The following is a 57362-nucleotide window of genomic DNA, read 5'->3' on the forward strand; positions in this document are numbered from 1 at the left end:
CAACGGCAATGAGATCCCGAGGCCCTCGGCCAGGGGCAGCGCAATCGGTATCAGGATGGCAAACCCGGTCCAGGACGAGCCGAGCGTGAAGGCCACGAAGCATCCCACCAGGAATACCATGCCAGGCAGCCAGAAGGTCGGCCAATCGTCGCCCAGCAGACCCACCACATACGGACCCATTTCCAGGGCCCGACTCACCTGACCAAGCGCGAAGGCCAGCGCCACAAGCAGCACCATGCCGACCATGCCGCCCGACCCCTTCAGAACCAACGCCATGGAGTCGACCGGTGTCATGAGCGCCTTCCCGTCCGTGCCGCTGCCCGGCAGCGCGTACATGATCATGCCGACCGCAACACTCGCGCAGACGGCCCACAAGGCCGCTGTCGACCCGCTGCCTTGCATGATTTCCCCGTCGCCCGTGACATACAGGCCCACGACGATCATCCCGATCATCACGGCTATGGGCACCAACAGGTTGCGGGCGCGACTCGGCGCCCGGGCCAAGGGCTCCAGGCCCACGACTTCATCGGCCACGAGCGGTACCGCGCCCTCGCGAAGCAAGGCGCCCGTCGTCTCGGCGCGGATTTCAGCGCGCTTCATGCTTCCGAACCGCCAGCCGAACAGCGCCGTGCCCAGCGAGAAGAGGATGGCCAGCAGCGCGTAAAAATTGAAGAACAGCGATTCAACGAGCAGGCCCACCGCACCGGCTGTAATGCCCTGGGCAGCCAACAGGCCCAGTACATAGGCCCCCCATCCGTTCATGGGAATGGACATGCACACCGGCGCGCTGGTGGAGTCGGCGTACCACGCCAGCTTCTCCCGGGGGATCTTGAGTTTGTCGAAGAGCGGCCGGTTGACAGCGCCCACAATCAGGCACGTAATGCTGGATTCCACGAAAATGACCATGCCCACCATCCAGGCCATGAGCTCGGCACCACGACGGGTCTGCCCGAAGCCGCGTTGCTGGGCCCACGCAATGAAACCGGCCACGCCGCCCGATGCCTGCACGAGCGCAATCAGACCGCCCACCAACATGCTGAAGAGCAGGATCCGCGTGTTGCTTGCATCCTGGAAGACGAGTACCATTTGATCCAGGAGTTCACGGAGCCCTGCGAGCGGGTTGCCGCCGACCAGGATGGTGGTCCCGAGCCAGAGCCCGGTGAGCAGCGACAAATAGACTTCTTTCGACCAGAGTGCCAGGACGATGGCGACAATGGGAGGAAGCAATACAATCCATTCCATGCGCGAAAGGGAGTTTTGGTGCGACGGGTTTCGTGTGCTGGTGTCACTGCCTGGGGCAAACCATAATGTAGCGGCTGCCGCGGATGAACGCACCCTCAACCGGACTTGCGCGTACGATGGCGTCTGTGCATCCACCCACATGTCATGACCAAGAAGAAAAACAACGGGTTTGAACAGGCGTCCCGGTTCACTCAGAGCGTGATCGATGAACTGGGCTCATCCGACTTTCCCCATACCTTCACCCGGGACCTCAAGGAGACCTACGAATTCTACCTGGACGATGCCGAGCGTCAGAAACTCGCCTCCATGGGCCGGTTTTCGCGGAGCGTGTGCTCCACGTGGTACCTCATGCGTGGGCTGTTCCTGAAGCTCACGCCGGTCCGGCGGATGTTCCTCATTGGCTCGGTCCTCCTGGTGTGGCTCGGATTGACGGATGAACCCTTGCAGGTCATTGGCGGATTCGCGCTGTTGCTCTTCGTGCTGGGCCTCGAATTGAAGGACAAATTGCTGGCCAAGGATGAGTTGGAAGCCGGTCGGGCCGTGCAACTGGCACTCGTGCCCTCCACGTTGCCGCAACTGACCGGCTGGGAGTTCTGGCTGCATTCGGAGCCCGCGAACGATGTAGGCGGCGACCTGGTGGATCATATGCATCTGGTGGGGGCAGGCAACAAGGATCGCGTGCTGCTCACGCTCGGCGACGTGGCTGGAAAGGGCCTTCCCGCGGCCCTCATGGCCGCCCGGCTGCAGGCCACCATCCGGGCCATTGCCCCGGGGACGGAAGACCTGGCCGGATTCGCCCGGGAGTTGAACGGCATTGTGTGCCGCGACGGACTGCCCAGCAAATTCGCGTCCATGGTGCACGTGGAGTTACAGGACGACACCTCACGTGTCCGTATTGTGAACGCGGGGCATTTGCCCCCGTTGCTGGTCCGGGACGGCGCCTGCGTCGAATTGGATCGCGGGGGGCCGGCCATCGGGCTCTCGCCGAAAGCCGAATACACCAGCACGGAGGTGACCATGGAACGGGACGATCTGCTGGTGGTGTTTTCAGACGGGGTCACGGAGGCCCGGAATGAAATCGGTCGCTTCTACGGCGACGAACGGACCTATGACCTGGTCAAGCATACGCACGGCATGCACGCCGACGCCCTCGGCGCCCGCATCCTCCGCTCGGTCCAGGACTTCATCCGCACGGCCCGGCGCAGTGACGACCTGTCGCTGATCATCATCCGCAGAACCGCATGAAACGCTACGCATCCGGCGCTCCGTGGGAGCCCGTTGTCGGCTACTCGCGGGCTGTGAAGACCGGGCCCTGGGTTTTAGTGTCCGGCACGACGGCCACGGATGCCGAGGGCCACCTCGTGGGGCGCGGCGACCCGGCCGCCCAGACCCGCCAGACCATCGAAAACATCCGCCGGGCGCTCGAAGCCGTCGGCGCCACGCTGGAACAGGTCGTCCGCACGCGCATCTATGTGACCGACATCGCTGCCGACTGGGAAGCGGTGGGGCGCGTCCACGGTGAATATTTCGCGGCGCATCCGCCAGCCACATCCATGATCGAGGTATCGGCCCTCATCGATCCCGACATGCTCGTGGAAATCGAAGCCGTGGCATACACGGGAACTTCATGACATACCCAATCTTGACTGGCATCATATATATGCAAAACCTATCTTTTCCGATCGACCACTGATTGAGCCTACATGAAGAACAGGTACTACCATTACGACCGCGAGCGCTGCGCCTTCGTTGAAGTGCGCAGGAACCGCTCCCAGAACATCGCCCGTGCGGCGGTGGCGGCCGTTGGAGTCCTGCTGCTGGCCACGGCACTCACGTGGACGCTGGACCGGGTATTCCAGACGCCCCAGGAGCTGGCCCTGCTGGACGAAAATGCCGCACTTCGCAACCAATTGGCCGATGTATCGGGTCGCATAGCGGATGTCTCGACGGAACTCGAGAAGCTGCGCGAGCACGATGAAGAGCTCTACCGGACCCTGTTCAATGCCGAAGGCATTTCAGAAGATGTCCGCCAGGTAGGTACCGGTGGTACCGACCCCTATCCCGAGTTTTCCCGGTTCTCCGTCCCGACCAGCAATCTGCTGTCGCTCACGGCCAGCCGGATAGACCAGCTTGAACGGCAGCTTTCGCTGCAGAACGACAGCTACCGCGAATTGACCGCCCTGGCCGCCAACCATGAGGTCCGGCTCGCCGAAATGCCGGCCATCCTGCCGGTGAACGGTCCCATTACATCGGGCTACGGTACGCGGCTGCATCCGGTCCTGAAGGTGCGTCGCATGCATGGAGGCCTCGACTTCCATGCACCCCGCGGGACGCCGGTCTACGCCACGGGTGACGGCGTAATCGAAGAAACGTCCACGGGCTCAGGCTACGGTCGGTACGTGGTCATCAAGCACGCAACGGCCGGTTACGAGACGCTCTACGGACACCTGTCCCGCGTACCTCGTGAAATCACCCGCGGCAAGAAAGTGAAGCGTGGCGACGTCATCGGATACAGTGGCGCCACCGGTCTCGTGAATGCACCGCACCTTCACTATGAGGTCCGGGACCTGGAAGGCCGCTCCCTGAACCCGATTTTCTTCGTTGCTCCGAGCATGACGCCGGCTGAATACGAGCGACTTTTGCACCAGGCCGAGAACACGACGCTGATGTTCGACTGACCCTCCCCGGGTTCACACATTATCCGTCTTGCAATTGTCGAAATCGCGTCCTATCGTCCGTGCATCAAACTCTGTGAATTGCAACGTATTCCTACATGTATTGGACGCTCGATCTGGCCTCGTATCTTGAGGACGCACCATGGCCCGCAACACGGGAAGAGTTGATAGACTACGCCGAGCGGACCGGTGCGCCGATGGAGGTGGTCGAAAACCTCGAAGCCATGGAAGACGACGGGGAACCCTACGAAAGTATCGAGGAGGTCTGGCCGGACTTCCCGACGCAGGACGACGACTTCTATTTCGAAGAAGACTGATCGGTCGTCCCGGCCTGCTCCGGGGGATGGCGCCTCTGCTGCTGCTGGTGCTCCTCATGGCCGCGGAGCCGAAGGTCGCCGCTGCGCAGCGCGTTGCGGACAGCAAAGCACCCCTCATTACCGAGGTCGAATACACGGGCAACCCCTGGTTTCCTGATGTCCAGCTGGATGCCTACGTCCGTTCGGCGCCCAATCGCCGGATGTTGGGCATTCCCGGGGCCACATGGTGGCGATGGTTGTACCAGTTTGGATCGGAAGTCCTGGGCGGCGGCCCCGTCGGGCGCGTATTCACATCCACGGGCGAGCCGCCTGCGTTCCTGGACTCCACCGTGGTCCAGACCGACGTCGAGCAACTCCGCCTGCTCTACCAGCGGGAAGGATTCCGCTCGGCTACCGTCGAGGCCCGCATCCTGCCGGCCCGCGGGACGAATCGCGTCCGTGTGGAATACCACATCCAGGCGGGCACGCCCACGTCAATCCGGACCTACCGGTTCAATGGATTGGACCAGCTGACACCGCAGGAACAGGGTGAAATCCTGTCCACGTCGCTGCTCCTTCCCGGCCGGCCCGACACGACCGACGCCCTGGTCCTGTATCCCACCGACCGGCGCTACTCGGAACCCTTGCTGCTGGAGGAAGGCCGCCGCGTCCTGGGCATGCTCCGCGACATGGGATTCGCCGACGTGGAGCGGTCTTCGCTGCACGCCGTGGTCTATCCCGTCCGCGCCGACAGTTTCGACGTGACGCTGGACGTGGACCTCGGACCCAGGTACCGGTTCGGGGACGTGACCTTCGCCGTTACCGGGCCGGACACCACTGCTGCACCCCGGTCCGGCGGGACTGAAATGGCTTCCTCCTCGACCTCCATCCAGGGAGGCGACGTGCGGGCCACGTTCGAGGCCGAACCCAAACTGCGCTTCGATCTCCTGGCAAGGACCCTGCAGTTCCGCCCGGGGGATGTATTCAATCAAAGCCGACTGACCGCCACCAAGCGCCGTCTGGACGCGACCGGCGTGTTTGCCTTCACCGATGTCCTGGACCCGGATGTCGACTCCACGGCCGTCGGATCCATGCCCCGCCTGGACTACCGGATGGAGCTCCGCACACGGGTACGCCATCAGGTCCGCTTCGAGATGTTCATGCTGCAGCGCAGCGGGGCCCTGGCAGACTCGGACAACGAACTCGGTACCGGTGCCGGCGTCACCTATTCCAACCTGAACCTGTTCGGGGGCGGCGAGGCCTTCCGGCTGCGCACCACGGGCAGTATTGCCGCCGACATCAGCGGGTTCGGAGGGTTTACCTCGGCCCAGTGGGAAATCAACGCATCCCTGTCGTACCCCTACCTGACCTTCCCGCTGGGCAGCCTGGACCGCTTGTCCACGTTGTACGATGCGCGAAGTCAGCTGTCGATTACCATGCTGGCGGCCCGGCGCGATGCGCTCCGCCTGGTCCTCCGCGGGCGCGGCGGTGCCTCCTACCGCTTTGAACTCCGCCACAACGAACGCCTGACCTCCATCATCGACCTGGTGGACGTGACCGTTTCCTCACCAGACACCCTTTCCGGATTCAAGGAGGCGTTCCTGGACGACGTGTTGGGTGCCGTGGACGACCAGGTCCAACGCGCGCAGATCATCGAGGACTACACACGACCCCAGTTCAACAATGCGGTCCGCTACACCCTCCGCTCGTTGACCAGCGATCCGTTCCGCCGTTCGTCCGGGCACTCCCTGGAAGGGTCGGCGGAGATTGGAGGCAACCTCGGCTATGTCCTCGACCGGTACGTGTTCTCGCCGGGTACGGTGGAGGGCAGTCTGCCCGGACTGGGATTCTTCGGCGGCGACAGCAGTGCCCGCATGATCTATCGCCAGTACATGCGGTTCTCCATGGACCTGCGCAAATATGAACCGATTGGCCTCCGGAACGTCGTGGCGTACAAGCTGATTGCGGGGTATGCCCATCCGCTGGCCGACGCCGATGTCATTCCGTTCGACCGCCGGTTCTACTCGGGTGGAGCATCGAGCGTGCGCGCGTGGCGGCTGCGTGAATTGGGGCCGGGCGCGGCCACGTTCTCGGCGCACCCCGATTCGGTCAACCTGGACGGAACGAACATCCTGGGCGGTGAAATAAAGATCGAGGCCTCGGTCGAGTTGCGGACCATTGCCATCCGGAACCTGTTGGCAGCCGACTGGGTCCTGGCGTTGTTTGCCGATGCCGGCAACGTCTGGCTCGGTCCCCGGAATCCCGGCGCACCCGAGGGACGTTTCCGTGCGGATACCTTCGCCGGAGAATTCGGGGTCGGTGCCGGATTCGGATTGCGATTGGCCTGGGACTATCTGATCGTTCGGCTGGACAGTGCGTACAAGGTCCACGATCCCCGCAGGCAAGGTCAGTTCATGCCTGACGGATTCTCCGAACCGGTGCTCCAATTCGGCATCGGTCACACATTTTAGCCCAGCCCCTGATCCATAGAGGAATCCCGTGAAGAAAGGCGCCGAAATAACCGTAACGCTTGAGAAATTTGCCGACAAGGGCAAGTCGTTGGCCCGCATGAACGGCTACGTCGTGTTTGTGCCCGGCGCGGTCCCGGGCGACACCGTTCGGGCGCGCGTCTACAAGAAGCGCAAGAAGTTCGCAGAGGCCGGCATGCTGGAGGTCCTGGTGCCCAGTCCGCTCCGGACCGAGCCCAAGTGCCGGTATTTCGCCAGCTGTGGCGGATGCAAGTGGCAACATGTGGACTATGCCGCCCAACTCGAGGCCAAGACCCAGTCCGTGAACGATGCCCTGGTCCACCACGGTGGTTTTACCGACATCGCCGTCATGCCCACCATCGGCGCCGAAAAGACCTACTATTACCGCAACAAGATGGAATTCAGTTTCAGTGCCATGCGCTGGCTGACCCCCGAGGAAATCAAGTCCAGCGAGGACTTCGACCGGTCCTTTGCCCTGGGCCTCCACGTGCCGGGAAATTTCGAGAAGGTCCTGGACCTCGAGGAATGCCATCTGCAGTCGGAGCTCAGTGCCCGCCTGGTGAATGCCGTCCGCCGGTTCAGCAAGGAGCAGGGATGGACCCCATGGCACGTCCGCAAACACACCGGTTACCTGCGCCACCTGGTCATCCGCCAGGCTGCTCGCACGGAGGACCTCATGGTCAACCTGGTCACGAGCCATCATGACGTGGAGCGCATGGAGGCTTTCACGGCGTTCCTGAAGGCGGAATTCCCCGAAGTCACGACGCTCGTAAACACCATCAACTCCGGCGTCGCCCAGACCGCCTTCGGCGAGGAAATGCATACCGTGTTCGGTCCCGGCATCATCCGCGACCGGATCGGGGAGGCCACGTTCGAAATCGCCTCCAATGCGTTCTTCCAGACCAACACCGAGCAGGCCGAGCGCCTGTACGAGGTGGTCCGGACGCTGGCCGACTTCTCCCCCGAGGACCATGTCTACGACCTCTATGCCGGCGCGGGGACCATTTCGCTGTTCGTGGCGCCGCATGTGAAACACGTGGTCGGCGTGGAACTGGTCGAAGAAGCCGTCCAGAATGCGCGCCGGAATGCGGAAATCAACGGTATAGAAAACACCACCTTCGTGACGGGCGACATGATGCGCCTGTTCAACCAGGAGTTCGTGGCTACGCACGGCCGCCCGGACGTGCTCATCGTGGACCCCCCGCGCGCCGGGCTGCACCCCCGTGTCGTCGACCAGATCCGCACGCTCAAACCGCAGAAATTCGTGTATGTGAGCTGCAACCCGTTGACACAGGCCCGCGACCTCCAGATGCTCGGCGATGCCTTCACCATCGACGCCATCCAGCCCGTGGACCTGTTCCCGCACACGCATCACATTGAGAACGTCGTGCGTCTCACGGCCACAACGTAGGAGGCCTCCGCCCCCAAACTCCACACGTCATGGATCCAGACCACCCCGTCTTTGTCACCGGCGGCACCGGTTTCGTCGGCAGCCACCTGGTGGAGTACCTGCTCGCCAGCGGTGCCACGGATGTCCGGTGCCTGGTCCGCAAGGACCCGAAGTGGCTGACGGGTCTGCCCGTGACGATCATTCGGGGGGATCTGGATGAAAACGATGCGCTCGATGCGGGTCTGAAGGGCGTCGCCACCGTCTACCACGTCGCCGCACTCACGCGGGCCCCGGCCTACGATGCGTTCCGCCGTGCCAACGTGGACGGTACCCGCCGCCTGTTGGAGCGCGTCCGCGCGGCCGACGGCGTCCAGCGCATCGTTCTCGTCAGCAGCCTGGCGGCCGTCGGCCGCGCGGACGCACGGGTGCCGGACGAAGCTGCCCCGCTGCGGCCCGTGAGCATGTACGGTCGCAGCAAGATGGAAATGGAGGCGCTCGTGCCCGAGTTCGCGGACCTGCCCATTACCGTCGTGCGGCCCCCGGCCGTCTACGGTCCGCGTGAAACCGACATCTTCACCTTCTTCCAGACCCTTTCCAGGGGCCTGTGTCCGATTGTGGGTGCAGGGACGGAACCGGCGCTGAGCCTGGTCCACGTGCAGGACCTGGTCCGGGGCATGGCGGCCGCCGCCGCGTCGCCCGCTGCGGTCGGGGGCACGTTCTTCCTCGGAAACCGGGCTCCGTATTCCTGGGGGCACATCCGCGACGCGGCGGCGGCCGCCCTCGGACGTCGCGTGCTGACGCTGCGCATCCCCCGGGCGCTGGTCCGACCGGTTGGCGCGGCCAGTGAATGGGCGGGGCGGTTGACCGGAGCGTATCCTCCGCTGAACAGGGAAAAAGCCACGGAAATCCTGGAAGCGGCCACCATGTGCTCCAGCCAACGGGCCATGGAGACCTTCGGATACGCCCCGGAGATCCCGCTGGACGCCGGCATGGCCGAAACCATCGCGTGGTACCGCGACAAGCGTTGGCTGTAAGCACCGCATGGCATGTGATGCCGTGTTGAATTCCCCATGGGCCGGAATCCTCATGCGGGGCAGGACGTTGTTGCCCGACCGTTCAACCACACCTCCCCCACCGTGAGCAACCTCGGCTTCAATACGGGCTACATCGAAGAATTGTACCGTCAGTACCTGGAGGATCCTTCCTCCGTAGGTGAGAGCTGGCAGGATTTTTTCCAGGACTTCACCCCCGATGAGGGGTTCGTGGCCGCCGAAACGGCCCGCCCCGTACCCACGCCTCCGCCCGCCGCCGAGACCGGGCGACAGGACGAAACGGTCTCCCCGACCACGGCGACGAGCGAAAAGAAAGCCCCGGCTCCGTCGAAGCCCACGCCTGACGCCGATGAAAAAGCCCTCCGTGGCCCTCAGGCCAAGATCGCGGAGAACATGGAGGCCAGCCTGGGTATTCCGACCGCTACCTCCGTACGGACCGTGCCCGTCAAACTGATGGCCGAGAACCGGGCGCTCATCAATGATCACCAGCGTTACGTCGGTGGCGACAAGGTATCGTTCACCCACATCATTGCATTCGCCCTGGTACGTGCCCTGAAGCACACGCCCGGCATGAACGCAGCGTTTCGCGAGGACGACGACGGCACGCTGTACCACGTCACGCCCAACCACGTGAACGTCGGCCTGGCCATCGACATCGAGCGGCGGGGCAAGCGCTCGCTCCTGGTGCCGAACATCAAGAAAGCGGAGACCCTGAACTTCGCCCAACTTCTGGGGACCTACAACGATCTCGTCCGCCGCGCCCGCGACAACAAACTCGAGATTTCGGATTTCGAAGGTACGACCGTGTCCATCACGAACCCGGGCATGATCGGAACCGGCCTCAGTGTGCCTCGGCTCATGCCCGGTCAGGGGCTCATCCTGGGCATCGGTTCCATCGGGTATCCCCCGGAGTACTACGCGTTCTCACCGGACGTCATGGGAAAAACCGGCGTATCGCAGGTCATGACACTCACGTCCACGTATGACCACCGGGTCATCCAGGGCGCCGAATCGGGTGCCTTCCTGGAGCGGATGGAGCAACTCCTGCGCGGAGAACACGGCTTCTACGAATCCATTTTTGCCGACCTGGGCATCCAGACGGCGCCGTGGCGCCTGACCTCGGACAGCACGCCGGGGTTCGGCCAGGAAGTGGACTCCACGTTCGACATGATCCACAAGCAGGCCGCCGTGCTGCAGCTCATCCGGGCCTACCGGGTGCGCGGCCATCTGCAGGCCGACGTGAACCCGCTCGGATACGAATGGGTTTACCACAAGGAACTCGATCCGGCCAGTTACGGCCTGACCATCTGGGACCTGGACCGGCAGTTCGTCACGGGCGGCCTGAGCGGCACCGACATGCTTCCGCTCCGCGATATCCTGGACATCCTGCGCCGGACCTACACCCGCCGGGTGGGCATCGAGTTCATGCACATCTCCGACCCGGACGAGAAACGGTGGTTGCAGGAGCGGATTGAACCGAATGGATCGGAATACGCCATCGGCGAGGCCGAGAAGCGACGCATGCTGGAGAAATTGAATGCCGCCGAGGCCTTCGAGACCTTCCTGCACACCAAGTACATCGGGCACAAGCGGTTCTCGCTCGAGGGATCGGAAACCGTCATTCCCATGCTCGATCGCATCCTTTCCGATGCGGCCGACAAGGGCGTGAACGAGGTGGTCATGGGCATGGCGCATCGCGGCCGCCTGAACGTCCTGGCGAACATCATGGAGAAGCCCTACGAGGTCATCTTCTCCGAATTCGAAGGCAACATCGATCCTACTACCACGCAGGGATCGGGCGATGTCAAGTACCACCTTGGTTCAAAGAGTGAGCACAAGTCGCCGGGCGGCGCATCCATCAAACTGCAGCTGTCCTCCAATCCGAGTCATCTCGAGGCCGTGGACCCCATCGTGGAGGGCATGGTCCGCGCCAAGCAGGAGGCCCGGATCGAGCAGCATCATGACAATCCCGACGCGGACTATCTCGACTCGGTCATCCCCGTGCTCATCCACGGCGACGCCGCCTTTGCCGGACAGGGTGTGGTGGCCGAAACGCTGCATCTGAGCCAGCTCCCCGGCTACATGACGGGCGGCACCATCCACATTGTCATCAACAACCAGATCGGGTTCACCACCGGCCCGGCCCACGCCCGATCCTCCACCTATGCCACGGACAGCGCCCGGATGATCCAGGCGCCCATTTTCCACGTGAACGGCGACGACCCCGAGGCCTGCGTCCGGGTGGCGCGCCTGGCGCTCGAGTACCGGCAGCTGTTCAACAAGGATGTCGTCATCGACATGCTGTGCTACCGGGTCCGCGGACACAACGAGGGTGATGAACCCACCTACACCCAGCCGCTCCTCTACCAACGGATTGAATCCAAGCGATCCCCGCGGAAGATGTACACGGAGTTGCTGCTGCGCCGTGGGGACATGACGCCCGAGGATGCGGAACAGATGCTGGACGACTACCGGTCCCGCCTCCAGGACGCGTTCGAGCGGACCAAGGAACTGGCCGAGACCTCCGATGCGTCCAGCCAGAACCTGCTGGCCGAGCGGACCATTCCGGAATTGCCGGTCGTCGAAACGGCTGCCAAGGAGGAGGACCTCCTCGACGTCGTTCGCGCCCTGTCGCAGCTGCCGGAGGATTTCCATACGCACAACAAGCTCGTGCGGCAATTCGAGCGTCGCGAGAAGCTTTACCGGGAGGAGCGCAAGATCGACTGGGGATTCGGCGAAGCCCTGGCTTACGGATCGCTGCTGCTGGAAGGCGTGCGGATCCGGATGTCGGGCCAGGACACCCGCCGGGGTACCTTCAGCCACCGGCATGCCGTCCTGTACGATCAGGAAACTGCCGAGGAATACATCCCGCTGAACAACATCCGTCCGGGACAGGCGAACCTGTACATTTACGACAGTCTGTTGTCGGAATATGCGGCCTGCGCGTTCGAGTACGGCTATTCCGTGGCTGATCCCCACGCCCTCGTCATCTGGGAGGCCCAGTTCGGTGATTTTGCCAACGGTGCGCAGATCGTCTATGACCAGTTCCTCTCGGCCGCCGAGGCCAAATGGGGACAGACCAGCAGCATGGTGCTGTTGTTGCCGCACGGCTACGAAGGTCAGGGACCGGAGCATTCCTCCGCCCGCCTTGAGCGTTTCCTGCAGCTCTGCGCAGAGAACAACCTGATTGTGGCCAACCTGTCAACGCCGGCCAACCTGTTCCATGCCATGCGTCGACAGGCGTCGTCGGATATCCGGAAGCCGTTGGTGATCATGTCCCCGAAGAGCCTTTTGCGCCACCCGAAAGTGATTTCCGAGCCCTCGGAGTTTACGCACGGCGCATTCCAGCCCGTCATCCCGGCCGCCAGCAGTCCGGGTGCACCGGAGCCTGCCAAAGCCGAACGCCTGGTCTTCTGTTCGGGCAAGGTCTACTACGACCTCCTGGAAGCCCTGGAGTCCGGCGGCTCGGCCGAGGGCGGCTCGGCGGCGGCGGGTTCCGTGGCCATTGCCCGCGTGGAGCAATTCTACCCCTTCCCGGCAGACGCCATCCGTGCGGAGCTGGAGAAATACTCCCAGGTGAAGGACGTCTACTGGCTGCAGGAAGAGCCCGAGAACATGGGTGCCTGGTCCTTCCTGCGACACCGGATGGACGATGTCCTGGCAGAGGTGTTCACGGACGGACGTCGCGTGAAGTACGCCGGCCGGAAAGCCTCCGCGTCTCCCGCCACAGGCAGCTCACGCGTGCATCAGGCCCAGCAGCAGGCGCTCCTTGAAACCGTGCTGAAGGTCTGATTCGGGGCAGCCCGGTTTCGTCAGGGCCTGCTGACAGGTAGGCTCTTCCTATCGAATCAGGAGGGGATGTTTGTGCAATTTCCAACGTGGTCTGAAAACAGGCCGAGCCTATCCCGGCAACGCCGAGCCCGGGGCAACACTGAGCCCGGAGCAACGCAAAAAGGGCAGACCCTGGCGGGTCTGCCCTGCGGCATATTCTGTTCTGCATCCAACGGTCGGTCGGGGCTCAGGCATTCGGGCCGAACCGGCCGAACCGGCTGGACGGGCCTAGTAGCGGGAGCGGCGGCGCGCGTTGCGGGCGGCTTTCTCGCGAGCCAGGCGGCGCTCTTCAGACGGCTTGGTGAAGGCCATGTTGCCGCGGTAAATGCGGAGCACACGGCTGCGGTTCACGGCGCGCTTGAAGCGGCGGAGTGCGCGGTCAATCGACTCGTTATCCCTTACTTTGATACCTACGGGCACAGTAGCTTCTCCTATGGATCTGTTTTTCAAAAGGCACAGAAAGGAAATATAACCCGAATGGAGCGCAATAATCAAGAGACATGAGAATTCCACAATTGGTCATTGCGACCCGGAATGCCGGCAAACTGGTGGAGATTTCCCAGTTGTTGTCCGGGTTGCCCATCAAGATCCTTGCCCTGGACGCCTTCCCGGGGGCTCCGGAGGTGGATGAAGACCGTGATACCCTGGAGGGAAACGCAGAGAAAAAGGCGCAAGCCATCCTTGAATTCACCGGACTTCCATCGCTCTCGGACGATACCGGGCTGGAAGTGCATGTGCTTGGCGGTGCTCCGGGTGTCCATTCAGCCCGGTATGCTGGACCCGATTGCCATCCGGCCGACAACCGGAAAAAACTGCTCCGCGCACTGGAAGGGCAGACGGACCGGCGCGCACGCTTCCGTACCGTCGTTGCGCTGGCCACATCGGACCGTGAGGTCCGGTTCTTCGAAGGGATATGCACAGGCACCATCCTGGATCATGAACGCGGTGACGGTGGATTCGGGTACGACGCTCTGTTCGTACCCGATGGTTGGACACAGACCTTCGCGGAAATGGACAGCGCCGACAAGAACCGGATTGGACATCGCGGAATGGCCCTGTCGCGCTTGGTATCGTTCTTGGAAGACCGTCGGGGAGGCCCGGTCGTATGATTGCCCTTGTCCAACGTGTGAAAGAGGCCCGCGTGGAGATTGTGGAGGGGGAGACAGCGCGCGAATCCGGACGGATTGGCCCTGGCCTGCTCGTCCTGCTGGGCGTACACACCACCGATACCGTCGACCAGGCCGAGTGGCTGGCCCGGAAATGTGCCCGACTCCGCATTTTTCCGGACGAGGAAGGCAAGATGAACCGCTCCCTGATTGACGTCAGGGGCCAGGCGCTGGTCGTGTCGCAGTTCACGCTTTACGGCAACGCGTCCAAGGGAAATCGCCCGTCCTTCGTGGAGTCCGCCCCGCCGGAGACGGCAGCGCCCCTGTACAATACCTTCTGCCGATTCCTGTCACGGGAATCGGGGCAGCCCGTTCCTACCGGCGAGTTCGGTGCCATGATGGATGTCCACCTGGTGAACGACGGCCCGGTAACCCTCTGGATTGAGAAACGTGCCGACGACTCCACGGTAGAAATGGATTCCTACCCGCCCAACCAGCCTTGAACGCTCCATGACCCTTCGCTTGCCCCTCCTGTTCGCCACCCTATTCGTTACCGTGCTGTTCGCCGGATGCACGTCGGACAGGACCGACGGGGGTGCCGACCAGCCGCTGCCCTCCTTCATCCTGACCGATGCAACCATCTACACGTCCAATCCGGCGCACCCAACAGCCGAGGCCATGGCTGTCGTTGAAGGGCGGATTGCTGCCGTGGGCCTGCGGGACGAGGTGGTCGCGACGTGGCCTGACCTGGAAATCCGGAGTGCGGGAGGACAGACCGTCATTCCGGGTATCATCGATGCGCACGCCCATCTTCGGAATCTCACGGAACTGAACCTGATTGCCAACCTTGTGGGGACGGGCAGCATTGACGACATCATTGCCCGGCTTCGCGAAAAGGAAGCCGAACTCGGACCCGGCGACTGGTTGCAGGGCCGCGGATGGGACCAGAACGATTGGGACGTCAAGGAATTCCCGACGCGCCATGATTTGGATGCCGCATTTCCGGACCGGCCCGTTTGGCTGGAGCGGATTGACGGACACGCCATGTGGGCCAACACGGCCGCCATCCGCGCCGCATCGGACGATCTGTTCCGTTCAGCGGCCGTGCCCGAGGGAGGTGAACTGTTCCGCGAGCCGGATGGCGCAGCCAGTGGTGTGTTCATTGACGATGCAGAGCATCTCATCAATCCTGTCGTGCCCGCCTTCACAGACGTCGCGCTCGACGAAGCGTTTGCCGAGGCCCTCTCCGAGACCAACCGGTATGGCATTACCGCGGTGCACGAGGCCGGCGTCAATCTGGACAACATTGACCGGTTCCGCCGCTTTGCCGACGCGGGTGACCTGACGGTCCGCATCTATGCCATGGTCGAGCCGGGCGAGACCTTCGACACGTACTGCAACAACCCCTACACGCGGGAGGATGACCTGCTGACCATCCAGTCCGTGAAGATCTACCTGGACGGTGCGTTGGGAAGCCGCGGTGCGCTCATGTTGGACGAATATTCGGATGCGCCCGGTGTTCATGGTCTGCTCCGCACGCAGCCGGATGAATACCGCGAACTGGTGGACCGGGCGCTTGCGTGCGGCTACCAGATCAACTCGCATGCCATTGGGGACGGCGCCAACCGGCTGGTCCTGGATACCTACGAGGCGGCCGGCACGACCCCGGAAGGGCGGCATCGCAACGAGCACGCGCAGATCGTGGCGTTGTCCGATCTGGAGCGGTTCGCGGAACTCGGCGTCATCGCGTCCATGCAGCCTACCCATGCCACCAGCGACATGTACTGGGCGGAGGATCGCGTGGGCGCACACCGGATTGAGGGGGGGTATGCGTGGCGCACCCTGTTGGACTCCGGCACCCACTTGGCCTTCGGATCGGACTTCCCGGTGGAACGCGTGGACCCCATGCTGGGCTTCTTCGCAAGCATAACGCGGCAGGATGACCAGCTCTGGCCGGAAGGCGGCTGGCACGCAGACGAGACCCTGACGCGGGAGGAAACGCTTACGGCCTTCACCCTCGGCGCGGCCTGGGCCGGATTCCAGGAAGAGGACCTTGGATCCATCGAGGTCGGCAAATGGGCCGATTTCGTGGTGATGGATACGGATATCATGCAGGTGGCCGCGCCCGGTATCCTGGATGCGGATGTCGTGGCCACGTTCGTCGCCGGGCAAGCTGTCCATGGAGGTCTTCCCGAGTGAGCCATTTGGACGATTCATTCGGGCGGCGCCATACTTATCTCCGCATTTCCCTGACGGAGCGATGCAACCTGCGCTGTACCTACTGCATGCCGGCCGAGGGAGTCGAGCTCAAACCGCGCACCCACCTGCTCACGTACGAGGAAATCCTGCGGCTGGCCTCCTTGTTCGCCGGTCTGGGCGTGAACAAGATCCGGCTGACGGGTGGCGAGCCGCTCATCCGCAAGGATGTGGATGCGCTGGTGGCGGAACTGGGACGCATCCCGGGTATCCGGACGCTGGCCATAACCACCAACGGGTTGCTCCTGGACCGGCACCTGCCCTCGCTGGCCGCAGGCGGCCTGAATCTCATCAATATCTCGCTCGACACCCTCCGCGAGGACCGTTTCCTGACGATCACCCGGCGCCCTGGCCTGGACAAGGTGTTGGACGCCATTGACCTGGCGCTCGCCGCGGATGTCGGGCCGGTGAAGGTGAACTGCGTAGTAATGAAGGGCGTGAACGAAGATGAACTGGTGGATTTCGTCGCCTTCACCCGGGAGCGAGCGGTGGACGTCCGATTCATCGAGTACATGCCGTTCGGCGGCAATGGATGGAATGACGGCGACTTCCTGCCGTACGCCGACATGCTCGGGATCATCCGGGAGACCTTCCCCGACCTTTCGCCGGTCGACCTGGACGCCCATGAAACGGCCAAGTTGTGGGAAGTCCCGGGCTTTGCGGGTCGCGTGGGCTTCATCACCTCCATGAGCCGTAATTTCTGTGGAGGATGCAACCGGCTTCGACTGACGGCGGACGGCAGTCTGAAGGTGTGTCTCTTCGGCACCGCCGAGCTCAACCTCAGGGATCTCATGCGCGATGGTGTCACCGATGCGGAATTGACGGAGGCCATACGGGATGCCCTCAGTCGCAAGAAGGCCAGTCACGCCGGCATGCACGAATTGGCCCGGGGCGACAATCGTCCCATGATCCTCATCGGGGGATGAACCGCACCGATGTCCGGACGTTAAGTACGCCATGAACACATTCACCCATGTCCACCCCGAAGGCGGCGTCACGATGGTTGACGTGTCGGCCAAGCCCGACACGGTCCGAACGGCCGTCGCCGTGGGCCGGGTCGTCCTTGGCGAACAGGCATACGCGCAGGTCCGGGACAACACGGTCCACAAGGGCGACGTGCTGTCCATCGCCCAGATTGCGGGCATCATGGGCGCCAAGGAGACCAGCCGGCTCATCCCGCTCTGCCACCAGGTCACGCTGCAGGGTGTGGACGTGGAATTCGAACTGGACGAGCCGGAAGCCGCTCTCCGTGTGAGGGCCTACGCCAAGTCCAAGGGCCCGACAGGCGTCGAAATGGAGGCACTCACCGCCGTGTCGGTGGCGTGCCTGACCGTCTATGACATGTGCAAGTCGATTTCGAAAGAGCTCATCATAGACGACATCCACCTGATCGCCAAATCCGGCGGCCAGAGTGGCGACTACAGAAAACAAACCGGTTGATTCACCATGGGAGATCCCTTCGCAGCAGGCAGTGTCCTCATTATCGGATTGGTCCTTCTTGGACTGATCATCTTCCTGTACTTCGTGCCCCTCGGGCTCTGGGTGACGGCCTATTTCTCGGGCGTCCGCCTGAAACTCATGCGGGACCTGGTCGGCATGCGGCTCCGGAAGGTGCCCCCGGCAGCCATCGTGAAGCCCCTGATTACCGCCCACAAAGCCGGTATTTACCTGGATCCTCCCCAGCTTGAAGCCCACTTCCTGGCCGGTGGCCATGTCCAGAAGGTGGTCAATGCGCTGATCTCGGCCGACAAGGCCAGCATCGATCTGACGTTCGAGCGGGCAACGGCCATCGACCTGGCCGGTCGTGACGTATTCGAAGCCGTCCAGGTATCGGTCAACCCGAAGGTCATCCAGACACCTGCCGTTTCGGCCGTCGCCAAGGACGGCATCCAGGTCCGGGCCATAGCCCGCGTGACCGTCCGGGCCAACATCGAGCGCCTGGTTGGCGGTGCCGGAGAGGAGACCATCATGGCCCGCGTCGGGGAAGGCATCGTGTCCACCATCGGCTCGGCGTCCAGCCACAAGGAAGTGCTGGAGAATCCCGATTCCATTTCCAAGGTCGTGTTGGCCAAGGGTCTCGATTCGGGAACGGCGTTCGACATCCTGTCCATCGATATCGCCGACGTGGATGTGGGCGAGAACATCGGTGCCAAGCTGCAGACCGATCAGGCGGAAGCAGACCTCAAGGTGGCCCGTGCGAAAGCGGAAGAACGTCGCGCCGCAGCCGTGGCCCGCGAACAGGAAATGCGTGCGTCGGTCGAGGAGCAGCGGGCCAACGTGGTCGCGGCCGAGGCCGAGGTGCCCAAGGCCATGGCCGAAGCGTTCCGCAGTGGACGCCTGGGCGTCATGGACTATTACAACATGAAGAACGTGGAAGCGGACACCTCCATGCGCCGCTCCATCAGTGGGACCGAAGAACGGAAGAAGGACATTTGACCGAACCTCGAACCCATCACCAGGCGGCCGTATTTGCCGGGCTCGGTGTGCTTTCGGCCACCCAGGAGATTGCCGGTGCTGTCATGGCCGGCATGCCCGAGGCCGACCCCGAGCTGGTCGCTGAAGAAACGTTGTGCCTGCTTGCCGTGGTCTCAGCCCGTGTAGCCCAGGCCACGGGCGGGGCCGATGAGACCTTCGCCCATGCCATATTGGCCGCCCCGTTCCTTTATCGGGATTACCTGGTGGGCACGGCCATGCTGGAATCGGGCGATCAGGCGACGGCTGAATTGGGCGCCGTCATCGGAGCCCGGTTGGAGCGGAAAATGGCGTTCTATGTCGCCCATTTTCCGCCTGGAGCGCATCCGCCCCCCCCGCAGATACGCGAGAAGATGCTGCTGTGGATGGGGCGGATCTCACCTCCGAAAATGCCATCGGGGCCGGAAGACCGCCTGGATGCCTCGGGGGTCGTGGACCGCGTCGTCCACCATGGCCGGTTGATGTCGACCCTGCTGAAAGCATAGCCAGACCGCACGCTCCGCTTCTCAGCGGCCGTTCTTCTTCTCGTCCTGTACGAGTTCGCTGGCCCGCGTAATCCGCACCATGTCGACGCGGTTGGTGGACGCGGCCAGCACCTGGAACCGGTAGCCGTCCAACTCGAATTCGTCGCGACGGGCGGGTATGGTGCCCAGCCTCGCCAGGATGAACCCGGCTATGGTCTCGTAGTCTCCGTCATCGGAGAGCTGAATGGGCGTCCGCTCGCGAAGTTCGTCGATATCCACCCGGCCGCTGGCAATGACCGTCCTGTCGTCCACCACGCGCAACACATGGTCCTCGTGGTCGAACTCGTCCTGGATATCGCCGAACAACTCCTCAAGCAAATCTTCGGTGGTAACCAGACCTGCCGTCCCGCCATACTCATCGATGACGATGGCAATCGACGTCCCGGTAGCCAGGAATTCCCGGAGCAGGTCCTTCGACATCTTGGTTTCAGGAACGAAGTTCACGGAGCGCAGGATGTCCGGCACGTGCTGTGGCTTGTCGAACAGGTCATACGCGAACACAATACCCACGATGTTGTCAATGTTCTCCCGGTAGACGGGCAGCTTGGAGTGCCCGGACTTGACAAATGTGGCTTGCAGCTCCGGAATGGAGGTTCTCTCTTCCACCGCCACCAGATCCGTTCGCGGAACCATGGATTCCTTGACGCGCACCGATCCCATGGCAAACACGTTGGAAAGCAAGGTGCTCTCTTCCTCATCCAGGTCGAGATCCCCTGCCCGCTTGCTCTCCTCGATCATGAGTTCGAAATCCCGCCGCATGAATTGCGACAAGGATTCGGCGTCGGTTTTCATGAGCCGCATGAGCCCTGCCGCAGACCATCGCGCGAGGGAGATCAGCGGGAGCAACACGAAATAACAGACGCGAAGCGGAACGGCCAACACGAAAACAGCCCGGTTCGCGAATTCCCGCATGAACGACTTCGGAAGGATTTCCCCGAACAGCAGGACGACCATCGCCGCAATAATGGTCTGCGCGACCAGGACAGCCACTTCCAACCCCGCGGAATCGGGCACCATGAACGACGAGAACGACTGCGTCAGCGGAGCTTCCAGCCAGAAAGCCGCCAGCGAAGAGTAGATGACCAGTGCCAGGTTGTTGCCCACCAGGGTCGTGGTCAACAGGGCGGCCGGATCTTCCAGGAATCTCGAAACCAGGGCACCCGCCCGTCCCCCTCTCCGAGCCGAAACTTCTACCCGGAGCCGGTTCGCGGCCACGAACGCAATTTCCGATCCGGAAAAGAACGCGCTGAGCAGCAGGGTCAGGGCAATGAACAGGAGGATCATGATGGGGTATTATAGACCTTTGAATGCGGCCTGGCGACGTTCAAGGAACGCATCCACGCCTTCCTGGAAGTCGTCCGTACCGCACGCCTGACCGAACAGCGCGGCTTCCTCACGGAGTCCGGCGTCCAGGGGGACGTCACTGGAGGCCAGGGCCTTGAGGGTAAGAGCCACGGCAATGGGCGCCTTCGACACGATGGTCTGCATGAGCGCCCGTGCCCCCGCCATCAATTCATCGGGCGGGAATACCCGGTTCACAAGTCCGATTTCATAGGCCCGTCGGGCGTCGATCATGTCCCCCGTCAGGACCAGTTCCGTGGCCAACCCCTTGCCCACAATCCGGGGCAACCGCTGCGTACCACCGTATCCGGGGATGATCCCCAGGTTCACTTCAGGTTGCCCGAAGCGTGCCTTCTCCGAAGCGACGCGCAGATGGCAGGCCAGCGACAGTTCCGACCCGCCGCCGAGGGCGAATCCGTTGACGACAGCCATGACAGGCTTCGGAAACTGCTCGATCCGGCTGAATACCGCCTGCCCCCGCAGTGCAAACGCATGCCCGGACGTCGCATTCAATTGCTTGAATTGCTTGATGTCGGCACCGGCCACGAAGCTCTTCTCGCCCGCTCCGGTAATCAGCACCCCCCGCACGTCCGGATCCGCTTCGGCGGCCGTGAACCACGCATCCAGGTCATCCAGGACCTGAGCGTTCAACGCGTTCAACTTGTCGGGGCGATTGATGGTGACGGTGGCAATGCCATGGGCATCGATGTCCACCAGAAGCGTTTCCAGCGTCATGGATTGTCTGCGGTGGTTATTCGCGGGTGCGGGTTGTGCCCGAAGGCTCGGGCGTCCGGATTTCAGTGGGGTCCTCAAACGTATCCATCTCGTTCAGCAGATCGGTCGGATTGGCAAATACCTCCTCCAGCTCCACGACCGAAGCCTGTGTTTCTTCCACTTCCGAAAGGAGCGTGTCCAACTGGAAGGAAATCTCGTCCGGATTGCGCAGCGTGAGGGACTGCTCCTCGATGTACTTGATGACATCTTCAATGGTCTCAAGCTGGGCCTCGATGATCTCCAGGTTCTCGGCCCCTTTCTGCGATCGCTCCAGGCGCTGTTCCAGGATCTTCAGGCGTCGCTGCTTGATGGCCCGGACACGCGGTGTATCGTCCTGCATGTCCTTGTGGAGGGCCTGGATGGTTCGCTGCACCTCGGTTTCGGTGGCGGACGTTCCGGAAAATTCGTACCGCTCCTTCTGATAGAGGAGTTTGAGGTACGAATCCAACAGTCCGTTGATCTTGGACAGATGGCTGTCCAGCATGCCCTGCGAAGCGTAGCTCAACTTCCGGTAGTTCGCCCGGATATCGGACTCGATCTTCCGGAGCCGGGCATAGCGGCGCTGATTGCCCTTTTCCAGATTCTGGAAGAGCTCTTTCTGGCTGGGCGGCTTGGCGTGCTCTACCGCCTTCCGGGAACGTACGGCCCGGCGGAAGCGCTCATTCCGGGGCATGGTCCCCAGGTACACGAGTTCCAGGCCGGTCGTAAGCATGAGGATCAAGTCGAACGGCCACGTCGCACCCGTCATGCTCACGCCGAAAGCCACAGCCATCGCCGCAATCAGGAACGTCAGGTTCCACGGGTGGAGGAACGCCTCCCGATTGTAATTGATGTCCTTCATGGTCAGCGCTTCATGCGGCCGATCGTCTTTTCAGGCATCGACGGGGGTGGATTCGAGGGATCGGCAGACGCCGCCCCCCCGGATGAGTTCGGTGCGGATGCGGCCATCTTCCGCTGCGCGTCCATGGCTTGCCTGGCCCGGATGCGAGCGATTTCCGCTTCGTCTTCGGCTTCCTGGTTGATGACCGATGCGTTCTCGTCGGCCGCTTCCAGCGCGATTTCGAGACGGGCTTCCTGCAACGCGGCGTCATGCGACAACCGGTCCGTCATTTCCCGATGCTCGTCCAGAAGGCGCTCCGCAGAGGATACCATGTCCGAGACCGCACCCGTCACCTTGCGCGACCGTTCCGCCTGCCGGGCCATGCCCTTCAGCTGGCGGATTTTGCGCAGGTGCTCTTTCTCGGTCTCTTTCAGACGTTGGTATTCTTCGGGGGTCATCAGTTTTGTGTGCGCTGTTTTCCGATGGTTTTTCCGGATGATTCGCTCTCCTGCTCCGGAATGTCAAGTTCGGGCTCGGCGGTCGCGCCACCGGTATCGCCCACACCCATCTCGAGCTTGAATTGCCGCACCAGTTCCGATGCGCGCAGCTTCTGGGCATCCTCTTCAATGCGGAGCGTATCGGTATCCACCGAGTCCAGGGCCATTTCCATGCGGGCTTCGTTGCGGGCCGTCTCTTCCTGGAGACGCGTCAGCATTTCATCGTGGGTCTGGTCAATGCCACCCACTTCGAAGGACTCGAGGGTATCGGCCACCTTGGCCTGCCACTTCGCGCGTTCGTGCGCGCGGAGTGCATCCTTGGCCTCCGCAATCTTGCGCTCTTTCTCGCGCATGAAGGCTTTCTTGACCTGGATGGCCTTGTCGTACGCCAGGGAGGCGTACTTGAGCTGGTCCTGGGAGCTCTTCAGGTTCTCACGGACCGATTCCAGGCGCATGGCGTAGCGTTCGGCGATGTCATCGCGACCAGCCTGGATGCCCGCCTTGATCTTGGACGTCAGGTCCGCGATCTCATTCTCATACTTGCGGACCTCCTTCTGGAGCATCATCACGTTGGCTTTCACCGTGGCGATGTTCTCATTCATCTTCGGGACCTGATCGTTCAGTTCCCGGATGTTCTGCTCCAGAATGAGTTTGGGGTCCTCCAGGGCCGAAATGGCGCCTCCGAAGACGGATTTTACGAACCGGGTGAAACGTGACCAGATCGACATGTGCTCTTCACGATTGGGTTTGATTGCGCCTTGCTTGCCAAATATAGGAAAGGCGGCCTGAACAGGGGTCCTACGTCGACAATCGCCAACAGATTCACGACCAGCGACCATCGGTAAAACGGTCCACCACAACCGGGGTCCCTTCCGGGGCATGGGTGGACCAGGTAAAGGCCGCCAGCAGCATAGCCCGGGCATCGTCCACGTGATCGAGCTGACCGGCATGGATGTCGGCCAGGAGGTCTCCGGGTGCCACCGGATCGCCCGCGCGCTTGTGCAGGCGGAAACCAGCCACCGGATCGACCTCGTCCTCTTTCCGGGCACGCCCCGCCCCGAGTCGGACGGCGGCCCGCCCCACCGTACGGGCATGAACGGCAGAAACGTACGGCCCGGCATCCGGGGGGGCTGTGAGGGTGGCGACGGGCTCGGATCCGGGGCGGCTGGCGGGCTGGTCCACGACGGACAGGTCCCCGCCCTGGGCGGCGACCAGTTCCCGGAATGTGTTGAAGGCCCGACCGTCGGCAATCACGGAACGGACGACTTCGACGGCCTCGCCAAGCGTGCCGGCGCGACCGCCGAGCACCACCATTTCAGCGGCCAGCCGCTCGGTCAGACCGGACACATCTGCCGGACCTTCCCCTTTGAGGATCTCGATGGACTCGACGATTTCCGGCCAATTCCCGACCGTCCGACCCAGCGGTTCGTTCATGTCCGTCAACAGCGCCACCGTCCGCTTCCCGAACTGTTCGCCCAGACGGACCATGGTTTCAGCCAGCTCGCGAGCACGCGCTTCTTCCTGCATGAACGCTCCCGAGCCGAACTTGACGTCCAGCACCAGGGCATCAATACCCTCAGCCAGTTTTTTCGAGAGGATGGAGGCAGCGATGAACGGGATGAACTCGACTGTCCCCGTAACATCCCTGAGCGCATAGAGCTTGCGGTCGGCCGGAGCGATTTCACGGGTCTGGCCGATCATGACCACGCCGAGGTCGGCCAACTGCCTACGGTACGCCGGAATGTCCATACTGGTGGAAAACCCGGGAATGGACTCCAGTTTGTCGAGCGTCCCTCCGGTGTGACCCAGGCCGCGCCCCGAAATCATGGGTACGGGAACGCCGCACGCGGCCACGATGGGGGCCAACGGAATGGAGATCTTGTCCCCGACGCCGCCCGTCGAGTGCTTGTCCACCTTGATGCCCGGGATGTCCGACAGGTCCAGGACTTCCCCCGAATGCAACATGGCGTGCGTCAGCGCCCCCATCTCCTCGTCGGACATGCCCTTCAGGAAGGCGGCCATGAGGAAGGCGGACATCTGGTAGTCCGGCACGTCCCCGGCGGTGTACGCGCGGGTCAACCACTCGATTTCGATGGTCGACAAGGCGCCCCCGTCACGTTTTTTCAGGATGAGATCGGTGACGTTCATGCCAACAACGTACGAAAATGGGGGCGCGCCTGCGGCGCGCCCCCATCAAAATATTCAGCCATTCACCAGCCGTGCGGGCAAGACCGGGTGTCCGGGATGCCTCGGCGGCCAGGACCGTTCCGGGGCCCGGTCAGTTCTTGGCGTAGCGACGCTTGAACTTCTCGACACGACCGGCCGTGTCAATAAACTGCTTCTTGCCGGTATAGAACGGATGGTTCGTCGAATCGATTTCCGAAACGTACGTATCGCCCGGCATGGTCGACTTGATCTTGATGGTCGAGCCGTCGGACAGCTTGACGTCGACGAAGTGGTAGTCCGGATGGAGGTCGTTTTTCATGGCAGCGCCTAGGGTCAAAAGAGATAGCTGGGCAATATAAGGATGAGCGCGTACTCTTTCAAAGTCCGCGCGTTCAGGCTTTGCGTGCAATTCACGCGGGCGTCAATGTACTTCCCAGGTATCCCCTTCGGTCAACAGGTCGTTCAACGACCCCTTGCCCGCCCGCTTCACCACGGCCTGGACCTGCGCATGGAGTTGATCCTCATACGTGGGACGATCTTCGCGGTAGAATACGCCGAAGGGTTGGGGCAACTCCGGATTCCAGTACACCCGCGAGATGATGGTGGCCAGTTCGCGCGACGTCTCGTCGTACACGAGGCAGTCGTCGGCTGACCACTGGCCCGACTCCAGGTCCACGGACACCAGACGGAATCCATCCAGACGGATACCCTTCTTCCCGTCGGCGTACGTCAGGGGCTTGCCATGCTCCACGTAGAGGGCACGATCCGGCCGCGAATCCTTTTCCGTGTACTGGAAAAAGGCCCCGTCGTTGAAGATGTTGCAGTTCTGGTAGACTTCCACGAAACCGGTACCGTGGTGGGCATGCGCCCGTTCGAACATCTCCTTCATGTGCTTCGGATCGCGGTCCATGGTCCGGGCCACGAACGAGGCATCGGCACCCAGCACGACGGCCGAGGGATTGAACGGATGGTCAATGGACCCGAACGGCGTCGACTTGGTCACCTTGCCCACTTCGGATGTCGGCGAATATTGCCCCTTCGTCAGACCGTAGATCTGGTTGTTGAAGAGGATCATCTGCACATTCAGGTTCCGACGCATGATGTGGATGAGATGGTTCCCCCCGATGGACAGGCCGTCCCCGTCCCCGGTGACAATCCATACGTCCAACTCGGGACGGGATGCCTTCAATCCCGAGGCAATCGTCGGCGCACGTCCGTGGATGGAGTGCATGCCGTATGTGTTCATGTAGTACGGGAAGCGACTGGAACAGCCGATACCCGAAATGAACACCGTGTTCTCACGCGGAACGCCGAGCTCCGGCATGAGACGCTGGACTGTGGCCAGAATGGCATAATCGCCGCATCCCGGACACCACCGGACGTCCTGGTCCGACGCAAAATCCGCCCGCGTCAGGGCGGAACTTCCGTCCCCACCGGCCGCGCCGGGAGGCAGGGTCGGTTTCTTGGCACCCGGGGGCAATGTGGGTTTCTTCGCACCGCCCATTCCGGGCGGCAACGTGGGTTTCTTTGCCGCGCCCATTCCGGGCGGCAGGGTCGGTTTTTTCTTGTTGTCAGCCATTGATCATGTCCATGATCTTGCGTTGGATCTCACTCGGGCCGAAGGGCCGGCCCTGGATCTTGTTCAGCGGCTCGAACGGCAACAGGAACCGGTCGCGCAAAATGCGAACCATCTGGCCGTTGTTCATTTCCGGTACGAGCAACCGGCGGAACCGGCCGAAAATCGGCTCCAGATCCGCGGGAAGCGGGTTCAGATACCGCAGGTGCATGGCACCCACCCGATGTCCTTCATCGCGGACCCGCGTGACGGCCGCCTCGATGGCACCCCGGGTGGAGCCCCAGCCAACAACCAGCACCTCACCCTCCTCATCGCCATAAAGCTCGGTCGGCGGGATTTCCTGCACGATCCGTTCCACTTTGGCCGCCCGGATATGCGTCATGTGCTCGTGGTTCATGGGGTCGTACGACACGTTACCGGTCACATCCGCCTTCTCCAGTCCACCAATCCGATGCTCCAGGTCCGGCGTACCCGGCTTGGCCCACGGTCGGGCGAGGGTCTCGGGGTTCCGCTTGTACGGATGATACACGTCGGCTCCGTCCACGGTCGCATTCAGTTCGGTGGCAAACGCGACCTCGAAATCCCGGAGGTCATCCGGGGAAGGAATAAGCCATGGTTCCGATCCGTTTGCGAGGTAACCGTCGGACAACAACAGGACCGGGGTCATGTACTTCACGGCCAGGCGGCACGCTTCGTAGGCGGTTTCAAAACAGTCTCCCGGAGTGCTGGCCGCAATAATGGGCAACGAGGAGTCACCGTTACGCCCGTACATGGCCTGCATGAGGTCGGACTGCTCCGTCTTTGTCGGCAGGCCGGTGGAGGGTCCACCCCGCTGCACATTGATGATGACGAGGGGCAATTCCGTGATATGCGCGAGTCCGATGGCTTCAGCCTTCAGTGCAACACCGGGACCGGACGTGCCGGTGATTCCCAGGCTTCCCCCGAAGCTGGCACCGATGGCCATGCCGACGGCGGCAATTTCGTCTTCAGCCTGCACGGTAACAATGCCATGGTTCTTGTACCGGCTGAGCGAATGCAGGATGTCCGACGCGGGCGTGATGGGATAGGAACCGTAGAAAATGGACAGCCCACTCTTGTTCGCCGCAGCCACGAGACCCATGGCCAACGCGTGAACGCCCATGATGGCACGGTATCGCCCGGGAGGTAATTTCGCGGGCGTGACTTCGTACCGCGTCACGAACAACTCGGTCGTCTCCCCGAAATAGAATCCTTTCCGGAGCAATTCCAGGTTGGCATCCCGGATGTCCGGCTTTTTGGCGAATTTCTTGCCTATCCACTCCTCAGCGGGTGTAATGGGCCGCGAATACAACCAGAGCGCCAGCCCGAGCGCGAACATGTTCTTGGACCGGTCCACCTCCTTCTGGTTCAGACCGGAGTCCTTGAGCGTCTCGCGTGTCAGGCGCGTCAACTCGACCTGGATGACGCGGTATCGGTCCAGCGACCCGTCTTCCAGGGGGTTCGCCGCGTAATGGGCCAGATCCAGGCTGCGCTGATCGAAGGCGTTCGAGTTGACCAGGATGGTCCCGCCAATGCGGACACGATCCAGGTTCACCTTGAGGGCCGCCGGGTTCATGGCGACGAGCAAATCCACCTCGTCTCCCGGCGTCCGGATGTCAATCGAGCCAAAGTGGAGCTGGAATCCGGAGACGCCGTACGTGGTGCCCGCGGGAGCCCGGATTTCAGCGGGGAAGTCGGGCAGCGTGGCCAGATCGTTCATCGCGTACGCTGTGGCCAGCGTGAATTGCGATCCGGTGAGCTGCATGCCATCGCCGGAATCTCCGGCGAAGAGGATTGTCGCTTCTGGAAGCGTTTGGAGCTGCTTATCGGCCATCAAAAACCCTCATCAAGGGTGTGTTGGGACGTGCCTCCAGTATACTTCCTGCAATGCATCCATGCGACACCCATCGTCGAACATTCATGGGATGTCCGAGTACATGGCGGCATGATTCCCTACATCTCCATATCCCACGATGTACGGGTAACCGTTCGCCCAGTCTATCTGGATGGTCAATCCGATGTGCTGACCTCCCGCTTCGTGTTCGGCTACTACGTCCGCATTGAGAACGAGGGCTTCGACGATGTCCAGTTGCTTCGCCGGCATTGGCGGATAACCGATGCCACGGGACGCATTGAAGAGGTCGAAGGCGAGGGCGTCATCGGTCAACAGCCGGTCATCGCGCCCGGTGCGTTCCACGAGTACAACTCCTACAGTGTCCTGAAAACCTTCACGGGCACGATGGAGGGTTCGTACTTGATGGAACGGAGCCGGGGGGACCGCTTCCAGGTCGCGATCCCCCGGTTCCATCTGCAAGCGGCATCGAACTGACGCCGCAAAGGCCGGATCAGAATGAGAGTCCGGCGCTCAGGACCAGCTGTTCGAATCCGCCAAGCCCGAACTTGGCCTCGGCAAAGAATTTGCCGAAGTCCAGACCGGCTCCGAGATTGAGACCGACATCACTGGATGACGCATCGCCGAACGGTGTATCCACCGATGCCCGCGCATACTGCAGACCCGCAAGGGCATACAGCGAACCCGAACTGACGTCGGTGAAGGGGTAGTGTCCGTTGGCATTCACTTCGAAGAAGTTGGACGTGTAATCCTGTCCGGACACGGTGGTGGTTTCCGGAAGGTAGAATACGCCGTCCACGCCTACGCTCAAGCCCTCGACAGCACTCACGTTCAGGGGCATGTAATACCCGGCAGTAATGCCGATTTCCGTATCGAGCCCGAAAGCCGCGCCAACCCGGATCTGGGCATCGGCCCGGGACGGAATCAGGAGTGTGACGACGAAAAGCGCGGTGAACGCGACGGAGGACACGCGATTGTTTCGCAGGTTGTGGTTCATGGGAAGATCCTCATTTGGGTGAATGGGTCCCTAACGTAACCGTTCATTGGACGTAAGGAATATCCCCGATGCCGGGTATTATTGCAAAACCCGGCACACCCCGCTCAGATCTTCTCGACACGGATGGTCCGCTCGGCGGTGGTGAATTCAATGACCTGATTGCCATCTGCGAGGCCGAATTCCAGGATGGCCGCCGGCAGCATGTCCTTCGGCGTATCCATCTGGAAGAGCGTATCGGCCACGACATGCCAATCCTCGGCGGTGAGATGCACGACGGACACACCGCTCTCCTCGACGAACGGAGCGTATCCCAATACCCGGTTCATGTGATTGATGCCCTGCTTCTGGTGGAGATTCGGATCCATTTCGCGTCGCTTGTTTTGTAGATTGCAGGAGTGTGATGTTCTGCCCGCCAATCCGTTCCCACGCCATGCGACCGTATCTCGATTTGCTTGCCCATGTCCGCGAACACGGTGTCCTGAAAGAGGACCGGACCGGGACCGGCACCAAGTCCGTTTTCGGGTGGCAAATGCGGTTCAACATGGCCGACGGATTCCCGCTCGTGACCACCAAGAAGGTGTACTTCAAGGGCCTCGCCGTGGAGATGCTCTGGCTCCTGAAGGGGGAGACGAACATCCGTTTCCTGGTCGACAACAACGTGCATATCTGGGATGCGTGGGCCGATGAAAAAGGCGACCTCGGTCCGGTCTACGGAAAGCAGTGGGTTTCGTGGGAAGGCCGGGATGGCCGTCCCATCAACCAGATTGCGCGGGTCGTGGAGTCCATACGCACGAATCCGGATTCTCGACGCCACATCGTGAACGCGTGGAACGTGTCGGACCTTGACCGGATGGCCCTGCCCCCGTGCCACATGTTCTTCCAGTTCTACGTTGCCGCCGGACGCCTGTCCTGTCAGTTGTATGTGCGCTCGAACGACCTCTTCCTGGGCGCCCCGTTCAATATTGCAGAATATGCGCTCCTGCTCCACATGATGGCCCAGCAATGCGACCTGGAACCGGGCGAGTTGGTCTATACCATCGGCGACGCCCACATCTACATGAACCACCTGGACCAGATTGACGAGCAGCTGAAGCGCGAGCCGTACGCACTGCCCCGGCTGCGGCTGAAACGCCGACCGCCGAGCATTTTCGATTACACCTACGAGGATTTCGAGCTCGTGGACTACCGGTTTCATCCGGCCATCAAAGCACCGGTGGCCGTCTGATGGAGATCGTGATCATTGCCGCGGTCGGGCGGACCAACCGGGTGATCGGCAAGGGCATGGACCTGCCGTGGCATATCCCGGCTGATCTGAAGCGCTTCAAGGCCCTGACCGAAGGGCATCCCATCCTGATGGGGCGCCGCACGTTCGAATCGCTCGTCCACCAATTCGGGGGACCACTGAAGAACCGTCGCAACCTGGTGCTGGCCAGCGACATATCGTGGCCGGAATACGACAACGTGGAGGTTTTCGAGAGCGTCGAGGAAGCGCTGGCGGCCGCGGACGGGGCGGAACGGTTGTTCATCGGGGGCGGCGCCAGTGTCTACCGGACCTTCCTGGAGCACGCCGACCGGATGGAACTCACCCTGGTGGACGGACAGCACGACGGCGACGTCTTTTTCCCGGAGTGGGAGCATCTGGTGGGCACCCGCTACACGGAAACCGCCCGCGATGACCGGGACGGGTTCAGTTTCGTGACGTACGAGCGCCGCTGAGCAGAACCTACAGCCCTACCCGTTCGAAGATTTCGTCCACCCGTTTCAGGTGGTAGGCGTCGTCGAAAACGGCTTCGATTTCTCTTTCCGACAGCTGCCCTCGAATGGCTGCGTCCGCCAGCACGATCTCGCGGAACGGACGCTCCTCATCCCACGCCAGTGCCGTACAGGGCTGGACCATGTCATAGGCCGCCTCCCGCATGAGCCCCTTGTCAATCAGCGCGTTCAACAAACGCTGACTGTTGTACAGGCCGTGGGTGCGCTGCATGTTGCGGCGCATGTTTTCCGGATAGACGACCAGGTTGTCCACCAGTCCGGTGAAACGCGTCAGGGCGTAATGCAGGATGGTGGTGGCATCGGGAATGATGACCCGTTCGACGGACGAATGGGAAATATCCCGCTCGTGCCACAGCGGCACATTCTCGTAGGCGGACACCATGTACCCCCGGAGCAGGCGGGCGCATCCGGTAATGTTCTCGCTGCCAATGGGGTTTCGTTTGTGCGGCATGGACGAGGAGCCCTTCTGTCCCTTACGGAACGCTTCCTCCACCTCGCGCACCTCGGATTTCTGGAGGCCCCGGATTTCAACGGCCATTTTCTCGAGGGTCGCGCCTGTCAAGGCCAGCACAGACAGGTAGTGCGCGTGCCGGTCCCGCTGCAACACCTGTGTGGAAATGGGGGCGGCCTCCAGGCCCAGCCGCTCGCACGTCAATCGCTCGATGTCCGTGGGGACGTGGGCAAACGTACCCACCGATCCCGATACCTTGCCGACCCGCATGTCTTCGGCTGCCCGCACGAACCGATCCCGGTTCCGGCGCAACTCGGCGTGGTAAAGGGCCATTTTCAGCCCGAACGTCGTGGGTTCGGCATGCACGCCGTGCGTGCGACCCATCATGAGGGTGTGCCGATGCTCGTTGGCCCGGCGGGCAACGACTTCAATGAGCGCATCGAGGGCCTCCAGCAGGAATGCATTTGCCTTTTTTATGCGTACGGACCATGCCGTATCGACCACATCGGACGACGTCAGGCCGTAATGCACCCACTTGCGTTCATCGCCCAGGGACTCGGAAACGGCCCGCGTGAACGCCACGACATCGTGCCGCGTGGACTCTTCGATCTCATGGATGCGGGCAATGTCGAACGTGGCGTTCGCGTAGAGCTTTTCCACGTCCTCCTTCGGAATGACACCGATTTCGGACCACGCCGCACAGGCGGCCAGTTCCACCTCGAGCCAGGCCTCGAATTGAGCCTGTTCACTCCAGAGGGCGGTCATTTCGGGACGGGAATAGCGGTCAATCATGGCAACGCGGGGTCGGGTTCAGCAGGGTCGGGCTGGTGTTCAGCACAACAAAATACCGCACCCGCCCGCTCCAGGCCGCTCCCGGCTGTGAATGAGGCTGGAATTGGGGCAACGGCGGCCTACTTGAGGTCGCGCGGGGCCAACCGGTTCAGTTCCTCGAACCAGTTCACGACCAACCAGATCTCCCCACGCTCTCCTTGACTTTCGGGATACGCCACCCAGACATTCCCTCCGGCATCCACATCGAAATAAAGAGCCCCGTCAGTTCCGGTCTGAAAACCGGACGGCCCCGTGAACACCACTTCCGACGGCCCGAGTTGACGGAACGTCGGCTCGGTCGTAACCGGTGTGCGGGTAATCGTGCCCTGGTATTCGGAAAAGATGGCGGATCCGTCAGGAGACCATTTCGGCATGCAGCCCTGTTCCACGATCTGGATGGGTTCGCCGGTTCCGTCCAGCGACACGACCTCCAGGGATCCGCACCACGAACTTCCACCCCGCAGGAAGGCCACGTAGGTGCCGTCAGGTGACAGTGTGGGCTTGGTTAAATTTTCTGCCACATCCAGCACCAGTCGCGTGGACTCCGTCTGGAAATCGTGGACGTACAAATCCAGCGGGCCGTTGTTGAATACCATGTACCGACCATCGGGGGTAAGCGCCTGATCCCCGATGTCCGGGATGTCGGGAAGAATGACCTCATTGGCACCCGACCCGTCGGCATTGCGCCGGAGAATGACCCAACCGTCGGCGCGTTGTTGATCGAAGTAGACGGTCCGGTCGCCGGCTCCCCAGACGGGCAAGTCATACCCGCCTTCCCGGGTCAGGCGGGTCACGGTTTCCCGCTCCAGGTCCATGATGTAGACGTCGGCTTGTTGCCGAAGCTCGGGAATGGCGCTTACCACCACGCGACTGCCGTCGCCGGATATGCTGAACTCGGACGACATGGCCCCCGGAAGGGTAGCCTGACGCTCGGGATTTCCGGTGGACGAAATCCGATAGAGCGTGCTGGGCACGGACTGGCCGGACTGATCGCCCAGTTCCTCATACACCAATACGCCGGAGGGAGAAACCACAGCCGGGAACGAGCGGGCACCCAGGGCGACGGTCGCGCCCTCCACGGCGCCGGTTTTCAGGTTGATGGGCGTGGCGTAGGTTTGCGGGGACGGAGCGCTCAGTGCTTCCTGGATGGTCAGGAGATGGCCCGTCGGCGTAATGGCGTGTGCATAGACCGACGGCAAGTATTCTGTGGCGTCTTTGTCGTCTTCCAGCTTGGTCACCCGGACGGGCACAAGTCCCGGTGCCAGTGTGGTGTACAGCGAGAACGATCCTCCCGGGGCGGTAACCAGATTGAACAGCCCCGTCGGGCCGTCCAACGTATCCAGATCGGCAATTTTCGTGACCCGTCCGTTCTCGTCCACGCCCGAGAGTCCCCACGTGCTGTCGGTGAAGACAAAGCCACCCGCGGCCGTGAACCCGGGCGACATCAGGCGATTGGTTTCGCCACCAATGACCGGCGCGGCAACACCACCCGAAACGGGTGCGCGCCACCAACGGGCCTCGGTATTGTTGAAGAAATACACCCAGCGCCCGTCCGGTGAAACGTGGGGCCGGACGCCATTGGCGGAGCGTTCCACTTCCCGGATGGTGGCCGTGGCCAGGTCGTAGGCCAATATTCGTGTCGGATTGACGGCCGCGTAGAAGACAAACCGGTTGTCCGGCGTGATGTCGGCACGAAGGGGCGACCCGGCATCGGGCAGGTGCAGCCGGGCCCGGAGGACGGCGCTGGAGGTGTTCGAGTCCGTACCGACCGGACCCACCTTCCATCCAATGGCCAGGCCGGCAACGAGCAGGATGGGGAGCGCGGCCCAGATCCAGACAGGCAGGCGGGACGCTGCAGGGGCCGATGCGCCGCGCGGGATGCTGGTCTCGATGGCGGATGCGGGCGCGGCCGAGACACCGGACGGTGACGCAACGCCCGACATGGCCGGCACACTTCGACGGGAAACGCCGCTGGCCCCGATGGCCAGCGCCTTCAGGTCCGCAATAATGCCGGACGCCGTCTGATACCGGATTTCCTTGTCCTTGGCGAGCGCCTTGAACACAATGCGCTCCAGTTCCATGGGGACGCCTGTCCGGACCGCCGTCAGCGGCTCGGGCATTTCATTCAGGATGCCGTAGACGACCGCTTGCTCATATTCCCCGCCGAACGGCAGGCGTCCGGCCACCATCTCGTAAATGACGGTTCCCAGCGAGTACAGATCGGTGCGACCGTCCACTTCATCGCCCCGGGCCTGCTCGGGACTCATGTAGGCCACCGTGCCGAGGGTGGAGCCCATCCGCGTGAGCTGTGTGGACTGCTGCGTCTTGGCCAGCCCGAAATCCAGCACCTTGACAGCCCCGTCACCGGCCAACATGATGTTGGCGCTCTTGATGTCCCGGTGCACGATATCCTTGGCGTGCGCCGCGCCCAACGCGCCTGCAATCTGGAGGGCAATCCGGATGACGTCCTCGAGTTTCATGGGCCCCCGCTTCACCTCCTCCGAAAGCATGGGACCGTCAATGAATTCCATGGCGATGAACGGGGTGCCGTCCACCTCATCGATCTCATAGATCTGTGCGATGTGGGGGTGGTTCAGCGCCGCTGCCGCTTTGGCTTCCCGGTAGAAGCGGGCCCGGTCGTCATCGGTCGACAGCGCTCCGGGAGGCAGCACCTTGATGGCGACCATTCGGTCCAGCTTGGTGTCCTGGGCCTTGTAGACAACGCCCATGCCTCCACGGCCCAATTCGTGTAGGATCTGGTAGTGGGAAAGCGTACTTCCGGTCATCATGTCAGGGGGTGGGTGGGAAAGCAAAGATCCGCCACCGAACCCGGATGTGCAATCCGCCCTACAACATGTGCCGTTTGTCGCGCAGATACTTGTACAACAGCGCCCGCGCCCGGAAAATATGAGCCTTCACGGTCCCCAGGGGCAAATCCAGGGCCAGGGCGATTTCCTCGTACGACCGGTCCTGCTGGTGCCGCATGACAATGACTTTGTGGTATTTGGGCGGCAGCGAATCGATGGCCTGCTGAATGAGTTCACGCTGTTGGTCTTCCACGATGTGCCGATCGGGCCGGTAGGACGTATCGGGTAGCTCGTATTCTATTTCGCCGTCCTTGGTCTGGAACGGCTTGTCGATGGACAGCGTCGACAGCTTCTTCTTGCGCAGGTAATCGATGGTATGATTCGTGGCAATCTTGTAGAGCCACGTCGAGAACGCGTATTCGCTCGAATAGGAGTGCAGCGCTGAAAACGCCTTGATGAAACACTCCTGGACCAGATCGTCCACTTCGCCTTGTTTGCGGACCATGCGTTGTACGTGGCGGGTGAGCGCACCCTGGTACTTCTGCATGAGTTCGTTGTACGCACCTTGCCGGCCCGCGAGCGCTTCGCTTACGAGCGCGCGGTCCTGCTCACTGGACTGTGACGGTGTGTTATCGTTCGAGCCTTTGGGCATGGATGCGTCTTCGGCGATGGGGTGGCAAGATAAGGGCCAGATCAGACTACGCCAGACCCTGTCCAACGCTCCCCGGGATCGCGCACCCACCGAGACGTATTAACACACCGGAGGTTGCACCCGTTCCGGTAACAATCCAGCCCGGGTTGCGTCTTACGCTACCCTGACCAAACCATGCGTTCCGTGAAACCTGTCCATATCGTTGCAACATGCGCCGCAGCCCTCGGCCTGCTCGGAGGCGCCCTGATTTTCGCTCCATTGGAAACCGCCGGCTGGTTCGGATGGCAGATGGACCAGGAACTCCCGCTTTCCTTGCTTGGAAGTGCCATCTTCGGACTGGCGCTGCTGAACTGGATGGGCCGGAACGCTGTCTACGGAGGCATTTACGGACGTCCGATCCTTCTGGGAAATCTGGCCCATGCTTTTGCCGGTTTCATGGCACTCATCGGGGTTGCGACACTCGATGGACCGTGGCCCATTCTTGCGGTGACCGTCTTTTACGGTTTGTACGCGGCTGGGTATGCACGTATCATGTTCAGTCCTCCGTACAATTCCGCCTCCAATGAGCGACCGGCTGTATAACGAAAAGGAGATTGCATCGATCTTGCGGCGCGCCTCGACCCTGTCGCCCGATGCATCGGATGAAACGCGAGTTGGCCTTTCTCTGGAAGAATTGCGACAGGTTGGCGCTGAGTCCGGTTTGGATCCGGATGCGGTAGAGGCAGCGGCAGCAGAGCTGGAGGCGCGTCCGACTACGACGCTTCCGGCGGGCATATTCGGCGGACCACTTACGCACACCAGTACGGTGGTCATTGACCACGAACTCTCCGGAGAAAAGTGGGAAGACATGCTCGTCGCCATCCGAAAGTCTTTCGGAAAGCCCGGAATTGTACAGACCAGACCTCACGTCTACGAATGGGTTACTCCTGAATCGTTTAGCGGTGAATCGGGACACGTCTTGGCAACGGTCCGAAATGGGAAAACCAAAATCCAGGTTTTTTGGAGTGACCCGACGTCGGCCATTCCGTTTTTCATCCCGACAATCATTGGTGCAGTGATTTTATTGCCCATCCTCTTTGAAGAACTCAGCATGGGGTTCACGGGCATTCCAGTCTGGATGGCCATTGTAGCCATTAACTTCATGTTGTCGCGCTTCGGTGTAAGTGTTCGTGGTCGTATGGGTATCCGGAAAGTAGAGCGATTGGCGGAAGAGCTGCGGACGATGGGAACGAAGGCCGCATCTCCTTCCCAGACGACGAGCACGGCGGCACCTGCCGAAGTAGCAATGACGGACTCCGCTTTCCGTCTGGATGTGGACGATCAGACCACGCCGACGACTGAAAAAAGCGCATCCCGGAAGAGGGTTCGATGACGCAACGCCTCTACGACGAAAAGGAAATCGCTGCCATTCTGCGAGCTGCTGCCGATGAGTCCGAAGATGGTACTTCAGGAGCCGAAGTTGGCCTGAGCGTCGATGAGCTTGCCCAGATTGGCGCTGAGAGCGGCCTGGACCCGGCGGCTATCCGACGGGCAGCCACGCGCATGGATGCCGCCCCTTCGAGGGCCGTTCCCTCCTCGTCCATATGGGGAGGTCCCGTTTCACACGAGCGCACTTGGACTCTGGACCGTGAGTTGACCTCCAGCGAGTGGGAGCTTGTTTTGGCCGATATCCGGCGTGCATTCGGCATTCCGGGTGTCGTTTCGGTTCGCGAGGGCGCCTTCGAATGGGTACACAAAACCATCGATAGCTTCACAGCCCACGTGTCCGCCACGGTTCGAAACGGCAAGACCACGTTTCAGGTCGCGGCTGGTGACCCTGTTCGGCCTACCCGTTCTCATAAACGGTATGGACTTGGGGTCCGAAGGTATCGTACTGTGGACATTCCTCGTCGCGGCCCTTTTCCTCGCCTCGCGGACCGGTGTCAAGGCCCACGCCCGCCGCAACCGCCAGAAAATCGACGGTCTTCTTGTCGATATGGACCGTACGCTTGAACGCGAAGCGGGTCCGGCCGCGAACGCTTCCGAAGAAGCCATCCCGCAACCGGAGCCGCCCACAGATCTGTTCGAAGGCGTTCCGGACTACTTGACGAACAGCATGTCCCGGTAGGTGGGCAACTGCCACAGGGCATGGTCCACAATCCGTTCCAGCCGGTCCGCAGCGTGTCGTACGGCATTCATGGCCGGAATCACGTTGTCCTGCATGTGGATGACCTTGGTGTGGGCCGTATCGCCCCCCAGTTCCTTGTTCTGCTGGATGAGGTTCGTGAGCGCGTCCTGGAGTTCATCGATGTAGGCGGCCAGGTGCGTGGCCACTTCCCGGACACCCTTCGTTGAGATCCCGGTTTTCTGACCGTCGCGCATGGTGCCCACCAGTTCCCGGAGATAACGTGATGCTGCCGGCATGATCATGGTGCGGGCAATCGCCTCGGTCGTCTCCGCTTCGATGTTTATCCGCATGAAGTACTGCTCGACCCATACTTCCTCACGGCTGCGCAGCTCTGTTTCGCTGAGCACGCCGTATTTCTCGAACAGCCGGATGTTTTTGTCATCCAGCAGGCGGTTCAGCGCAGAAACCGTGGTCTTCAGGTTGAGCAGCCCGCGACGCTCGGCCTCCTTGTGCCAGTCCTCCGAGTAGTTGTCACCGCCGAATATGACGGGCTTGGCTGCCGTAATGACTTCCTTGACCACGGCACCGACCGCATCATGCAGCGACGTCCCATCGGACAGCAGGGCTTCCAGCTTATCCGACATCTCCTCAACCGACTCCGCCACGATGGTATTGAGCACCGTGTTCACGAACGATACCGACTGGCTCGAACCTGGCGCGCGGAATTCGAATTTGTTGCCGGTGAAGGCGAACGGCGAGGTCCGGTTACGGTCTCCGGCGTGGCGTGGCAGATTCGGCAGCACCGGTGTTCCCAAGCCCAGCAGGCCGCCCTGGCGACTGTTCGTGGGCGTACCCTCACTGATCTGGTTGAAAATTTCCTCCAGCTGCTCACCCATGAAGACGGCCATGATGGCGGGCGGAGCCTCGTTGGCACCCAGTCGGTGGTCGTTGGCTGCGGAGGCAACGGAAATCCGGAGCAGATCCTGGTGGCGATAGACGGCGCTTACGACGGCCGTGCAGAAAAACAGGAACTGCAGGTTGTCATGCGGATTGTCGCCCGGCTCCAACAGGTTCAGGCCGGTGTCCGTACCCAGGGACCAGTTGTTGTGCTTGCCCGACCCGTTCACGCCGCGGAACGGCTTCTCGTGCAACAGGCACACCAACCCGTACTTGCGGGCCACGCGCTGCAAGGTGATCATGAGCAGCTGCTGATGGTCCGCCGCCACGTTCGAGTTCTCGAAGATGGGGGCAATCTCGTACTGGCTTGGTGCCACCTCGTTGTGGCGGGTCTTGACCGGCACGCCCAACCGGTAGAGTTCCTTCTCGGTTTCCAGCATGCAGGCCAGCACGCGGTCAGGAATGGATCCGAAATAGTGGTCGTCCAGCTCCTGACCCCGCGGGGGTTTGGCTCCGAAGAGCGTCCGGCCGCAGGTCATCAGGTCCGGACGGCGGAAGTAGAACTCCTCATCGATCAGGAAATATTCCTGCTCACACCCGACGGTCGACGTCACCTTGTTGCACTCGACACCGAACAGCGTCAGCGCCCGCCTGGCCTGCGTGTTGATGGCTTCCATGGAGCGGAGCAACGGGATCTTGTAATCCAGTGCCTCCCCGCTCCAGGACGCGAACGCGGTCGGGATCGCCAAATACGATCCGTTCGGGTTCTCGATGATGAATGCAGGGGAGGTGGGATCCCAGGCCGTATAGCCCCGGGCCTCGAATGTGGCCCGAACGCCACCGGAGGGGAAACTCGATGCGTCCGGCTCGCCCTGGATGAGTTCGGCACCCGAGAACTGGGCGATCGCGCCACCGCCGTGATTCGGCGTAATGAACGAATCGTGCTTCTCGGCCGTGTTGCCGGTAAGCGGCTGGAACCAGTGGGTGTAATGAGTGGCGCCCCGTTCAATGGCCCATTCCTTCATGGCCATGGCCACGGTGTCGGCGATCTCATGATCCAGGGGATGCCCCGTCTCGATGGTGGCCTTGAGCGACTTGAAGACGGACTTGGGCAGTCGGGCCTTCAGTTCCTCGAGCGTCAGGGAGTTCTCCCCGAAAATGCGCTCGATGTCCATGGGGTGGGAGCGCCCGTCGACGTTCCCGTTCGATTTGTGTTTCTTGGCGGCGAGTAGCGCGTAGTCGGCGTGTGTGCGGCTCATGGCTTGTTCAGGAGTGCGTGGTCAGATGTGGGTCAGGTGGACGGTTCGACGGGAATGGATCGGGTATCCTTGAAGGAGCTCAGGACAATGGACGTAGAAGTACCGTGGACGCCGGGCCATTCCTGGATGGTCCCGAGAAGTCGCTCCAGGGCGGCCGTGTTGCGCACGAGGACCCGCAGGACGTGGGATCCTTCGCCCGTGATGGAATGCACCTCCTGGACCTCCGGAAGCGCGCTGGCGCGTTCCACGAACTGGGCGTAATGGTTGGACCGGTCGACCATGACGCGGATGAAGGCAGAGATGTCGTATCCGACACGACGGGCATCGACCACGGCGTGGTAGCCCTGGATGATGCCGCGCTCCTCCAGTTTCCGCATGCGGTCGCTGACGGACGGGACGGACATGCCAACGGCTTCACTGATTTCATTCCGTTTGATGCGCCCGCGCTCCTGCAGCAACTCCAGGATGCGGGTGTCCATTTCGTCAATTCGATCCATCCGATGCGCCGAGTCCTAAATAATTAAGGTATAAATATACGTTCGCCTTATTTAAAACGCCACCCCCCTCTCGAATCTTAACATTGGGTTGACAAACCTTCTTCACACATTTGAAACGGCTGCCGGGGATCGGCGCACACCCGCGAGCCGTATATTTGCACGCGCCGGGCCCGTAGCTCAGTGGTTAGAGCTGCCGACTCATAATCGGTAGGTCGCAGGTTCAAGTCCTGCCGGGCCCACATTGAACGGGTGTGCCCATTTCAGCACACGCAAGAAGGGGCGGCCCGCATGGCGGGCCGCCCCTTTCTTATGGTGCGTATGCACGGCACGCACCAATCAACCTGTTCACCGGTTGGTGTCAGGGCAGCAGGACGGTATCGATCACGTGGATGACGCCGTTGCTGGCAGCGATATCGGCTGTGACGACATTTGCGTTGCCAATCCGCAGGCCAATCGGAGCGGCCTTGCCGTTGACCGTCGTGGCAGATGTCGTGGAGAGCAGGTCACCCGACATGATCTTGCCGGCAACCACGTGGTAGGTCAGGATGGCTACCAACTGATCCTTGTTCTCGGGCTTCAGCAGGCTCTCGACCGTTCCGGCCGGAAGCTTCGCAAACGCTTCGTCGGTGGGAGCGAAAACCGTGAATGGGCCTTCGCTCTTCAGCGTGGCGACCAGATCGGCGGCCTGCACGGCAGCTACGAGCGTGGAGAACGTGCCGGCTTCGACGGCCACATCCACAATGTCTTTCTTGTACTGAGCCTGAGCGACGCTGGCGCCGAAGAGCAGGGTAATGAGGAGCAGGGAGAGATAGTTTTTCATGGGACGATGTTCCGTTGTGTTTGATGAACGGTTGACAACGTACCCTTGCTACACGGCTCCTGAAACGCGATTTCGGGAAGCGGAGCTTGCGTGCGACGAACGGCGACAGGGAACGACGAACGGCAGGGCACCCGGTCAGGAGCCGAGCCGGGTCTCCACCTGTGGCCAATAACGGCGGCTCAACTTCAACTCCGTACCGTCCTTCAGGTAGACCACGTAGTCCCCGTGGAAGAACGGTTTGATCTCACGGATGAAGGTCATGCGGACGATGGTGGAGCGGTGGATGCGGACGAACATATCGGGGTCAAGTTTTTCCTCCATACCCGCCATCGTCTCCCGGATGAGATGGTCGTCCCCGCCCGTGTGCAGAACGACATAATCACCAGCCGCCTCTACCCAATGGACATCCGCCACGTCGACGAATCGGATGGATCCACGCTCCCTGACGAGGAAACGGGACGGCCGGTCCGACGTGCCCAGCAGCTCCCTGAGCCTCCCCTCCAGGTCCGCGGAACGTTGCTGTCCCATGAGCCGACGAACCCGCTCCAACGTGGCCTCGAATCGTTCATCCGAAAACGGCTTGACGATGTAGTCTATCGCGCTTGCATCGAAGGCTTTGAGCGCGTATTCGTTGTAGGCGGTGGCAAAAACGACATACGGCATCGCATCCACCCCGATTTCTTCCACCACCTCAAGACCCGACAAGCCGGGCATCTGGATGTCCAGGAAGACCAGATCCGGTCGCAGCTTCCGAATGGCCTCCACAGCCGCAAGGCCATCCATGGCCTCTCCCACCACCTCCATGTCGTGCTGTTCATTGAGGAGCAGACGAAGTGTGTCCCTGGCCAGCGCTTCGTCGTCAACAATCAGGACACGGATCCGGCTCATTCCGTACCCGCGGAGAAGGTGATGACCGGCTCGATACACACCGGAATGCAAATGCGCACTTCAAGCCCGCCTGAGGGGGCATTGCGAAGGCTGAATTCCTGTTCCGTACCATACAGGTGTTCCAGTCGGCCCTGCGTATTGGCCAATCCGACGCCCTCTTTCAGTCGACCCGGATCCTTCAGTCCCGGACCGTTGTCCCGGACGGACAGGCACAGCCGGTCGCCCTCGCGGCGCGCCGAAATAACGAGTACGCCCGGGGCTGCCTGGGGGGCAATACCATGATGAATGGCATTTTCCACAATGGGTTGCAGGATGAGATTGGGTACGTACAGGGATTGGACATCGTCGCCCAGCTCCATTTGGACATCGAGCCGGTCCCCAAATCGGACGCGTTCGATATCCAGGTAGCGCCGCAAGAAATCCAGCTCCTGATCCAACGGGATTTCCTGCTGGCCCTTGTTCTCGAGTGCCAGTCGAAGGAAGTCACCCAACTGCCCGAGCATGTTCACCGCCATTCGGTTCTCATCTTTCCGGACCAGAGCGGCAATGGAATGCAGCGTATTGAACAGGAAGTGCGGGTGTATCTGCATTTTCAGTGCGCGCAGGTTGGCTTGCGCCAACTGCACCTGCAAGGCCGATGCCTGGGTTTCCCGGGTCACGTACTTCCGGTAATATTCCCATGCGCTGTAAAGGCCGACGATGGCGGTCCACGTCAGGATGTTGCCATGGATGCGCGAAAAGAAGTGGACCCTGTACAACTCCGTGTTCATGGTGTCGTGCAATCCGGCTGTCCGGAAAAGCACAAGGTTGACCAGGGAATGCACCAGCATGGCTGCAATGAGTGCAGGGACGTGGATGGTCAACAGCACGCGAACCCAATTGTCCGCCGTCAACGGCCAAGTTCGCAATAAATGGACGACAACGGGCGCCAGAATGGCCCATATGTACCAGTTCGGCAGCGTACTGACCAGTGCAAACGACCAGTTGAGCGGCTGGGCCGTCACGACCTGGTTCAGGTAATAGAAGGAAAGGGCGGCCAGGCCGGGCAGCGACCACAGCGCGATGTACACCGGCAGGTTGAGCCAGGACGCCCATGGACGGGGGAGAGAGCCCGCAACCGGGCCCTTCCCGGGCAGGGATGGAGTTCGGGAGATCATCAGGGAATATACATGCCGGGAGAAGCCTCAACGATGCTTTTTGCGATCAACGGCGACCTGCTGCGACGAGCGGCGGCTCGCCTTGCCCCCTTATTCCGGTGTACACAGACCCAGGAAAGCCGGCAGGCCATGGAGATGGTCCACATGATCCGGTGCCGTGTTGCCAGCAAAGGCGAGGACCTGGAACTTTCCATGACCGGCGCGACCCACGCCTTGCATGCCGGCGGGCCCCCACTCGAGTACCGGCGTCATGGTCAGGCCGAGATCGGAGACCAGCCAGGCCGCCGTCTCGGTGGTACTGGCGTAGGTGCCCGGAAACACCGCCGAGTGCGTGACCACCATGCACGCGTCCCCGGCGACCGCTCGCTTCGCCATGGTGAAGAAGGGGTGCAACTTTGCGGTGTTCAACTGTCCACCGTCATACAGGAGCTGCCCTTCCGGGATATAATCGGTGTGCAAGCCGTCGAGCAGGATAAGGGCATCCACCCGCCCTCCATGGACGGGCAGGATGGCCCGAACCGCGCCGTATCCGGCACTCCAAGAGGAAATGGTGACGGAGCGGATGGGCCGCGGGGCGGCCGCCGTGGCAGCCCCGGCTACCCCGGCGGCGTCTGCTGCAGCTTGCAGAATGCCCGGAAACAACGCCGGATCGGCAAACGGCCGCTCATAGGCTGAGGACCCGGCGCCGAGGTTCAGGACCGCAACGACCATGGGAAGCTCCGCGAGCGCCGCGGCATGCTTCGCCACATAACCGGCGCCGTGGAAATGAACGAGAACGTCTATCGAATCACGCCCAACCGCCCCGTCCGGGACATGCAATGCGACCGGGCGGGACAAACCCAGGTCCACCTCGGTATGGAAGCCACCCGTCGTCCCTTCCTGCACCCGTTCATGCCCCCGGATGTGTTCCGCCATGGGTGACGGGAACTGGGACTGGGGTACCGGTTTTGAGGCACAGCCGGCGACGACCAGTAGCACGGGGAGGCACGAGCGAATGACGCAGCCCAACCGAACAGGCAAACGCATGGGAAGCCGGGAGCGCCAACGCTGCTTGAAATTCTGACGGCACATGTGCTGCGGCAATCGTTGAAACGTTAGGAAGGTACGCAAGCGACCGCTCACCCACGCCCGTCGACAACACTCCACCGAGGACTTTCGAAGACCCATGGACTCCCTCACACAGATCGCGCTCGGCGCGGCGGTTGGCGAAGCCACCCTCGGGCACCGCGTCGGCCGGAAAGCGGCGGCGTGGGGTGCCTTCCTCGGCACACTGCCGGACCTGGATGTGCTGTTCAATCCGTTCCTGGATGCCGCCCAGCAGCTGGCCATCCACCGGGGTTTCTCGCATTCGTTCTTGGTCGCGCTGGTCGCAGCGCCCGTCATAGGCTGGCTGCTGCACTGGCTGCATGAAGGTCGAAACCCGACGGCTTCCTGGAAGTCCTGGGCCGCCCTGGCGTGGTGGTGCTTGGTCACCCATATCGTTATCGACCTGTTCACTGTCTACGGCACGCAGATCTTCTGGCCATTGACCGACCATCCGTTCGGGTTGGATGCCATCTTCATCGTCGACCCGCTCTACACCTTGCCGCTGGCTGCCGGATTGCTCACCGGCTTGATTTCACGGCGACACCGGACGGCCGTCTGGTGGGGCCTGGCCGTCAGCACGACCTACCTGGCGTGGGCACTCACCGCCAAGGCATGGGCCCATGGAGCCTTCAAGGAAGGATTCGATGCGCAGGGCATCCGCGTGGAGCGGATGATGTCCAGCCCGTCGCCCCTCAACACCGTCCTGTGGATGGGCATGGCCGAGGCCGACGATACGCTCTGGGTGGCCACATACAGTCTGTTGGACAGTGGACCACCGACCAGTGCGGTGGCTGTTCCGCGCCGAACGGCAGCGCTGGACGGGCACCTGCAGGACCGGGGCGTCGAGCGGCTGGAGTGGTTTTCCAAAGGATGGTGGATAGCCGACACGTCCGGAGTCCGACCGGCCATCGTTGACCCGCGCTTCGGCCGGTCCGACCTCTTCCTGGCCGACGACGGTGCGTGGACCTTCCGGTTCGAGTTGCTTGCAGACTCCACCGGGGCATACCACACCTTCACGGAGCTCAACCCGGATGTATCCGGGCTGGACGGGCTGCCAGAGCGGCTCTGGCGCCGGATTCAGGGCCATTGACACGGAGCCCAGACGGCGGTCAGTAGCCGTAGATCGAAAATTCGTCCTTCCGCATGTGCAGGGAGAGGACAATGGCCAGCAAGGCGGTATTGGCCAACAGGGCCGATCCTCCGTAGGAGATGAACGGCAACGGAATCCCGATGACCGGCAACAGGGACGTGGCCATCCCGACATTGATGAACGTGTGGACCAGGTAGATCCCGACCGCGCCGGAGGCCACCATGACGCCGAACGGATGCTTCATCTGCCCACCCAGGTGCACCAACCGGACCAGGAATGCCATCAAAAGCAGCAATACCAGTGCCGCCCCCAGGAAGCCGAATTCCTCTCCGATGACGGAAAACACGAAATCGGTCGACTGCTCCGGCACATACGATCCCTGGGTCTGTGTGCCCTGCATGAATCCTTTGCCGTTCCAGCCACCCGAGCCAATGGCCGCCATGGATTGCAGTTGATGGAAGCCGGCGTTGTCCCTGAATTCCGCGGCTCCGGGATTCGTGAAGGAAAGCACACGGGCGACCTGGTATGGCTGCAGGACGTTCATGATGGCGAAGGACGCCACAGCAGCCGTGCCACCCGAGAAAAGAGCGGCAACGCCCGCCATCCGCCGGTCCTTCGTGCGCCACCACATGAAACCGGTGAACACCAACGCAAAAATGACGGCCGCCGGCAGGTTCACGATGGCCAGGTACCCCGCTACGGCCGGAGCAATCATGATGAGCAGCAGGTTGAATTCCAGGCCGCTCCAGAACAGGGCGATCGGAATGAGCCCGAAAAACACAAGTGCCGTTCCCGTGTCGTTCTGGAGGATGATGAGCACCGCCGGCAACAGGATGATGCCTACAATGCTGAGTCCAACGTCCAGGCCCATCGTCTTGGGGCGCCGCATACCCACCAACTGGGCCAGGGCCAGGACCGTACCCACCTTGGCGAGCTCGGAAACCTGGAATTGAATGGGACCCAGGACGATCCAGCTCTTTGCCCCGTTGATCTCCCGGCCTACCAGGAGCGATGCCAAAAGAAGCAGCACCGTAATCGCATAGATGGGAAAGGCCGCCATCTGGTAAAAACGGATGGGCAGGAGGAGGGCGATCACCAGGCCCACGGACGAAATACCCAACCACATGACCTGGCGGTCAAAGTTCTGGCGTGGGCTCGACGTGAACAGATCGGCGGCCGCACCGTGCGTTGTGGAATAGATGGCCAGCAATCCGGATACCACCAGGACGAGCCAAAGCGCGAGACTCATGGCATCCAGCCGCGTGTACCAGGGCTTCATGGCGCCGTTCTCCCGGGCGATTGCTCCCCGATCGGCTGGCTCCGGCGCTGCAATACCTGATTCCAGAGTGGCTGCCGGCCTTGCATTTCGATGTGACCCTTGAGGTACTGCTCCATCAAGAACATGCCCACGATGCCCGCATTGCCGGAACCCGATCCGCCATTCTCGACCATGACGGCCACGGCAATCTGCGGATTGTCAGCCGGAGCGTATCCGATGAAAACCGAGTCGTCCTCCCCACGGGGGTTCTGTGCCGTTCCGGTCTTGCCTGCCGACGGTATGCCCGGTATGATCAACCAGGGCGTTTTCTCCGCGATCATCCGTCGCATGCCGGTACGCACGAGTTCCAGGTAAGCCGGATTCACGTTCAGGGGCTCGGGGGATGCGAGGTCGAGCCGGGTCTCCTCACCCGTTTCCGGCTGACGGGCATGGTCGAGCAGGTGGGGGGTAATGAGCGTTCCGCCATTGGCCAGCGCCGAGACGTACCGGACCAGTTGGATGGGGGTCACCAGCAGCTCTCCCTGGCCGACCCCCAGATTCATGGCCTGGCCCTCATTCCACCGGTTCACGCCCAGCCGTTCGTTGTAATAGGTCGAATCGGGTATGAGTCCGGTACTGACTTCCGACTGGGAAAGATCGATGGCCGCCCGCTGCTCGAACCCGAACGCACGGGCGTATTTGTCCAACGTGTTCACGTCCATCCGGCGCATCAGCTCGAAAAAAAACGTATTGCAGGACTGCTTGATGGCCTCTACCACTCCGATGGTGCCGTGCGTATCCATGCATTTGAAGATGCGTCCTCCCCCCCGCGGGTGATAGCCCGGGCAGTTGAACCGGAAGCCCTCATCGATGACACCCTCCTGCAAGGCCATGATGGCTATGAGGGGCTTGAATGTAGATCCGGGCATGAAGGCCGACTGCGTAACGCGGTTGAACAGGGGCTTGTCTGCCGACGTCATCAGGTAATCCCACTGTTCGGGATTGACCGAGCCGGTGAACACGTCCAACTTGTAGTCCGGCGCCGAGTGGAAGGCCAGCACACCGCCCGTATTGACATCCATGGCGATGACCGCACCCCGCTTGTCCGTGAACAGCGACTCGGCGACGGCTTGCGTACCGGCATCGATGGTCAGGTACAGGTCCTTCCCGCTCAGCGGCGGTCGGTCTTCCCGTCCGCCCAGGTAATCCTGGACCACCTGCCCGCGTATGTTGACCATCTTGAAGGCACTCCCCACCGTGCCCCGGACTTCCGTCTCGTACTGACGCTCCAGCCCGGCGCTCCCTATCTGGTCTCCCGGGCGGTATCCCCGTGACCGCCAGGTCTCCAGGTCGCTCCGATTGATTTCCCGGACGTAGCCGAGCACATGCGACAACTCGGCCTCGTCGGTGTACCGGCGTTTCTGGAACACTTCATGGGTGATTCCCGGCAATTCATGCCGGTGCTCGAGCACCCGGGACAGCATCCGGAACGGAACATCCACGGCCAGGGGACTCGGACGGAATACACTCCACTCCCGGGCGGCCCGCACCCGGGCCGTGACGACGCTGTCCGGGACTTCCAGGAAGGACGCCAGGACCGGGACCGTGGTCGTATCGAAATAGGTGGGGGTCACCAGCAGGTTGTAGCCGGATGTGTTGTCCACCAACAACGTGCCGTTGCGGTCGAAGAACATGCCGCGTGCCGGCAATTGCCGTCGCTCCTTGACGGCATTGCTCCTCGACTCCCCGCTGTGGTCTGCGTAGTCCACGATCTGCAGTTTGCCCAGCCGCAGTACTAGCACGCCTACCAACAGCACAATGAGCAACGAAAATATGCGAACGCGCAGGCGGGCGTCATCCATGGTGGCAAGGGGCCCCGTTGGGGCGTTTCCGGTTACGAATGGGGCCGGAAATGCAACCATTCAGCATTCAGGCGCATTTCAGGCAAACCAATGTGTGGACCCATCGTTAGTACCCGACGACACCCACGTGGTTTCGGAAGGCATTTATTACTATCCGCGGGCACCATGGCCAAGAGATCGACGACCTTTATCGGGCTTTCCTGCGCTTTTTTCGGCGTTTTGTTTTTTGCCGTGGCCGCCCCGGCCGCGGGTCAGTATTTCGGCAGGAACAAGGTCCAGTACGACAATTTCGACTTCAAATCGTTCAGGACGGATCATTTCGAAATCTACTTCTACCCCGAGGCGCGCGTGGCTGTCCAGGATGCGTCCCGGATGGCCGAACGGTGGTATCAGCGGCATTCGCGCACGTTCCTGAGGGAGTTCTATGAACGCAAGCCCATCATCCTGTATGCCAACGACGCCGACTTCCATCAGACAAATGCCATAAGCGGGTCGCTCGGAGAAGGCACCGGCGGGGTGACCGAATCCCTGAAGGAGCGGGTCATCATGCCCCTCACCGGCAGCTATTGGGACACCGACCACGTGCTGGGACACGAGCTGGTCCACAGTTTCCAGTACGATATCGCCCTCTCCCGCACGGATTCGGTCCGATTCTCGTTCCAGTATGTTCCGCTTTGGCTGGTAGAAGGCATGGCGGAATACCTGTCCGTCGGACGGCGCGATACCCACACGGCCATGTGGATGCGCGACGCCGCCCTGCGGGACGACCTGCCGACCATCGAGCAGATCACGAAGGACATGAGTTACTTCCCGTATCGGTACGGGCAGGCCTACATGGCCTACGTGGGAGGCAAATACGGGGATGCCGCGGTCGCCAACCTGTTCAAACTGAGCGGCCGGGTGGGCGTCGATTCGTCCTTCGTGTACACGCTCGGCATTACGGCCGATTCGCTATCCAACGAATGGATCCAGACCGTCAAGGACACCTACCTGCCCCTGACCGAGGGCCGTACGCCGGCTGACAGCGCGGGCCGCAAGGTCCTGGCATCGGATATCGACGCGGGAGACATGAATATCTCCCCCATGATTTCTCCGGACGGGCAGTACGTGGCGTTCCTGTCGGAGAAGGATCTCTTCAACATCAACCTGTTCATTGCCGACGCGAACACCGGAAAGGTCGTCAAGAAGCTGAAGTCCACGGCCCGGAATTCGCATTTCGACCAGATCCGGTTCATCTCATCGTCCGGGTCCTGGTCGCCCGACGGCAAGCGCTTCGCCTTCATCACGTTCGTCCAGGGCGACAACGAAATCTCCATCCTGGACTGGTCCAAAGGCTCCATCGAGCGACGGATTTCCGTGGACGGCGTGACCGCCATCACCAATCTGGCGTGGTCCCCGGACGGCGATCATCTGGCGTTTTCGGGCATGAACGGGGGCATTTCCGACCTGTACGTGCTGGACCTGCGTACGTCTGCCGTGGAGCAGTTGACCAACGACCGGTACGCCGATCTGCAGCCGGCCTGGTCCCCGGACGGGATCCACCTCGCCTTCACCACGGACCGGGGCGAGGAAGGCACGGACTTCGCCACGTTGTCCTACGGCGCCGAGCGCGTGGGTATCATCAACACGGAGACGCTCGACATCCGGATCGTGCGACCCTTCGACGGAATGCATCACAATCCCCAGTTCACGCCGGACGGACAGAACATCCTGTTCATTTCCGACCACGACGGGTTCAAGGACATCTATCGATTGAACCTCGAGACGGAAGACGTATTCCGCGTGACCCATCTGCAGACCGGGGTTTCGGGCATTACCAAGATGTCGCCCGCCATGTCCGTGGCGCAGCAGAGCGGTCGCATGATGTTCACGGTATTCGGCGACAGCAAATACACGGTGTTCTCCAAGGATCTGGATGAACTGGAAGGCGAACCCTATGTGCCGGGACCGCAGGCCGACTACCAGCTTGCTGCGACGCTCCCGCCCAACCGGGACGCCAATGAAGGCTTGGTCGGCAACTATCTGAACGATCCGCTCAGCGGGTTGCCGGAGGACCGGGACTACTCGGAACTGGCGTACAGCCCCCGCCTCAAGCTGGATTACGTGGCCCCGCCGTCGGTGGGCGTTCAGGCCGGTGGCGTGTACGGTTCAGGGGTCGTGGGTGGTGTCGGCTTTTTCTTCAGCGACATGCTGGGCAACCAGAACCTGACCCTGATTGCACAGGCCAACGGCACGTTCAAGGACATCGGCGCCCAGGCTGCCTACCTGAACCGCAAGAACCGGCTGAACTGGGGAGGTCAAGTGGGCCATATCCCACTCCTGTTCGGGTCGTCGTTCGTCGGTCCGAATGTCATTGACCCGGAAACGGGCCTGCCATCGCAGACCATCCAACAAATCCGCCAGCGCATTTACGTGGACCAGCTCCAGGGCGTGGCCGTGTATCCGTTCACCACCACCCGGCGGGTCGAGCTGACCTCAGGGTTCACGCGGTACGGATTCGACTACGAGGTGGACACCTACTACTTCAGCCAATTCGGTGTCCGTCGCGAAAGGACGAGTCTGAGTGACCAGGAGCCGGACCCCATCTATTTCGCCCAGGCCGGCCTGGCACTGGTCAGCGACTACTCCTTCTTCGGCTTCACATCCCCCATCCGGGGTGGCCGATCGCGTTTTGAAATCGCGCCGTTCGTGGGCTCACAGACCTTCATCCGTCTCCAGGCCGACTATCGCCGGTATTTCAATCTGAACCCGTTCACGTTTGCCATCCGTGGCCTCCACGTGGGAAACTACGGTGCAACGGCATCCAGTCAGAACGACATTTTCACCCAGGAATATCTGGGATACGCCAACTCGTTCGGCTTCGTCCGGGGCTACTCCTTCACGTCGTTTGAAGGCTTCGGGGAGTGTACGGCCACCGCGGACGGCCGATGCGCCGAGGAAGACCGCCTCTTCGGAACGCGCATGGCGCTCATGAGCGTGGAAACCCGGATTCCGCTGTTCGGCACGGAGCAGTATGGTCTCATCAACTTTCCGTACCTTCCCACCGAAGTCTCATTCTTCGCAGATGGTGGCGTGGCATGGACGAAGGACGACCTTCCGGTCCTGAAATTCGAAACCGACCCGACGCCGGAGCGGATTCCTGTTTTCTCGGCCGGGGTGTCCACCCGATTCAACATGTTCGGGTTCTCCGTGATCGAGATCTTCTACGCCAAACCGTTCCAGCGGCCTGGAAAGGGGGCCCATTTCGGGTTCCAGATCATCCCGGGCTGGTAAGCCCCTGATGTATACCGCCCTTCGCCCCCTGCTTTTTGCCGTCGGACCCGAAACGGCCCACACGTTCGCGGCGCTCGCCGCGCGGACCGCACAACGCGTGACCCCGTTCCTGCTCGACCGGATGTTCGAGTATGCCCATCCTGCACTGTCGCAGGACCTGTTCGGTCTGACCTTCACCAATCCGGTGGGACTGGCGGCCGGTTTTGACAAGAATGCCCGCCTGGTCCCCTTTTTCCGCCACGCCGGTGCCGGATTCGTGGAAATCGGGTCGGTCACGGCCCGGAAGAGCCGGGGCAATCCGCGCCCGCGGCTGTTCCGCCTGCCGGAAGACGAGGCCCTCATCAACCGGATGGGCTTGGGCAACCACGGGGCCCGGCGGATTGCCCCGCGCGTGGCCCGTCAGGCCGGACGCCGAACGTGGCCCCTGGGCGTAAACATTGCCAAGACCCACGATCCGCACATCATGGGTGACGATGCCCTGGACGACTTCGTCCAATCTTTCCGGCTGCTGGCACCCGTCGCAGACTACATCACACTGAACGTATCGTGTCCCAACACGGCCGAGGGCAAGACCTTCGAGGACCCGAATGCCTTCGACGACCTGCTTGCGGCCATCATGCGTTCTGCCGCCGACCTGAAACGGCGCCCCCCCATCCTGGTCAAGTTTTCCCCGCCCGACACCGAACGGTTCGTGCTGGACAGCTTGTTCGACGAACTCCTCCTGGTGGCGCAGGCTCACGGAGTGGATGGGTTCGTGGCCACGAACACCGCCCCGGACCGGGAGGGACTGACCGCGGATCCCATCCGTATTGCGTCGATGGGCAAGGGCGGACTCAGCGGCCGTCCGATAGCGCGGCGTTCAGACGGGCTCGTCCGCTATATCCATCGAAAGACCGGCGGCAAGACACCCATAGTGGGTGTCGGTGGTATCGATTCAGCAGAATCGGCGTACCGGAAGATCAAAGCCGGTGCGAGTCTGGTGCAGATATACACCGGTTTGGTTTATCATGGACCCGGCCTCTTCCGCTCCATAAAGGAAGGACTGGTCCGACTGCTTGAGGAGGACGGACATTCGTCCATCAAACATGCCGTTGGAGTCGAGGCCTGAGCCACCCCTTCACGACAGCCTGAGCCCGACATGCCCACACTCGTCGACTTCAAGACCATCCCCGAGATGTTCAACCGCCTGACGGCCCGTTTCGAGGGCCAGAACAGGACGGTGCTCAAGTACATGGACCGGGACACCAAGGCCTGGACCGATATTTCCTGGGAATCCTTCCGGGATCAGGTGCACGCCATGGCCGGCTACCTGTATTCCAAGGGCGTCCGCCCCGGCGACCGCGTATCCATCCTGTCGGAAAACCGGCCGGAATGGGCATTCACCGACATGGCCACCCAATTGTTGGGTGGCGTGAGTGTATCGCTCTACACGTCGCTGCCGCCCCGGGAGGTCTCGTACATCCTGCACGATTCCGGCGCGTGCATTTTCATCGTGTCGACCACCATCCAGCTGAAGAAGGCGCTCGAGATCTACGATGTATGCCCGGAATTGAAGCACATCGTGTCCATGACGCCGCTCACGGACGAGCATCCGGACTATGTGTCGTACTTCCCGGATGCCATGACCGAAGGCGCAGCCATGTATGAGGAGTACAAGGACGCCATCCGTTCGCTGGAGGCGAGCGTCAAGCCCGAAGACCTGTCCTGCCTCATCTACACGTCCGGAACGACGGGCAACCCGAAAGGGGTCATGCTGTCGCACCACAATTTCGCGTCGAACATCCAGTCGGCCATCAACCAGATCGACCTCACGCCGACGGACCGGCATCTGTCGTTCTTGCCGCTGTGCCATTCATTTGAGCGTACCGGCGGCTACTTGGGAGCGCTCTCGGCCGGCGTCATGATTGCCTACGCCCAGTCCATCGATACCGTGACCCGGGACATCGTGGACGTCAAGCCCACCATTCTGATAGCCGTCCCGCGCCTGTACGAAAAGATCTACAACGGCGTCATGAAGTCCGTCGAGGAAGGCGGCGAGCGCAAAAAGAAAATCTTCGACTGGGCCGTCCGGACCGGGTACAAGTACCACATGGCCAAGGCCACCGGCAAATCACCGGGGCCGTTCCTGTCCGCCGGAAACGCCGTGGCACAGAAGCTCGTCTTCTCGAAGTTGCAGGAAAAACTCGGCGGTGCCCTGCGCTTCGGCGTATCGGGCGGCGCGGCGCTGCCGAAGACCATCGGGGAGTTCTTCTTTGCCGCAGGCATCCCCCTGGTGGAAGGCTACGGCCTGACGGAGACGTCGCCCGTACTGACCATTTCCCCCTTCCACAAGCCCCGGTACGGAGCGGTCGGGCATGTCATCAGCGGCATTACGGTGGGCATCCAGGACCTGGAGAGCGAAACCATCCTCGGTCAACTCAGTGGCGAGGACTACCCGTCGTCGCTCACCACACGGGACGGGGAAATCGTGGCGCGTGGCCCCAACATCATGATGGGGTACTGGAACAACCCGGACGCCACTGCCGAGGCCATCGATGCCAAGGGATGGTACCACACCGGCGATGTGGGTCGGTTCGATGACGGTTTCCTCGTGATCACCGACCGCATAAAACACATGATCGTCTCGGCCGGCGGCAAGAACATCTACCCGGGACCCATCGAAGAAAAATTCAAGCACGAACCGTGGATTGACCAGATCAACATCATCGGGGAAGCCCGCGAGTACCTGACGGTCCTCGTGGTTCCGAATGAGGATGCCATCCAGGCGTTCGTGCGGCAGGAAGGGCTCAAGGCCGATTCCTACGCCGCCATGCTCGAACTGGACGAAGTCAAGCGCGTCTTCCAGCAGATGTTCAAGTCGTATTCCCGGAATGCGGCATCGCACGAGAAGGTGCGTGATTTCCGGCTGATCGCCGAGCCGTTCACCATTGAGAATGGCATGATGACGCCGACCATGAAACTGAAGCGCAACGTCATCGAGTCGACCTATGCCGACCTTATCGAAGAAATGTACGCAGGCGTAGTCTGATGCCGGATTCCCCCCGGACGACCCTTTCCGTGTGCCTTGTATCGTCGAGCCCGGTCCTGGAGTCGACCGTGCGGATGATCTGCGCTGCCCCGCACCGGGTGCAACGCTTCGACCTGGGCGACCTGGTCACCGAGGCGGCCACGCCGTCCGGCAACGCGCAGGCCATTGTGGAACAGGCCTCCCGGTCGGATGTCGTGCTCATTGAGTGGAACCTGGACCAGGCCCCGGAAATCAACACCCTCTCTTTCCATGTCCGGAAACGACTGGCGTGTCCGGTGGTGGCTCTGTGCCGGGGTGGACAGGACGACATTGTGGGCGGATTGGCCGCGGGGGCCGATGCAGCGCTCACCTTCCCGTTCACGGTGGCCCAATTGCAGGCCATGGTGCTGGCCTGGCATCGCCTGGTGGATGCGGCGCGAACGGAACACCCGCCGCCGGTATCCAGGAACATGTTGGAGCACGGGCGCCTCGTCCTGGACCTGACCGCGCATCGGTTCACGATTGACGGCATGGAAGTGGAACTGACGCCCCGGGAGTTTGCCCTCCTGACGTATCTCATGGAGCGGCCCGACACCGTCTGTTCACGCGAGGACATCCAGGACGTCGTGTGGGGCATCCAGTTCGACACCGGAACGAACATGGTGGATGTCTACATGTATTTCCTTCGCCGGAAACTGGCGGCGCATGGCGTGACGGACGTCATCACGACCATACGGGGACACGGCTACCGGCTGGACTCGACCTGAATCCGGTCAGCGGCGGGTACATCTCCCGGCAGACGCAGCGCCAGGATGGAGCCTTCCTGCAGGGCCCGGTAAATGGCCCGGATGTCCTCGGCGGGAAGTTGGAGACGGAGGACCGTGGTGACCCCACCCCGGCCCATTCGTGTCGGCAGCGTATCCAGCAGGAAGCCCGGGCCCGGAAGTCGCCCGGAAACCAGGCGGACTTCGAGTCCATCGTACTGCAGCACGGCATAGTCGGGGACATCGGGCTCCGGCACGTCCTGTGGGGGCCGCTTGGCCGCTTCCACGGTGTCGACGGGCGCGACGACCTCACGGACCGGCACATGTGGGATGTCGGAGTGGAACGAGGTCAGGCGGAGCGCATCGGCTGGTTTCGGCCGGGGTATACGAGCGATGTCGTCGATATGGGCGCGTTCGGCGCGCATCGTCCGGACCGGTACGCCGCCCATGAAGAGCACGACCGTACCGGCGCTGGCGTTCGTGGTGTCGGCCAGATCAATGGAAAGGGAAGGTTCCGACAACCCAGCCGCCTCGAGGCGGGCTTGCAGCCACGACAGGTGGGTGGCTTGCGCCTGGAGCGATGCCTCCGTGCCGTCCAGCCCACTGCGTGTTTCCAGCGCCGGAAACACGACAATGAACAGGATGACGGCCACGGGCGGGACGACAAACCCTGCCATGATCCACGACCCCATCCACCGGGTTTGGGTGGGGGCGGTGGTGGCTGCAGTGCTGTCCGGGGCGGCGTGTGGCTCGCTCAATAGATATACACCGGCGCGCCGATGGGAAGGGTGGAGTGGACCGCTTCGAGGTCGCTGGCACCCAGTCGGATGCATCCGTGGGATACGGGCATGCCCAGCAATCGCTCATAGGGCGTGCCGTGCACGAGGTAGCCGTCGCCCATGGAAAGCGCGTACTTGCCCAGCACGCCGCGTTCGTACCGCAACGGACTGCCGGGTGGCGGCACGGGCTCCCCTTCTTCAATGAACGCCCAGTCCGGCTTCGTCCAGACAGGTCGCGTCCGTTTCGATTCAATGCGGCGGATGCCGCGCGGCGTGTTGAACAGCCATTCGCGATCTCCTTCTGCCTTGAGTCGGATGTAACTGCCCGTGGAACAGGGACCCTCCAGCAGCAGACCGTTGCCCTGCATGAGCCGGAAGGTGTTGTCGGATGAACTCACGACGAGATAAGGTCCGGACGGCACGCGCCGTGCCAGGCGACGCTCCAGGTTGGCGAGTGTGCGGACGTCGGCCGGGGACGAAACGGGCGTTATTTCCACTTGCGGCGTCGGAGCCAACGCCGCGGCCATCCACGCCCGGGGACGTTCCCCGACGGCCAGGAGGATGGCGGCCAGCACAATGCCGGCCTGCAGTCCGATAAGGAATGAAAGAATCCGCGCACGCATCAATTCATGGTCCCCACGATGGTGACAGGTGTGCCCACGGCGACCTGCCGGAACAGCTCGTTCATGGTGGTATTGGTCATGGCCACGCATCCATTGGTCCAGTCCGC

General features: G+C 61.9%; 53 protein-coding genes and 1 tRNA gene (2 of these 54 running past the window's edge). 27 read left to right on the forward strand and 27 right to left on the reverse strand.

Annotated features, from left to right (window positions below; genetic code table 11):
* Nucleotides 1-1242, reverse strand: the 5' portion of a protein-coding gene (locus RIE53_01075; protein ID MEQ9103268.1) for a Na+/H+ antiporter NhaC family protein. Its footprint begins 189 nt before the window's first position; the window shows 1242 of its 1431 coding nt (coding positions 1-1242); its start codon is at nucleotides 1240-1242; its stop codon lies beyond the left edge, outside the window.
* Nucleotides 1243-1386: 144 nt separating this feature from the next.
* Between RIE53_01075 and RIE53_01080 the strand changes: the two genes are divergently transcribed.
* The 8 genes from RIE53_01080 to RIE53_01115 all read left to right on the forward strand — a co-directional run bounded on the left by RIE53_01080 (nucleotide 1387) and on the right by RIE53_01115 (nucleotide 12936).
* Nucleotides 1387-2487, forward strand: coding sequence for a PP2C family protein-serine/threonine phosphatase (locus tag RIE53_01080; protein MEQ9103269.1), 1101 nt, complete (start codon nucleotides 1387-1389; stop codon nucleotides 2485-2487).
* Nucleotides 2484-2873, forward strand: a complete 390-nt coding sequence (locus tag RIE53_01085) for a RidA family protein (GenBank protein ID MEQ9103270.1) — start codon at nucleotides 2484-2486, stop codon at nucleotides 2871-2873. The genes RIE53_01080 and RIE53_01085 overlap by 4 nt, the downstream gene beginning before the upstream one ends.
* Before the next feature lie 72 nt (nucleotides 2874-2945).
* The gene (locus RIE53_01090) at nucleotides 2946-3920 is read left to right on the forward strand and encodes a M23 family metallopeptidase (protein ID MEQ9103271.1); all 975 of its coding nucleotides are present in this window, start codon (nucleotides 2946-2948) and stop codon (nucleotides 3918-3920) included.
* A 95-nt stretch (nucleotides 3921-4015) separates the two neighbouring features.
* Nucleotides 4016-4234 (forward strand): DUF2795 domain-containing protein, encoded by a 219-nt coding sequence (locus RIE53_01095; GenBank protein ID MEQ9103272.1) that lies wholly within the window; start codon nucleotides 4016-4018, stop codon nucleotides 4232-4234.
* 26 nt (nucleotides 4235-4260) lie between these two features.
* Nucleotides 4261-6684: a BamA/TamA family outer membrane protein gene (locus RIE53_01100; protein MEQ9103273.1), complete on the forward strand. Its 2424-nt coding sequence runs from the start codon at nucleotides 4261-4263 to the stop codon at nucleotides 6682-6684.
* A 28-nt stretch (nucleotides 6685-6712) separates the two neighbouring features.
* Entirely contained in the window at nucleotides 6713-8113 is a 1401-nt protein-coding gene (gene rlmD / locus RIE53_01105; protein ID MEQ9103274.1) for a 23S rRNA (uracil(1939)-C(5))-methyltransferase RlmD, read from the forward strand.
* A 29-nt stretch (nucleotides 8114-8142) separates the two neighbouring features.
* A complete protein-coding gene (locus RIE53_01110) occupies nucleotides 8143-9126 on the forward strand; it encodes an NAD-dependent epimerase/dehydratase family protein (GenBank protein ID MEQ9103275.1) in 984 nt (327 codons plus the stop codon).
* A gap of 102 nt (nucleotides 9127-9228) precedes the next feature.
* Nucleotides 9229-12936, forward strand: a complete 3708-nt coding sequence (locus tag RIE53_01115; GenBank protein MEQ9103276.1) for a multifunctional oxoglutarate decarboxylase/oxoglutarate dehydrogenase thiamine pyrophosphate-binding subunit/dihydrolipoyllysine-residue succinyltransferase subunit — start codon at nucleotides 9229-9231, stop codon at nucleotides 12934-12936.
* Between the two features lie 267 nt (nucleotides 12937-13203).
* Here RIE53_01115 and rpsU read toward each other — a convergent pair whose 3' ends face one another.
* Nucleotides 13204-13395 (reverse strand): 30S ribosomal protein S21, encoded by a 192-nt coding sequence (gene rpsU / locus RIE53_01120; protein ID MEQ9103277.1) that lies wholly within the window; start codon nucleotides 13393-13395, stop codon nucleotides 13204-13206.
* 80 nt (nucleotides 13396-13475) lie between these two features.
* Between rpsU and rdgB the strand changes: the two genes are divergently transcribed.
* The 7 genes from rdgB to RIE53_01155 are packed head-to-tail and all read left to right on the forward strand — an operon-like array spanning nucleotide 13476 to nucleotide 19294.
* Complete coding sequence (gene rdgB / locus RIE53_01125) at nucleotides 13476-14084, forward strand: RdgB/HAM1 family non-canonical purine NTP pyrophosphatase (GenBank protein MEQ9103278.1); 609 nt, start codon at nucleotides 13476-13478, stop codon at nucleotides 14082-14084.
* Entirely contained in the window at nucleotides 14081-14584 is a 504-nt protein-coding gene (dtd, locus tag RIE53_01130) for a D-aminoacyl-tRNA deacylase (GenBank protein ID MEQ9103279.1), read from the forward strand. Before rdgB ends, dtd begins: the two co-directional genes overlap by 4 nt.
* Nucleotides 14585-14591: 7 nt before the next feature.
* Nucleotides 14592-16280 carry an amidohydrolase family protein gene (locus RIE53_01135; GenBank protein MEQ9103280.1) on the forward strand — a complete coding sequence of 563 codons (1689 nt, stop codon included), beginning with the start codon at nucleotides 14592-14594 and terminating at the stop codon, nucleotides 16278-16280.
* The gene (moaA, locus tag RIE53_01140) at nucleotides 16277-17263 is read left to right on the forward strand and encodes a GTP 3',8-cyclase MoaA (GenBank protein ID MEQ9103281.1); all 987 of its coding nucleotides are present in this window, start codon (nucleotides 16277-16279) and stop codon (nucleotides 17261-17263) included. Before RIE53_01135 ends, moaA begins: the two co-directional genes overlap by 4 nt.
* A gap of 31 nt (nucleotides 17264-17294) precedes the next feature.
* A complete protein-coding gene (gene moaC, locus RIE53_01145; protein MEQ9103282.1) occupies nucleotides 17295-17777 on the forward strand; it encodes a cyclic pyranopterin monophosphate synthase MoaC in 483 nt (160 codons plus the stop codon).
* A 6-nt stretch (nucleotides 17778-17783) separates the two neighbouring features.
* Entirely contained in the window at nucleotides 17784-18773 is a 990-nt protein-coding gene (gene floA, locus RIE53_01150) for a flotillin-like protein FloA (GenBank protein ID MEQ9103283.1), read from the forward strand.
* Nucleotides 18770-19294, forward strand: coding sequence for a hypothetical protein (locus RIE53_01155; protein ID MEQ9103284.1), 525 nt, complete (start codon nucleotides 18770-18772; stop codon nucleotides 19292-19294). The genes floA and RIE53_01155 overlap by 4 nt, the downstream gene beginning before the upstream one ends.
* Before the next feature lie 21 nt (nucleotides 19295-19315).
* Here RIE53_01155 and RIE53_01160 read toward each other — a convergent pair whose 3' ends face one another.
* The 9 genes from RIE53_01160 to RIE53_01200 all read right to left on the reverse strand — a co-directional run bounded on the left by RIE53_01160 (nucleotide 19316) and on the right by RIE53_01200 (nucleotide 28359).
* Nucleotides 19316-20617, reverse strand: coding sequence for a hemolysin family protein (locus tag RIE53_01160; GenBank protein ID MEQ9103285.1), 1302 nt, complete (start codon nucleotides 20615-20617; stop codon nucleotides 19316-19318).
* A gap of 9 nt (nucleotides 20618-20626) precedes the next feature.
* Entirely contained in the window at nucleotides 20627-21409 is a 783-nt protein-coding gene (locus RIE53_01165; GenBank protein MEQ9103286.1) for an enoyl-CoA hydratase-related protein, read from the reverse strand.
* Nucleotides 21410-21425: 16 nt separating this feature from the next.
* Complete coding sequence (locus RIE53_01170; GenBank protein ID MEQ9103287.1) at nucleotides 21426-22289, reverse strand: hypothetical protein; 864 nt, start codon at nucleotides 22287-22289, stop codon at nucleotides 21426-21428.
* A 2-nt stretch (nucleotides 22290-22291) separates the two neighbouring features.
* Nucleotides 22292-22726: a hypothetical protein gene (locus RIE53_01175; GenBank protein MEQ9103288.1), complete on the reverse strand. Its 435-nt coding sequence runs from the start codon at nucleotides 22724-22726 to the stop codon at nucleotides 22292-22294.
* The gene (locus RIE53_01180; protein ID MEQ9103289.1) at nucleotides 22726-23493 is read right to left on the reverse strand and encodes a PspA/IM30 family protein; all 768 of its coding nucleotides are present in this window, start codon (nucleotides 23491-23493) and stop codon (nucleotides 22726-22728) included. Before RIE53_01180 ends, RIE53_01175 begins: the two co-directional genes overlap by 1 nt.
* Before the next feature lie 94 nt (nucleotides 23494-23587).
* Nucleotides 23588-24913 (reverse strand): thymidine phosphorylase, encoded by a 1326-nt coding sequence (locus RIE53_01185; protein MEQ9103290.1) that lies wholly within the window; start codon nucleotides 24911-24913, stop codon nucleotides 23588-23590.
* Between the two features lie 130 nt (nucleotides 24914-25043).
* The gene (gene rpmE / locus RIE53_01190; GenBank protein ID MEQ9103291.1) at nucleotides 25044-25250 is read right to left on the reverse strand and encodes a 50S ribosomal protein L31; all 207 of its coding nucleotides are present in this window, start codon (nucleotides 25248-25250) and stop codon (nucleotides 25044-25046) included.
* A gap of 102 nt (nucleotides 25251-25352) precedes the next feature.
* Complete coding sequence (locus RIE53_01195) at nucleotides 25353-26510, reverse strand: 2-oxoacid:ferredoxin oxidoreductase subunit beta (protein ID MEQ9103292.1); 1158 nt, start codon at nucleotides 26508-26510, stop codon at nucleotides 25353-25355.
* Nucleotides 26503-28359, reverse strand: coding sequence for a 2-oxoacid:acceptor oxidoreductase subunit alpha (locus RIE53_01200; GenBank protein ID MEQ9103293.1), 1857 nt, complete (start codon nucleotides 28357-28359; stop codon nucleotides 26503-26505). Before RIE53_01200 ends, RIE53_01195 begins: the two co-directional genes overlap by 8 nt.
* Before the next feature lie 111 nt (nucleotides 28360-28470).
* On the opposite strand from RIE53_01200, the gene apaG reads away from it, so the two are divergent.
* Complete coding sequence (gene apaG, locus RIE53_01205) at nucleotides 28471-28854, forward strand: Co2+/Mg2+ efflux protein ApaG (GenBank protein MEQ9103294.1); 384 nt, start codon at nucleotides 28471-28473, stop codon at nucleotides 28852-28854.
* A gap of 16 nt (nucleotides 28855-28870) precedes the next feature.
* On the opposite strand, the gene RIE53_01210 is transcribed toward apaG, so the two are convergent.
* Together RIE53_01210 and RIE53_01215 are read right to left on the reverse strand one after the other, a co-directional pair.
* Nucleotides 28871-29374 (reverse strand): hypothetical protein, encoded by a 504-nt coding sequence (locus RIE53_01210; protein ID MEQ9103295.1) that lies wholly within the window; start codon nucleotides 29372-29374, stop codon nucleotides 28871-28873.
* Nucleotides 29375-29478: 104 nt separating this feature from the next.
* Entirely contained in the window at nucleotides 29479-29739 is a 261-nt protein-coding gene (locus RIE53_01215) for a hypothetical protein (GenBank protein ID MEQ9103296.1), read from the reverse strand.
* A 65-nt stretch (nucleotides 29740-29804) separates the two neighbouring features.
* Here RIE53_01215 and RIE53_01220 point away from each other — a divergent pair, with 65 nt between their 5' ends.
* Both RIE53_01220 and RIE53_01225 read left to right on the forward strand, forming a co-directional pair.
* Entirely contained in the window at nucleotides 29805-30599 is a 795-nt protein-coding gene (locus tag RIE53_01220) for a thymidylate synthase (protein MEQ9103297.1), read from the forward strand.
* On the forward strand, nucleotides 30599-31090 hold the full coding sequence (locus tag RIE53_01225) for a dihydrofolate reductase (GenBank protein MEQ9103298.1): 492 nt from the start codon (nucleotides 30599-30601) through the stop codon (nucleotides 31088-31090). Before RIE53_01220 ends, RIE53_01225 begins: the two co-directional genes overlap by 1 nt.
* 7 nt (nucleotides 31091-31097) lie before the next feature.
* Here the strand turns inward: RIE53_01225 and purB are convergent, their stop codons facing one another.
* From purB to RIE53_01240, 3 genes are all read right to left on the reverse strand, one after another.
* Nucleotides 31098-32390 (reverse strand): adenylosuccinate lyase, encoded by a 1293-nt coding sequence (gene purB / locus RIE53_01230; GenBank protein ID MEQ9103299.1) that lies wholly within the window; start codon nucleotides 32388-32390, stop codon nucleotides 31098-31100.
* Nucleotides 32391-32509: 119 nt separating this feature from the next.
* Nucleotides 32510-35218 (reverse strand): protein kinase, encoded by a 2709-nt coding sequence (locus RIE53_01235; protein MEQ9103300.1) that lies wholly within the window; start codon nucleotides 35216-35218, stop codon nucleotides 32510-32512.
* 58 nt (nucleotides 35219-35276) lie between these two features.
* Nucleotides 35277-35888, reverse strand: coding sequence for a sigma-70 family RNA polymerase sigma factor (locus RIE53_01240; protein ID MEQ9103301.1), 612 nt, complete (start codon nucleotides 35886-35888; stop codon nucleotides 35277-35279).
* 183 nt (nucleotides 35889-36071) lie between these two features.
* On the opposite strand from RIE53_01240, the gene RIE53_01245 reads away from it, so the two are divergent.
* The 3 genes from RIE53_01245 (at nucleotide 36072) to RIE53_01255 (ending at nucleotide 37995) form a co-directional block, all read left to right on the forward strand.
* On the forward strand, nucleotides 36072-36470 hold the full coding sequence (locus RIE53_01245) for a hypothetical protein (GenBank protein MEQ9103302.1): 399 nt from the start codon (nucleotides 36072-36074) through the stop codon (nucleotides 36468-36470).
* Nucleotides 36451-37260 carry a hypothetical protein gene (locus RIE53_01250; GenBank protein ID MEQ9103303.1) on the forward strand — a complete coding sequence of 270 codons (810 nt, stop codon included), beginning with the start codon at nucleotides 36451-36453 and terminating at the stop codon, nucleotides 37258-37260. The genes RIE53_01245 and RIE53_01250 overlap by 20 nt, the downstream gene beginning before the upstream one ends.
* 480 nt (nucleotides 37261-37740) lie before the next feature.
* Nucleotides 37741-37995 (forward strand): hypothetical protein, encoded by a 255-nt coding sequence (locus tag RIE53_01255; GenBank protein ID MEQ9103304.1) that lies wholly within the window; start codon nucleotides 37741-37743, stop codon nucleotides 37993-37995.
* Here the strand turns inward: RIE53_01255 and RIE53_01260 are convergent.
* A complete protein-coding gene (locus RIE53_01260; GenBank protein MEQ9103305.1) occupies nucleotides 37968-40151 on the reverse strand; it encodes a glutamine synthetase III in 2184 nt (727 codons plus the stop codon). The genes RIE53_01255 and RIE53_01260 overlap by 28 nt on opposite strands.
* Before the next feature lie 32 nt (nucleotides 40152-40183).
* Entirely contained in the window at nucleotides 40184-40648 is a 465-nt protein-coding gene (locus RIE53_01265) for an Lrp/AsnC family transcriptional regulator (GenBank protein ID MEQ9103306.1), read from the reverse strand.
* Between the two features lie 166 nt (nucleotides 40649-40814).
* Between RIE53_01265 and RIE53_01270 the strand changes: the two genes are divergently transcribed.
* Nucleotides 40815-40887 (forward strand) — tRNA-Ile (locus tag RIE53_01270).
* A 119-nt stretch (nucleotides 40888-41006) separates the two neighbouring features.
* On the opposite strand, the gene RIE53_01275 is transcribed toward RIE53_01270, so the two are convergent.
* The 4 genes from RIE53_01275 to RIE53_01290 form a co-directional block, all read right to left on the reverse strand.
* The gene (locus RIE53_01275; protein MEQ9103307.1) at nucleotides 41007-41468 is read right to left on the reverse strand and encodes a fasciclin domain-containing protein; all 462 of its coding nucleotides are present in this window, start codon (nucleotides 41466-41468) and stop codon (nucleotides 41007-41009) included.
* 135 nt (nucleotides 41469-41603) lie between these two features.
* Nucleotides 41604-42356, reverse strand: a complete 753-nt coding sequence (locus RIE53_01280) for a LytTR family DNA-binding domain-containing protein (GenBank protein MEQ9103308.1) — start codon at nucleotides 42354-42356, stop codon at nucleotides 41604-41606.
* Nucleotides 42353-43513 (reverse strand): histidine kinase, encoded by a 1161-nt coding sequence (locus RIE53_01285; protein MEQ9103309.1) that lies wholly within the window; start codon nucleotides 43511-43513, stop codon nucleotides 42353-42355. Before RIE53_01285 ends, RIE53_01280 begins: the two co-directional genes overlap by 4 nt.
* A gap of 90 nt (nucleotides 43514-43603) precedes the next feature.
* On the reverse strand, nucleotides 43604-44428 hold the full coding sequence (locus RIE53_01290; protein MEQ9103310.1) for a hypothetical protein: 825 nt from the start codon (nucleotides 44426-44428) through the stop codon (nucleotides 43604-43606).
* A 250-nt stretch (nucleotides 44429-44678) separates the two neighbouring features.
* Between RIE53_01290 and RIE53_01295 the strand changes: the two genes are divergently transcribed.
* Nucleotides 44679-45689 carry a metal-dependent hydrolase gene (locus RIE53_01295; protein MEQ9103311.1) on the forward strand — a complete coding sequence of 337 codons (1011 nt, stop codon included), beginning with the start codon at nucleotides 44679-44681 and terminating at the stop codon, nucleotides 45687-45689.
* A gap of 19 nt (nucleotides 45690-45708) precedes the next feature.
* Here the strand turns inward: RIE53_01295 and rodA are convergent, their stop codons facing one another.
* Together rodA and mrdA are read right to left on the reverse strand one after the other, a co-directional pair.
* A complete protein-coding gene (gene rodA / locus RIE53_01300) occupies nucleotides 45709-46968 on the reverse strand; it encodes a rod shape-determining protein RodA (protein MEQ9103312.1) in 1260 nt (419 codons plus the stop codon).
* Entirely contained in the window at nucleotides 46965-48809 is a 1845-nt protein-coding gene (gene mrdA, locus RIE53_01305) for a penicillin-binding protein 2 (GenBank protein ID MEQ9103313.1), read from the reverse strand. The genes rodA and mrdA overlap by 4 nt, the downstream gene beginning before the upstream one ends.
* 165 nt (nucleotides 48810-48974) lie before the next feature.
* On the opposite strand from mrdA, the gene RIE53_01310 reads away from it, so the two are divergent.
* From RIE53_01310 to RIE53_01325, 4 genes are read left to right on the forward strand one after another with little or no spacing between them, the layout of a single operon-like run.
* Nucleotides 48975-52082: a basic secretory protein-like protein gene (locus tag RIE53_01310; protein ID MEQ9103314.1), complete on the forward strand. Its 3108-nt coding sequence runs from the start codon at nucleotides 48975-48977 to the stop codon at nucleotides 52080-52082.
* A gap of 7 nt (nucleotides 52083-52089) precedes the next feature.
* On the forward strand, nucleotides 52090-53190 hold the full coding sequence (locus RIE53_01315) for a quinone-dependent dihydroorotate dehydrogenase (GenBank protein MEQ9103315.1): 1101 nt from the start codon (nucleotides 52090-52092) through the stop codon (nucleotides 53188-53190).
* 30 nt (nucleotides 53191-53220) lie between these two features.
* Nucleotides 53221-55110: a long-chain fatty acid--CoA ligase gene (locus tag RIE53_01320; GenBank protein ID MEQ9103316.1), complete on the forward strand. Its 1890-nt coding sequence runs from the start codon at nucleotides 53221-53223 to the stop codon at nucleotides 55108-55110.
* Nucleotides 55111-55139: 29 nt separating this feature from the next.
* Complete coding sequence (locus tag RIE53_01325; GenBank protein ID MEQ9103317.1) at nucleotides 55140-55856, forward strand: winged-helix domain-containing protein; 717 nt, start codon at nucleotides 55140-55142, stop codon at nucleotides 55854-55856.
* Here RIE53_01325 and RIE53_01330 read toward each other — a convergent pair.
* The 3 genes from RIE53_01330 to RIE53_01340 form a co-directional block, all read right to left on the reverse strand.
* Entirely contained in the window at nucleotides 55835-56530 is a 696-nt protein-coding gene (locus tag RIE53_01330; GenBank protein ID MEQ9103318.1) for a hypothetical protein, read from the reverse strand. The genes RIE53_01325 and RIE53_01330 overlap by 22 nt on opposite strands.
* A gap of 77 nt (nucleotides 56531-56607) precedes the next feature.
* On the reverse strand, nucleotides 56608-57255 hold the full coding sequence (locus RIE53_01335; GenBank protein MEQ9103319.1) for a L,D-transpeptidase: 648 nt from the start codon (nucleotides 57253-57255) through the stop codon (nucleotides 56608-56610).
* On the reverse strand, nucleotides 57255-57362 hold the end of the coding sequence (locus RIE53_01340) for a L,D-transpeptidase family protein (protein ID MEQ9103320.1). 1008 nt of this gene lie beyond the right edge of the window; only the last 108 of its 1116 coding nucleotides appear in the window; its start codon lies off the right edge, out of view — the gene reads right to left on this strand; its stop codon occupies nucleotides 57255-57257. Before RIE53_01340 ends, RIE53_01335 begins: the two co-directional genes overlap by 1 nt.

Source organism: Rhodothermales bacterium, assembly GCA_040221055.1.
In the GTDB taxonomy this organism is placed as follows: Bacteria; Bacteroidota; Rhodothermia; order Rhodothermales; family UBA10348; genus 1-14-0-65-60-17.

Excerpts from the sequence above, each read along its gene's own strand:
- RIE53_01090 (MEQ9103271.1), top strand. The coding sequence starts at position 2,946 with ATGAAGAACAGGTACTACCATTACGACCGCGAGCGCTGCGCCTTCGTT.
- RIE53_01335 (MEQ9103319.1), bottom strand. The coding sequence starts at position 57,255 with ATGCGTGCGCGGATTCTTTCATTCCTTATCGGACTGCAGGCCGGCATT.
- mrdA (MEQ9103313.1), bottom strand. The coding sequence starts at position 48,809 with ATGGATGACGCCCGCCTGCGCGTTCGCATATTTTCGTTGCTCATTGTG.
- RIE53_01330 (MEQ9103318.1), bottom strand. The coding sequence starts at position 56,530 with ATGGCAGGGTTTGTCGTCCCGCCCGTGGCCGTCATCCTGTTCATTGTC.
- RIE53_01200 (MEQ9103293.1), bottom strand. The coding sequence starts at position 28,359 with ATGGCCGATAAGCAGCTCCAAACGCTTCCAGAAGCGACAATCCTCTTC.
- RIE53_01210 (MEQ9103295.1), bottom strand. The coding sequence starts at position 29,374 with ATGAACCACAACCTGCGAAACAATCGCGTGTCCTCCGTCGCGTTCACC.
- RIE53_01195 (MEQ9103292.1), bottom strand. The coding sequence starts at position 26,510 with ATGGCTGACAACAAGAAAAAACCGACCCTGCCGCCCGGAATGGGCGCG.
- RIE53_01175 (MEQ9103288.1), bottom strand. The coding sequence starts at position 22,726 with ATGACCCCCGAAGAATACCAACGTCTGAAAGAGACCGAGAAAGAGCAC.
- RIE53_01170 (MEQ9103287.1), bottom strand. The coding sequence starts at position 22,289 with ATGAAGGACATCAATTACAATCGGGAGGCGTTCCTCCACCCGTGGAAC.
- RIE53_01315 (MEQ9103315.1), top strand. The coding sequence starts at position 52,090 with ATGTATACCGCCCTTCGCCCCCTGCTTTTTGCCGTCGGACCCGAAACG.
- RIE53_01265 (MEQ9103306.1), bottom strand. The coding sequence starts at position 40,648 with ATGGATCGAATTGACGAAATGGACACCCGCATCCTGGAGTTGCTGCAG.
- dtd (MEQ9103279.1), top strand. The coding sequence starts at position 14,081 with ATGATTGCCCTTGTCCAACGTGTGAAAGAGGCCCGCGTGGAGATTGTG.
- RIE53_01220 (MEQ9103297.1), top strand. The coding sequence starts at position 29,805 with ATGCGACCGTATCTCGATTTGCTTGCCCATGTCCGCGAACACGGTGTC.
- apaG (MEQ9103294.1), top strand. The coding sequence starts at position 28,471 with ATGATTCCCTACATCTCCATATCCCACGATGTACGGGTAACCGTTCGC.
- RIE53_01100 (MEQ9103273.1), top strand. The coding sequence starts at position 4,261 with ATGGCGCCTCTGCTGCTGCTGGTGCTCCTCATGGCCGCGGAGCCGAAG.
- RIE53_01320 (MEQ9103316.1), top strand. The coding sequence starts at position 53,221 with ATGCCCACACTCGTCGACTTCAAGACCATCCCCGAGATGTTCAACCGC.
- RIE53_01240 (MEQ9103301.1), bottom strand. The coding sequence starts at position 35,888 with ATGCCCAAAGGCTCGAACGATAACACACCGTCACAGTCCAGTGAGCAG.
- RIE53_01275 (MEQ9103307.1), bottom strand. The coding sequence starts at position 41,468 with ATGAAAAACTATCTCTCCCTGCTCCTCATTACCCTGCTCTTCGGCGCC.
- rpmE (MEQ9103291.1), bottom strand. The coding sequence starts at position 25,250 with ATGAAAAACGACCTCCATCCGGACTACCACTTCGTCGACGTCAAGCTG.
- RIE53_01160 (MEQ9103285.1), bottom strand. The coding sequence starts at position 20,617 with ATGATCCTCCTGTTCATTGCCCTGACCCTGCTGCTCAGCGCGTTCTTT.
- floA (MEQ9103283.1), top strand. The coding sequence starts at position 17,784 with ATGGGAGATCCCTTCGCAGCAGGCAGTGTCCTCATTATCGGATTGGTC.
- RIE53_01095 (MEQ9103272.1), top strand. The coding sequence starts at position 4,016 with ATGTATTGGACGCTCGATCTGGCCTCGTATCTTGAGGACGCACCATGG.
- rodA (MEQ9103312.1), bottom strand. The coding sequence starts at position 46,968 with ATGAAGCCCTGGTACACGCGGCTGGATGCCATGAGTCTCGCGCTTTGG.
- RIE53_01110 (MEQ9103275.1), top strand. The coding sequence starts at position 8,143 with ATGGATCCAGACCACCCCGTCTTTGTCACCGGCGGCACCGGTTTCGTC.
- RIE53_01080 (MEQ9103269.1), top strand. The coding sequence starts at position 1,387 with ATGACCAAGAAGAAAAACAACGGGTTTGAACAGGCGTCCCGGTTCACT.
- RIE53_01285 (MEQ9103309.1), bottom strand. The coding sequence starts at position 43,513 with ATGATCTCCCGAACTCCATCCCTGCCCGGGAAGGGCCCGGTTGCGGGC.
- purB (MEQ9103299.1), bottom strand. The coding sequence starts at position 32,390 with ATGATTGACCGCTATTCCCGTCCCGAAATGACCGCCCTCTGGAGTGAA.
- RIE53_01280 (MEQ9103308.1), bottom strand. The coding sequence starts at position 42,356 with ATGAGCCGGATCCGTGTCCTGATTGTTGACGACGAAGCGCTGGCCAGG.
- RIE53_01225 (MEQ9103298.1), top strand. The coding sequence starts at position 30,599 with ATGGAGATCGTGATCATTGCCGCGGTCGGGCGGACCAACCGGGTGATC.
- RIE53_01250 (MEQ9103303.1), top strand. The coding sequence starts at position 36,451 with ATGAGCGACCGGCTGTATAACGAAAAGGAGATTGCATCGATCTTGCGG.
- RIE53_01235 (MEQ9103300.1), bottom strand. The coding sequence starts at position 35,218 with ATGATGACCGGAAGTACGCTTTCCCACTACCAGATCCTACACGAATTG.
- RIE53_01260 (MEQ9103305.1), bottom strand. The coding sequence starts at position 40,151 with ATGAGCCGCACACACGCCGACTACGCGCTACTCGCCGCCAAGAAACAC.
- RIE53_01185 (MEQ9103290.1), bottom strand. The coding sequence starts at position 24,913 with ATGAACGTCACCGATCTCATCCTGAAAAAACGTGACGGGGGCGCCTTG.
- moaC (MEQ9103282.1), top strand. The coding sequence starts at position 17,295 with ATGAACACATTCACCCATGTCCACCCCGAAGGCGGCGTCACGATGGTT.
- RIE53_01310 (MEQ9103314.1), top strand. The coding sequence starts at position 48,975 with ATGGCCAAGAGATCGACGACCTTTATCGGGCTTTCCTGCGCTTTTTTC.
- RIE53_01135 (MEQ9103280.1), top strand. The coding sequence starts at position 14,592 with ATGACCCTTCGCTTGCCCCTCCTGTTCGCCACCCTATTCGTTACCGTG.
- RIE53_01215 (MEQ9103296.1), bottom strand. The coding sequence starts at position 29,739 with ATGGATCCGAATCTCCACCAGAAGCAGGGCATCAATCACATGAACCGG.
- rdgB (MEQ9103278.1), top strand. The coding sequence starts at position 13,476 with ATGAGAATTCCACAATTGGTCATTGCGACCCGGAATGCCGGCAAACTG.
- RIE53_01165 (MEQ9103286.1), bottom strand. The coding sequence starts at position 21,409 with ATGACGCTGGAAACGCTTCTGGTGGACATCGATGCCCATGGCATTGCC.
- RIE53_01295 (MEQ9103311.1), top strand. The coding sequence starts at position 44,679 with ATGGACTCCCTCACACAGATCGCGCTCGGCGCGGCGGTTGGCGAAGCC.
- RIE53_01290 (MEQ9103310.1), bottom strand. The coding sequence starts at position 44,428 with ATGGCGGAACACATCCGGGGGCATGAACGGGTGCAGGAAGGGACGACG.
- RIE53_01180 (MEQ9103289.1), bottom strand. The coding sequence starts at position 23,493 with ATGTCGATCTGGTCACGTTTCACCCGGTTCGTAAAATCCGTCTTCGGA.
- RIE53_01085 (MEQ9103270.1), top strand. The coding sequence starts at position 2,484 with ATGAAACGCTACGCATCCGGCGCTCCGTGGGAGCCCGTTGTCGGCTAC.